The following is a 43,965-nucleotide window of genomic DNA, read 5'->3' on the forward strand; positions in this document are numbered from 1 at the left end:
ACTTCGTCTGCAAGTTCAGAAGTAGCTTCAACTGGTAACTCAAGTTCGACTGTAACTTCTGAATCTTCTTCAACAGCAACTTCAGAAACAGGTTCAACATCAGAAACAAGTTCTGAAGCTCCTGAACTTGAAAAACCACCATATGCGCCTGAAACAAACATTGACTATGATAAGTTGCCAAAACCAACATTGCCACCAACAGATTATCGCATGCACTCAGACCCACGATTTGTAGATGACAACGGTACGTATTACTACCGTGTCGCAATGACTGATGAGGAAAATGCGCGTGGTATCGATGGTTATTACAAATGGGTTGATGGTAAGTGGAAACTCTACAATGGTACTGCCAATGATGACCTTGAGCTTGATCCAGATTTCCATAAACCAGCAGGAAACGACGAATACATGTACGATGACAACGCATCAAGTGTTAAGCTGTATTCTGAAAATGTAGTTGGTACTGGTAAAGCGGGAGAAGCTCTTCCATTCCAAAATGTTGATGAATTCAAAGACTATGTCATTAATAATCTTGCTCCAAAATTCATAGACAATGCTGGCTGGGATTGTAATGTAACTTGGGAAATTGAAGATGTTGACAACTTCAACGCTTCTAAGGGCAGTGCTTGGGCACGTGACTATGTTATTACAGCTAATCTCAAGAGCGGTGTTGACGACAAAAAATATAGTGATGTTGAATTTGGATATGTTAAATTTGTTTATCATGTAGAACCAACTGAAAATTCTGATTACGTTGAAGTGGACTCAGCTAAGGCTGCTTTTAATGAAATCAATGCACAGCGTACAGCTGCTGGTTTGCCAGCACTTACATGGTCTGATGATCTTTACAATAGCACAACCCTTCCACATGCTAAAGATATTTCACACACTTACAACAGTGATGGCATTGTTTACCGTCGTGAATCTGATGGTTCAGTTGTAGCCAATAAATGGTTGAGTAGTGGTATTCGTGAACTTCTCATGAGTCCAGATGCTACTCAAGCTGCAGTGGCTTGTGTTGTCGCAGGTGATGGTACTTACTACTGGACTTTGAATTACCAATAAGAAGATGTTAAATTAATTGTCCCAATAATGAGGAGTCTGAGGTTAGTCTTGGACTCTTTTCCTTTATCTATTGAACGTTTAAGCTTTCAATATGGTATAATAGAGCCTAGAAAGAAGGCGAAAATATGCAGGTTAAGAGAGTTCAGGATTATATCTCTAAAGAGTGGTTCGATGAAACCGATGGCTCCTATTTCGAACGACTAAATAGTCGTTTGCAGGTGCTTTTGAAAAAAGATTATCCTGATTTACAAGGACATGATTTCATTAGTAATATTAGCCTTTTGGATTATAGGTTAGTTTTTCTCGACGAGATTATCGCAAATGCTAATGAGAAAAATGAGCACGTGCGTGAAACAGTTCATGATGTGACCAAGAGTTTGCTCTACGAGGACCAGGATGTCCAGGAACAATTGGATAGTCGAATTACTTTTGGTCAAAAAGTGGCGGATGAAGTGGCCCGATTTGGTGGATCTTGGACTTTTATCTTGTCATTTGTTGCTTTTATGGCTATTTGGATGGGGCTGAATGTTGTTCAACCCTTTGGGATTGCCTTTGATAAGTATCCTTTTATTCTGTTGAATTTGGCCTTGTCCACTCTAGCTGCCGTTCAGGCACCATTGATTATGATGAGTCAGAATCGGGCATCGGATTACGATCGATTGCAAGCACGAAATGACTATAACGTCAATAAACAATCAAAGGAAGAAATCCGACTTTTACATGAAAAAATTGATCACTTGGTGCAACAAGACCAATCAGATTTGCTTACTATTCAAAAATTGCAGACAGAAATGATTATGGGGGTTAGCCAACAAGTTGAAAAAATGTCAGACGATATTCGTGTCTTGAAAGAAGAAAGACTAGAAAGGGAGTCTCATGGGAACGAAAAAAATTAATTTAGTTGTTGTAACAGGGATGAGCGGAGCAGGTAAGACTGTAGCGATTCAATCCTTTGAGGATATTGGATACTTCACTATTGATAATATGCCACCTTCTTTGGTACCAAAGGTTATCGAATTGGTAAAACATAGTGAAGAGACAGATAAGATTGCTCTTGTCGTTGATATGCGAAGTCGCTTGTTCTTCGATGAAATCAACGATATTTTGGATAAATTAGAAAGCAATGAGGAACTTAATTTCAAGATTCTTTTCTTGGACGCTACGGATGGTGAATTGGTTTCTCGTTACAAAGAGACACGTCGTAGTCACCCACTGGCGGCAGATGGCCGTGTTTTGGATGGAATCAAGTTAGAGCGTGAGCTTTTGTCACCGCTTAAGAGTTTGAGTCAAAACGTAGTTGATACGACAGAATTGACTCCGCGTCAACTTCGTAAGGCTATTTCTGAACAGTTTTCATCTGAGCAAGACCAATCTTCTTTCCGTATTGAAGTTTTGAGTTTTGGTTTTAAATATGGACTGCCATTGGATGCAGATCTGGTTTTTGATGTCCGTTTTTTGCCAAACCCTTATTATGATCCTGCCCTTCGTAACCTCACAGGTTTGGATAAAGAGGTTTTTGATTACGTCATGAAGCATACGGAATCAGAAGACTTTTACAATCATTTGAAACAGCTTATTAAACCAATTCTACCTGGCTACAAAAAAGAAGGTAAGTCTGTTCTTACTATTGCTGTTGGGTGTACAGGTGGTCAACACCGTAGTGTAGCTTTTGCACATCGTCTAGCCCAAGATCTAAAAAATGATTGGACAGTCAATGAAACACATCGTGATAAGGATCGACGTAAGGAGACGGTGAATCGTTCATGAAAAAACCAAGAATTACAGTAATAGGTGGGGGAACTGGTATTCCAGTCATTCTTCGTAGTTTACGCCATAAGGATGTTGATATCACTGCTGTGGTAACTGTAGCTGATGATGGCGGTTCTTCAGGAGATTTGCGTGATATCATGCAACTGACACCTCCAGGGGATTTGCGTAATGTTTTGGTAGCTATGAGTGATATGCCTAAACTTTATGAAAGAGTTTTCCAATATCGTTTTGATAAAACCGATGGCGCTTTGGCCGGTCATCCACTCGGAAATCTAATCATCGCTGGAATTTCTGAAATGCAGGGATCTACCTATAATGCCATGCAGCTTCTGACGAAGTTTTTCCACGTCACAGGTAAGATTTATCCTGCCAGTGAGACTGCCTTGACGCTTCATGCCGTTTTTCAAGATGGTCATGAAGTAGCAGGTGAGAGTAGTATTGCCCAGTACGATGGCATGATTGAGCGCGTTTATGTGTCCAATACCTATAATGATGAAGAGCCTAAGGCCAGTCGTAAGGTTGTTGATGCTATTATTAATAGTGATATGATTGTTTTAGGTCCTGGGTCTCTTTATACATCGATTTTGCCCAACCTGGTGATACCAGAGATTCGTCAGGCTCTTATTGAGACCAAGGCTGATGTCACATACATTTGTAATATTATGACGCAGTACGGAGAAACTGAGCAATTTTCAGATGCCGACCATGTGGCTGTTCTTAATCGTCATCTTGGCTCCGATGTGATTGACAATGTCTTAGTTAATATCAAGAAAGTGCCTAAGGAATACATGGCAAGTAATAAATTTGATGAATACCTTGTTCAGGTTGAGCATGATTTTGAGGGCTTACGTCGTGAAGCAAAAACAGTTGTGTCTTCTAATTTTTTGCGACTTGAAAATGGTGGTGCCTTCCACCATGGTGACTTGGTAGTGGATGAGCTCATGCATCTAGTGAGGAATAAGTCATGAGTTTCACAATTAAGGTTAAAGAAGAGATAATTGCAGCTTCAAGCAAAGACAAGGCTGAATTGTCGGCATTGATTAAGATGTCTGGTTCTGTTGGATTGACCAACCAAGGATTGACTCTTTCCATCTCAACAGAAAATGCAAAGATTGCGAGACATATCTACCAATTAATGGAAAGTCGTTATCAGAGTAATCCTGAATTGAGACATCACAACAAGACTAATCTCAAGAAAAATCGTGTTTACACGGTTTTTGTAGCTGACCATGTCAATGATATTTTGTCCGATTTACAATTGGCGGATTCTTTCTTTGGCTTTGAAACAGGCATTGAAACATCAGTAATGGAAGATGACGAAGCTGGAAGATCCTATTTACGAGGTGCTTTTTTGGCCACTGGAACAGTTCGTGATCCTGAAAAAGGCCGTTATCAATTAGAGATTTTTTCCGTTTACCAAGACCACGCAGAGGACTTGGCTTCTCTCATGAAAAAATTTATGCTCGATGCCAAGGTTTTGAGTCATAAAAATGGTTTTGTGACCTATCTTCAAAAAGCTGAGGATATTATGGATTTCCTCCTTGTTATTGGTGCAATGAACTCTAAGGATACCTTCGAAGAGGTCAAAATTATGCGAGAGACCAGAAATGATCTGAATCGTGCCAATAATGCGGAAACAGCTAATATTGCTAGAACGATTAGTGCTAGTATGAAAACAATTAATAATATTATCAAGATTATGGATACGGTTGGCTTGGAGATTTTACCTGTGGAGCTGCGCCAAATTGCCCAACTCCGTATTGCCAATCCAGATTACTCTATCCAGCAAATCGCAGATAGTATAGAACCTCCTCTGACCAAGAGTGGTGTCAATCATCGTCTCAGAAAAATCAATAAAATTGCGGACGATTTGTAAGTAGAAAGGAAGCTTTTATGGCTTGTACAACGATTTTAGTAGGTAAGAAAGCCTCATATGATGGCTCTACCATGATTGCACGTACTGAGGATTCTCAATCTGGCGTTTTTACGCCCAAAGAATTTCTCGTCGTGACCCCTGAAGACCAACCGCGTCATTACCAGTCTGTGCTTAGCAAGTTTTCAATTGATTTGCCAGATAATCCTCTACGTTATACTTCTGTTCCAGATGCACTTGGTAAAGACGGTATCTGGGGTGAAGCTGGTATTAACTCAGCTAATGTTGCCATGAGTGCAACAGAAACAATCACCACCAATGCGCGTGTACTCGGTGCAGACCCTCTTGTTAAAGATGGTTTTGGAGAAGAGGATATGTTAACATTGGTCTTGCCATATATTAAGACGGCGCGTGAAGGTGTCCTTCGTTTGGGGCAACTTCTTGAAACTTACGGAACTTACGAATCTAATGGTATTGCTTTCTCAGATACTGAAGAAATTTGGTGGCTAGAGACCATTGGTGGTCACCATTGGATTGCAAGACGTGTTCCAGATGATGCCTATGTCACTAACCCAAACCAACTTGGCATCGATCACTATGAGTTTGAAAATCCAGACGACTATTTAGCCTCACCAGACATTCGAGATTTTATTAATAAACATCACTTGGATTTGACTTATTCTAATGAACACTTTAATCCACGTTATGCTTTTGGTAGCCAACGAGATAAGGATCGTCATTATAATACACCACGTGCCTGGGCAATGCAGAAATTCTTGAATCCAGAAAAAGATTATGATCCAAAATCATTCTTTATTCCATGGTGTCAAAAACCATACCGCAAAATTACAGTTGAAGATGTTAAATATGTCTTGAGTCTTCATTACCAAGATACACCTTACGATCCTTATGGACCTCAAGGAGATGCGGTGAGTCAACGCCAATTCCGTCCAATCGGTATCAACCGTACTAGTCAAACAGCTCTCTTGCAAATGCGTCCTAACAAACCATCAGAAACAACAGGAATTCAGTGGTTAGCCTATGGATCAATGCCATTTGGTACAATGGTGCCATTCTGGACTCAAGTCGGAACAACACCTGCTTATTTCCGTCAAACAACTGATAAAGTGGATACAGGTAATTTCTACTGGAGTAATCGCTTGATTGCTGCTATCTGTGATCCTCATTTCCAACAGCATGAAGCTGATTTGGATGCTTATGTAGAAACAACTATGGCTCTTGGCCATGCTATGATTAATCATGTAGATACTGCTTTAGCAAATGGTGAGAGTATTGATTTTGAAGCTGAAAATCAAAAAATTAGTGATAAGATTCAGTCAGAAACAGATAAACTATTGGCAAAAGTTTTAGATGATGCAAGTAATTTGATGACCAATCGTTTTTCTATGAGTGATTAAAGTCATCAAAAAAGCCTTTCCATAAAATTGGAAAGGTTTTTTAGTATTGTAAACATTACTTGTTTTCTTTATCCAGTTTCGAGAGGAGCTGATAAAGCGTAATAAAGAAGAAAAGATTGAGTGAAATGAGAAGACCTGATGCCCATGGCAAATCGCTTTCTAAATTTCGAAGAGGTGAATTCCAAGCAAAGTGTGCAGCAAAAGCACCGAAAGCATAAAGTATACCAATAAGACTGTATTTAGAATTAATGAGTTTTTGACGGGAACGCCATATAAGGACTAGCCCCATAGCAAGGAAGGATGTGTAAAGCCAGTGAGACGATACGGCACCAATAGTTCGACCAAGAATACCTGAAATCGTATAAGAAAAACCATCAGGCAAATCTGAAAGAATATAGGAGAAGTCTTCACTAATCTGGAAGCCAAGACCTGCCGTAATAGCAACAAGCAAGATCCCCTTGTAACTTTTCGTTGGTACCATATAGATAGCAAAGAGGAAAGCTGCCAGTTTTAGGGGTTCTTCAACTAGGGGAGCCATAAGGGCATCCTCAAAGCGGTAGAAGAAGCTCTTTGAAGAAAGATGAGCAGTCACCCAGTCGTGAGAAATGGTATTGGCATAACCAGCTATCCATCCTGTGATAAAGACTCCACCAATTAGAGCAAATATGAGAACAAGTGGTTTCACCTGCCATCTCTTGCCTAAGTACAGAATCAGAAATATTCCTGGTACGATATAACATAAGGCAATCAGTGTCGATAGTCCAATAATACCGTATGCCGAACCAGACAAAGCGCCTGAAGTGTATGATTGCGTATCATAAGTCAGGCCTATGGCTGAAAGCAATAAAAAAAGATATAGGATTAATTTTCGAAACATGTATAACCTACTTTCCAAATGATATTTCCAGTATATCAAATAATTCTTTCTCGTCGAAATATTTCAATTTTTTTATTTTAGGACTTGCAAAATAAATGAAGTGTGATATACTTAACCAGTAAACTATTAACTGGTTAAGTATTTTGAAAGGAATATCATGAAGAAGAAACGCATTTTTGGCCTAGCAGGATTAGCAGCAGTTGTTTTAGCTGCTGGTGCAGGTATTTATTATACGACTAGTCACCACGGTTCAAAAGGAAATGGTGATTTGAAAGTTGTGACGAGCTTTTACCCTGTTTATGAATTTACCAAGCAGGTTGTAGGAGATGAGGGAGAGGTGTCTTATCTCATTCCTGCTGGAAGTGAAGCCCACGATTTCCAACCATCTACTAAGAATGTCGCTGACATTGAAAAAGCAGACACTTTTGTCTACCTAAATGAAAATATGGAAACCTGGGTTCCAAAAGTTGAAAAGTCTATCAACACAAAAAATACAAAAGTCATTAAGGCAAGTCAAGGCATGGTTCTTTTACCTGGAACAGAGGAAGAAGATCATGATCATGGTGGAGAAGAACATCACCACGAATATGATCCCCATGTTTGGCTCTCACCTAAACGTTCTCAAAAATTAGTTGAAACTATTAGAGACGGTTTGATTGCTCAGCATCCAGATAAAAAAGCAGTCTTTACAACCAATGCCGAGAAATACCTTAAAAAATTAAAGACTTTGGATAAGGAGTATACTGAAGCCTTTAGTCAAGCAAAACAGAAAAGTTTTGTTACTCAGCACGCAGCTTTTGCCTACCTTGCCTTAGATTACGGTTTGACACAGGTACCAATTTTAGGTGTTTCAGCTGAGTCCGACCCTTCTGCAAAACGTATCGCTAGCCTTTCTAAGTATGTCAAAGAATATGATATTAACTATATCTATTTTGAGGAAAATGCTTCAAGTAGTGTTGCTAAAACCTTAGCTAACGAAGTAGGAGTTAAGACAGCAGTTTTAAATCCAATTGAATCACTAACTAAGGAACAGTTGAAAAAAGGTGAAGACTATGTCAGTGTTATGACTGAGAACCTAAAAAATCTTCGTTTAACAACGGACGTTGAAGGTAAAGCTATCCAACCTGAAACGGGAAGTGATGACAATAAAACGGTTCAAAATGGTTACTTCGATGACAAAGATGTTAAAGATAGAGAACTTTCGGATTGGTCTGGTGAGTGGCAATCGGTTTATCCTTATCTTCAAGATGGTACTTTAGATCAAGTATTTGAATACAAATCTCTATTAAATAAAGATAAAACTGCACAAGAGTACAAAGAATACTACACTAAGGGCTATCAAACAGACGTTTCTAAAATTGCTATTGATGGTAAAAAGATGACCATGACTTTCACAAAGAATGATGGAAGCAGTGTGACACACACTTATCGTTATGATGGGTATAAGATTTTGACCTATGCTTCTGGTAAAAAAGGTGTTCGTTATCTCTTTACAGCAACTGATAGTCAAGCAGCAGATAACCCTTACCAGTATGTCCAATTTTCAGATCATCAAATAGATCCAACAACTTCAGCACATTTCCATATTTTCTTTGGAAATAGTAGCCAAGATGAGATTCTAAAAGAAATGGATAATTGGCCAACTTACTATCCTGGAAAACTTAGTGGCTTTGAAATTGCACAAGAAATGGTCAGCCATTAATACTAGAAATGCACTCATTCGTGAGTGTTTTTCTTTTTTAAAAAATCTTTCATTTCTTAAACTCTTAGAAAATTGCTAGTGTCATTAGTTTTAAACAGAAATTTAAAGCATCGTATTTTTTCTAAAAAAATCCTGTAAAAAATTAAATAATCACTACATTTTTTCATTCTTTAGTGGTACAATAATAGTACGATTTTCAGATGATCAGGAGAGACCCATGAACCAGTATTTAGTAGCGATACATTATATTCAACTGCTTCAAGCAGAACTCGATATTCTAAATCATGATGCACGCTTGCTTTTTGATTTAAAGATTGAACCAAATCTTGCTAAAAGAGAGCTTGCTGACTTGAAAGTATCCCTATCTAAATTATCTGACAAAAACCTTTATATCGAAGGTACAATCTGGTATCAGCCAAGTTTGTTTGCAATCATTGATCAAAATTTAGGGGTTATTGATGACTGGCTCAAGGAATTAGATGACTTCTTTGAATTTACCTATAGTACAACAGTTTTCACTGTTTTGAAAGAAAATGAAAATCGAAGTTACGACTTATTACTTGGTCTCTATAGCCGTCTTGAATACGTTATTTCAGAAATAAAAAATTGCCGTTAGATGACTAACGGCTTTTAGTATATAGAAAAATTAGGCTCTATTTTAAATATCAAATAATTTGACAAAATACCCAAATGTGTGTAAAATAAAATTTGAAAATACTCTAATAAAAATAACGTTAAGTTAAAGGAAGATAATAACTAAGTGAGTAAGCAGGGGTTGAAATTGGGGGATTTTGTTAGATATTATTTGGTGAGCCTTGTGTCGCTGAGCTTTTTATGTCTTATTTTGTATGGGCTATATTCTTTAAACGGACTCATTTCTTTTTCTCTAGATAGAGCTTCAGGTCTTGAAGTTAGGCATTATTCAGGACAGTCCACCTCTTCTGTAAAAAAAGATGGTGATTATAAGGTTCAGGATATTAGTGGTGAAACTAAGAGCTACAATGTAGATTTGAAAGTAACAAACGATGGGGATAAGGTTATCCAAACCTATGTCTTTGAGTATAAAAAATGATTCTATAATAAAAACTCACAGTCTTAGCCAGATTGTGAGTTTTTTAGATGTCTTTTACCAAAGTCCTAATATCTTTTGCATGAGAAGAGAAGCAAGACTAATTAATAACCAACAGACTCCTCCCACTAGAAGTGCTGAGCCTCCTTTAGTGATTAGTTTTTTGAGATTTGTTTGGAAACCGATAGCTGTCATTGCCATAATAATCATAAATTTTGAAAGGTCTTTTAATGGTGAAAAGACGGCAGGTGTTACACCGAGTGACATTGCAACAGTTGTAATCAGTGAGGCCAAAAGGAACCAAAGGATAAAGTTAGGCACTGCTTTGCTTAGCGAGAATGCTTCCTTTGTATTATCCTTTCGTGACTGCAATACAGATAGACCAAGAGTTATAGGGATGATAGCAAGTGTTCGAGTCAATTTAACAATTGTTGCTTGCTCTAGGATAGATGTTCCATGTAAGCTATCCCAAGAACTAGCTGTAGCAGTTACAGAAGAAGTATCGTTGACAGCTGTTCCAGCAAATATGGCAAAGCCTTGATTACTAAGTCCCAACCAAGATCCCAAGTGAGGAAAGATTAAAGCCGCTAAGATGTTAAAAAAGAAAATTACCGAGATTGCTGTTGCAATAGATTCATCTTTAGCCTTGATTACAGGAGCAGTTGCAGCAATAGCAGATCCCCCACAAATAGAAGAACCAACACCTACTAAAGTAGCAATTTCACTATCTAGCTTGAACACACGATGGACGACATAAGCAGTAAGCAGTGCCGTAGTAATAGTCACTAGAATAATGGGAAGTGACGTTACGCCAACCTTAAAGACTTGAGAAAGATTTAGTCCAAATCCAAGAAGAATAACAGCGTATTGTAATACTTTTTTAGATGTGAATTGCATTCCTGCTTTAAGTTTCTGAGAATCTCTTAGAATAATTCCTAGCAGAAGTCCTATAAATAAACCAAGGACTGGCCCACCAATAATAGGAAATAAGTTTCCAAGGAACCATGCTAGGAGAGATATAAGTATTGTAATACTTAGTCCGGGTAAGAATTCTTTTATTTTCATTCATTTATCTCCTTAAAATTTGACTATATTATAGCTTATTATAAATATGATGTAAAGGTAACATTTGCTTTATTTATCAAGGAAAATAGGTCTGAAAGTTGCGACTTGTCAGTTTTTCTGATAGAATAGTATTAAAATATTATAATTGAAAATCTTATGAAGGAAGGGTTGTATGTATCGTCATTTAAAGAAGTATGTGATTTTTATCGTGGGAGCTTTTGTTTGTTCGCTCTTTTTGGTTCTAGCTTTTACAACAGATAGAAAAAATGATAACAGTGTCAATGCTAAAGCTGAAGCTGCCTACAATCAAACTACGACGGCTTTTATTGATAGTATTGGAGAGACTGCGAGACAGATTGGTCAAGAATACAATATCTATGCTTCTGTTCTAATTGCTCAAGCTATTCTGGAATCAAATTCAGGTCAGTCAGGTCTGAGTCAAGCTCCTTATTACAACTTCTTTGGGATTAAGGGCTCTTATAATGGAAACTCCGTTACTATGCGTACTTGGGAAGATGACGGTACAGGAAAGACTTATGAGATTGATGAACCCTTCCGTTCTTATGGAAGTCTGAGTGATTCCCTAGCAGATTATGCTGCTTTGATGACGTCATCTACTTATGCAGGTACTTGGAAATCAAATACAAGTAGTTATGCAGATGCCACTCAGGCACTGACAGGGACTTATGCTACAGATAGTCTTTACGCTTCTAAATTAAATAGCATTATTGCATACTATGGTTTGACTGCCTATGATCAAGCTCCAGTTACCCAAGCAACTGGTTCAACAAGTGGCCTTGTTTGGAACAGCTATAGAGGCTCATATACAGATGCTGATACCTTATCTATAGATGAAGCTTGGGCAAGCTATAAAAATTATAAATAATGATGAGAGTCGAAAGGCTCTTTTTTGTGCTTTGAATTGGATAGTTTTGGCGATAAAAAGTCCCCAACATTATGTGCTGGGGCTAACATCTATTAGTTGTCAAAAGTGACTTCTTTAACGAGGTTATCAAGGAATTTTTCCCCCATTTTAGAGAGGGTTGCCTTTTCATGCTTCAGGTAAACAATATCAATTTCATCATCAATATCAAGTGGGATAGAGACAATGTTATCACCATTCAAATTACTATTTAAAATACCTGTAGCAATGGTGTAACCATCCAAACCAATTAATAGGTTGAAGAGTGTCGCTCGGTCTGAAACCACGATAGACTTTTTATGGGGAATCTGAGATAGAATCTCTTCAGAATAGTAGAAGGAATTATGAATCCCCTGATCATAGCTAAGGTATGGAAAGTCTTCTAAATCTTCCAAAGAGACAACTTCATGCTTAGCTAATGGGTTTGACTTGCTGACAAAGATATGGGGTCTAGCTTTGAAGAGACTGGTATATGTGAGGCGGTTGTCATCAAACATCTTAGTCAAGACATCTCGATTATAGCTGTTAAGGAAGAGAACACCGATTTCTGAACGGAAGTTCTTAACGTCCTCAATGATTTCATAAGTACGTGTTTCGCGTAAGAAGAGCTCGTAACGTGTCATATCAGCTCTCTTGAGAAGTGAGACGAAGGCATTGACAACAAAAGCGTAGTGTTGAGAGGAAACACTAAACAATTCACGTGTTTCTGTGTGACTCTTGTAGCGTTCTTCCAAGAGATTCGTTTGTTCCACTACCTGACGGGCATAAGAGAGAAACTCAACTCCATCCTTGGTTAAAGTGATTCCCTTGGGGTTACGGATAAAGATATCAATTCCCATTTCTCTTTCCAAATCACGAACAGCATTTGAAAGACTTGGTTGCGTAATGAAAAGTTGTTTTGCAGCTTCATTCATTGAGCCGGTTTCGACGATTTTGATAATATAATGTAATTGTTGAATTCGCATAGCCTTATTATAGCATATTTTAAGGATTATTCCTTAGGATAAGAGACAAGTAAAAGGTCTTTTTAGGACTATACCAATTTTTATGCTTGACAATGTCAAATATATCGAATATACTGTCCTCGTTAAGCTTTTTAAAGAGCTTATTGACTATACCAATTTTAAATAAAGGAGACATGACCTCTTTGATCTGAGGTTATTATTAAAAATATGTGTGGAATTGTTGGTGTTGTAGGTAACACAAATGCAACTGATATCTTGATTCAAGGACTTGAAAAGCTAGAATACCGTGGTTATGATTCAGCTGGTATCTTTGTAGCGGGCGATGCATCTAGTCAATTGGTTAAGGCTGTTGGCCGTATTGCGGAACTTGCTGCTAAAACTGAAGGAGTAGAAGGCACAGCCGGTATTGGACATACTCGTTGGGCAACTCACGGTAAACCAACAGAGGACAATGCTCACCCACACCGCTCAGAAACAGAACGTTTTGTTTTGGTTCACAATGGTGTTATTGAAAACTATCTTGAAATTAAGGAAGAATACCTTGCTGGTCACCATTTCAAAGGTCAAACCGATACTGAAATTGCAGTTCACTTGATTGGAAAATTCGTTGAAGAAGATGGTTTGTCAACTCTTGAAGCATTCAAGAAAGCTCTTCACATTATCCGTGGATCATATGCCTTTGCCCTCATGGATTCTGAAGATGCCTCAACAATTTACGTGGCAAAAAACAAATCACCACTTTTGATTGGTCTTGGTGATGGCTATAACATGGTCTGCTCAGATGCCATGGCTATGATTCGCGAAACTAATCAATACATGGAAATTCACGATCAAGAGTTAGTTATCGTGAAAGCTGATAGTGTTGAAGTTCAAGATTATGATGGCAATGTAAAAGAACGTGATAGCTATACAGCTGAACTTGACCTATCTGATATTGGTAAAGGCACTTACCCTTACTACATGCTCAAAGAAATCGATGAACAACCAACAGTGATGCGTAAGCTTATCCAAGCCTATACAGATGACAAGGGGCAAGTGACTGTAGATGCTGATATTATCAAGGCTGTTCAAGAGGCTGATCGTATCTATATCCTTGCGGCAGGGACATCATATCATGCTGGTTTTGCTTCTAAGAAGATGCTTGAAGAATTAACAGATACACCAGTTGAACTTGGTATTTCTTCTGAATGGGGTTATGGTATGCCACTCCTTAGCAAGAAACCTCTCTTTGTCTTTATTAGTCAATCAGGTGAAACAGCAGATAGCCGTCAGGTTCTTGTTAAAGCTAACGAGTTGGGTATTCCAAGTTTGACAGTGACAAACGTTCCGGGATCTACCCTTTCTCGTGAAGCTGACCACACAATGCTTCTTCATGCTGGACCAGAAATTGCTGTAGCTTCTACTAAAGCTTACACCGCTCAGATTGCAGCTCTTGCCTTCTTGGCTAAAGCAGTCGGTGAAGCTAATGGTAATGAAAAAGCTAAAGCTTTCGACTTGGTACATGAATTGTCACTTGTAGCACAATCTATCGAATCAACACTCTCTGAAAAAGAAGTTATTGACGAGAAAGTGGCAGCCCTTCTTGCAGAAACACGTAACGCTTTCTATATTGGTCGTGGTCAAGATTACTATGTTGCTATGGAAGCCAGTCTTAAATTGAAAGAAATCTCATATATCCAATGTGAAGGTTTCGCAGCAGGTGAGTTGAAACATGGTACAATCGCTCTTATCGAAGATGGTACACCTGTTATCTCCCTCCTGTCTGATCCTGTTCTTGCTAGTCATACTCGTGGTAATATCCAAGAAGTGGCAGCGCGTGGTGCTAAAGTATTGACCATCGCTGAGGAAAACGTTGCTAAGGAAGGTGATGACATCGTTCTTAATAATGTTCACCCTTACTTATCACCAATTTCTATGGTAGTACCGACACAATTAATTGCTTATTTTGCGACGCTTCACCGTGGACTCGACGTCGATAAACCACGTAACTTAGCTAAATCAGTTACAGTTGAATAAAAATACTAACATCTCTTACATTGTAAGGGGTGTTGTTTGTTTTTCTTGTTTTCACCCTTGCTTAATTAAGTAATCTAAAGTAGAATAGTATTTATATCACAATTTTAGGAGAGAATTATGTCATTACCAAATTGTCCAAAATGTAACTCAGAGTATGTTTATGAAGATGGAATCTTGCTAGTATGTCCAGAATGTGCCTATGAGTGGGATCCAAACGAAGTTGCAGAAGAAGAAGGACTTGTGGTTCTTGATAGTAATGGAACACGTCTTGCTGACGGCGATACTGTTACAGTTATCAAAGATTTGAAAGTTAAGGGTGCTCCGAAAGATATCAAGCAAGGAACACGTGTTAAAAATATTCGCTTGGTTGAAGGTGACCACAACATTGATTGTAAGATTGATGGTTTTGGTGCCATGAAACTTAAATCAGAATTTGTTAAGAAAATCTAAAATAAGCTTTAGTGATGCTAGACTTAGGTATGGTTTGTTTCTCAGGACAGACTATTTAAGTCTCCTAGGAGTGTGATTATGAACTCATTTTGAAATTGGGTCTAGTCGCACTCCTTTTTACTATTTCCAAAATCTTATATCATTTTTTTTAAAAATTTGGTATAATATTCAGTAATACTAAATAATTATAGGAGTTTATATGTCATACGTTTTGGAAGTATTACCAGCCCTTTTGAACGGTGCGGTAGTCACACTTCAAGTATTTTTCATTGTTATCGTACTGTCGATTCCATTAGGGATTGTACTTGCTTTCTTAATGCAGATTAAATTCAAACCTTTAAATTGGTTATTAACCCTTTACGTTTGGATTATGCGTGGAACGCCCCTCCTTTTGCAATTGATCTTCGTTTATTACGTTCTTCCAAGCGTTGGGATTGTCTTTGATCGTCTACCAGCTGCTATTCTTGCTTTTACACTTAATTATGCAGCTTATTTCGCAGAGATTTTCCGTGGAGGAATCTTGGCTATTCCGAAAGGACAATACGAAGCAGCAAAAATGCTTAAACTTAGTCCTTTCCAAACCATCCGCTACATTATCCTTCCTCAGGTGGTCAAGATTGTCTTGCCAAGTATCTTTAACGAGATTATTAACTTGGTTAAGGATTCATCATTGGTTTATGTGCTTGGGGTTGGAGACCTTCTTTTGGAAAGTCGTACCGCTGCGAACCGTGATGCGACCTTAGCACCGATGTTTGTGGCCGGAGCTATCTATCTTATCCTTGTGGGTGTTGTGACTGTAGCTTCGAAAAACATCGAAAAGAAATTCAACTATTATAAATAGGAGACCTTATGTTAGAATTAAAAAATATTTCCAAGCAATTTGGTCAACACAAAATTTTTGATAAGTATAATCTGACAGTAGAAGAAGGAAAAATCTTGGCTATTGTCGGACCATCTGGTGGTGGTAAAACAACTCTTTTGCGTATGTTAGCAGGACTTGAAACTATTGATTCGGGGCAAATTATTTATGAAAATGAAGAGATTCCCTTGGATCAGATGGAAAGTCGTAACTTGCTAGGCTTTGTCTTCCAGGATTTTCAACTGTTTCCGCATTTGACTGTCTTAGATAACCTGACCCTTTCGCCAATTAAGACGATGGGAATGTCTAAGGAAGATGCCCAGAAAAAAGCCCAAACTCTACTTGACCGTTTAGGGCTTGGAGCACATGGAAATGCTTATCCGTTTTCTCTTTCTGGGGGACAAAAACAACGTGTTGCATTTGCGCGTGCCATGATGATTGATCCGAAAATCGTCGGCTATGATGAACCAACTTCAGCTCTTGACCCTGAGTTGCGTCAAGAAGTAGAGAAATTGATTTTGCAGAATCGTGAGACTGGGATTACGCAAATTGTTATTACTCACGATATGCAGTTTGCACAGCACATCGCTGATGAGATTGTCACTATCAATCCAAAATAGTGAGGATTTTCTATGAAAAAAATAGTGAAAACAGTTTTGCTAGCCTGTCTTGTCGTTTTGCCTTTGTTTGCGCTATCAGCTTGCAGCTCGCGCTCACATTTTGCAACTCAGAAAGATCAGTGGCAAACCTATACCAAAGAGAAGAAAATCAAAATTGGTTTTGATGCAACCTTTGTTCCTATGGGATATGAGGAAAAGGATGGTAGCTATGTTGGTTTTGATATTGATCTTGCAACTGCAGTCTTTAAATTGTATGGTATCGATGTCGAATGGCAGGCTATTGACTGGGATATGAAAGAAACAGAACTGAAGAATGGGACAATTGACCTCATTTGGAATGGTTACTCGGTCACGGATGAGCGTAAGCAGTCTGCGAACTTCACGGAACCTTATATGGTCAATGAACAAGTACTAGTAACCAAAAAGTCTTCGGGAATTGATTCTGTTGCTGGAATGTCAGGTAAGACCTTAGGTGCCCAAGCAGGGTCTTCCGGTTATGATGCTTTCAATGCTTCTCCGAAGATTTTGAAGGATATCGTTGCCAACCAAAAAGCAGTCCAATATTCGACCTTTACTCAAGCCTTGATTGACCTTGATAGTGGACGTATTGACGGTCTATTGATTGACCGTGTGTATGCTAATTACTACTTAGAAAAATCAGGGGTTCTGGATCAGTATAATGTTATGCCTGCTGGTTATGAAGGTGAAAGCTTTGCTGTAGGTGCTCGTAAAGCAGATAAGACACTGATCAAAAAAATCAATCAAGGATTTAGAACCCTTTATAAAAAAGGAGAATTCCAAAAGATTTCTAACAAGTGGTTTGGCGAAGATGTTGCCACAGACCAAGTTAAAGGGAAAAAATAGAAGGATAACAACATTCTAGAGGGGATGTTGTTATTTTTTGTGAAAAACACTTGAAATATAAGAAGTTATAATTTATACTAATGTTAGCTTATAAACTAACGAAAGGGCGAGCATGGGATATTTTGATTATTCAAGGGAACCGCAAAGTGATATTGCTTTTGTAGATATGAAATCTTTCTATGCAAGTGTGGAGTGTGTTGAGCGTGGACTGCACCCCCTTAAGACTTCTCTATGTGTGATGAGTAGGGCTGAAAATGCGAATGGTTTGATACTAGCCTCTTCCCCTATATTTAAGCAAGTTTTTGGCAAGTCAAATGTTAGTCGTTCTTATGACTTACCTTTTGATATTCATTCTCGTAAGTTTCATTATTATAATGCCAAAAAGCAGGGACTTCCAACGGATAGAGATTTTGTAGATTACATCGAATCTTGGGCCAAGGTTACCTTTATCGTTCCTCCTAGAATGGATCTTTATATAAAAAAGAATATCCAGATTCAACACATTTTCCAGAATTATGCCAGTGTTGAAGATATTCTTCCCTATTCCATTGATGAGGGTTTCATTGATCTCACGTCGTCACTGAATTACTTTATTCCCGATAGGACTGTTACTAGAAAAGATAAGTTAGATATGATTTCAGGGCGTATTCAAAGAGATATTTGGAGGGAGACAGGTATTTACTCGACAGTTGGAATGTCTAACAGCAATCCCTTATTGGCTAAGTTAGCTCTTGATAATGAGGCTAAACATACGGCTACTATGAGAGCCAACTGGTCCTATGAAGATGTCGAGACTAAGGTTTGGAATATTCCCCATATGACTGATTTCTGGGGGATTGGTAAGCGGATGGAGAAGCGGCTAAACAAGTTGGGAATTTGCTCCATTAGAGAACTTGCTAATAGCAATCCTGATATTCTTAAAAAGGAGTTAGGTATTGTAGGTTTAGACCTCTTTTTTCATGCTAACGGTATTGATGAGAGTAATGTTCATAAACCTTATAAACCAAAGTCACATGGCTTAGGAAATTCTCAAATCTTACCACGAGACTATGAGCGTCAAGCTGATATTGAATTGATTCTAAGAGAGATGGCGGAACAGGTAGCCATTAGGTTAAGACGAGCTCATAAGAAAGCTTGTCAAGTTTCCATTAGCATTGGATTTTCAAAGTTAGAGGGCAAGCGTTCGCTACAAGCACAGATGAAGATTGAACCTGCTAATAACACAAGGATATTAATAGGACATGTCATTGCACTCTTTAGGAAGAAATATCAAGGAGGGGCTGTTCGAAGTGTGAGTGTCTCTTATGCAAATTTTGTAGATGAAGGGCTTCAAATTCTTTCTTTATTTGATAATCCAGATGACATTGATAAAGAAGAAAGGCTTCAAGCAGCTATAGATAGTATTAGACAGGAATTTGGCTTTACGACCATTCAAAAAGCAACTTCTTTACAGGAGGCATCTAGGAGTCTTGCTCGAAGTAAGCTTATTGGTGGACACTCGGCTGGGGGATTAGATGGCTTAAAATGATAGACCGTAGTTACCTTCCCTTTCAATCAGCTAGGGAACATAAAGATAGGGGAATGATGAAGTGGATGGGCTTTTTCTTGTCAGAACACACAAGTTCCCTACATGAAGATAAGACTAAAGAAAATCTTACGAGTCATTTGGATGATTTAGAGAAGTTTACTTTATTAAACCAGCTTTATTCAGGTCAATTATTGGGAAATTTCCAGATAAAGGATCAAGGTAGGCGCTGTAGATGTAGTGGCTATGTGGTTGACTTGGATTTTAATCAAGTTATTATAAAATCTTGCAAGCGACATAAATGTATTCTAACAAAGGATATATTAGAAATTAGTTTAGGGGTTGAAAACATAGATGAGGAAGAGAAAAATTTATGATGATAAACTTCAAATTGACTATTTTTCTGATAGCTATTTAAAGTTTGAAGAAGACTTTTATCGCTATTCTGCCATGGATATTCCCTTAACCTTTTTGACGGATGATATTATAAGGGAGATGGCCATCAGTCAAAAGAATTATTTTCTACTCAATAAAGAGAATGCTAGAGATGGACGCAATCATTATTTTCATTTTGAAGTCAGCCTACTGGACTCCAAGACACTCGTGAGACAGTATAGGTATCTTGGAAATGATTGAAGCATAGCTATATCAACATCAAAAATAGGACTTATCGAATTTGTATAGAGAATTTTCAAGAAGTTTTCGCAAGTTAAGAAAGTCTTTATGTAAGCGTTGACGTTGTTTGTGTAAGTGCTATAATGAAGGTGTTAAAAGTTATCATATGGAGGTAATTAAGATGAGAGCAGTTGTTGTTAATCAAGCAAGCACAGGTGTTGAAGTTGTTGATCATGAAAAACCAGCAGTAGTAGGTCATGGCCAAGCTTTGGTTAAAGTTGAGTACTGTGGCGTTTGTCATACTGACCTTCACGTAGCTCATGGAGACTTTGGTCAAGTACCAGGTCGTATACTGGGCCACGAAGGTATTGGTATTGTCGAAGAAGTTGGCGAAGGGGTTGAAACACTTAAAAAAGGTGACCGCGTATCAATCGCTTGGTTCTTCGAAGGATGTGGTTATTGTGAATACTGTACAACTGGTCGTGAAACACTCTGTCGTTCTGTAAAAAATGCTGGTTATAGTGTTGATGGTGGTATGAGTGACTATGCTTTGGTTACCGCTGACTACGCTGTGAAAGTTCCAGAAGGACTTAATCCTGCTCAAGCTTCATCTATTACCTGTGCGGGAGTTACAACATATAAAGCTATTAAAGAAGCTAAAGTTGAACCTGGTCAATGGGTAGCTATTTATGGCGCTGGAGGACTAGGTAACTTGGCTATTCAATATGCTAAGAAAGTTTTCAATGCACGAGTAGTGGCTGTTGATATCAACCAAGATAAACTTGATTTGGCTAAAGAATCTGGTGCTGATTTAGTGGTGAACGGTAAAGAAGTTGAAGATATAGCAGGCTATATCCAAGAAAAAACTGGTGGTACACACAGTGCTGTTGTAACCGCTGTTTCTAAGGTTGCTTTCAATCAGGCTATCGATAGTGTACGTGCTGGTGGAACAGTCGTTGCGGTTGGTCTCCCATCTGAATATATGGAGCTCTCAATTGTCAAAACAGTTCTAGATGGTATCCGTGTTGTTGGATCTCTTGTAGGTACACGTAAAGACTTAGAAGAAGCCTTTGACTTCGGTGCACAAGGCTTGGTAGTACCGGTTGTTGAAACTGTTCCTGTTGATACAGCAGTAGAAGTCTTTGATCAAATGGAAAAAGGTGAAATTCAAGGACGTAAAGTATTGGATTTCACTAAGTAAGCAAACATCTATCTATGCTATCCTGACTATGTGAAGAGTCGAGTGGTGTAGATATGAAAAGTAGTAAAAAAGTTATATAATGATTTCGTAAATAAAGAGTTAAAGAATATTATCATTTATAACAAGGAGTATGAAATGGATTCTACCAACTTGGACTCGGAACTATTCATAGAGTTTAAATCACGTGGGAAACGATGCCAACTTTTTTATATATCCGATAGCCATAGTGAAGGGTTATATGAGACTGTTTCTACTGAACGAGAACGCCTTGCTATATGGCTTCCTTGGGTGGATGAAATGAAAAGTGTTGAAAATGAAAAAGCGTTTATAAAGTATGCACGTGAAAAATGGAGCGCAATGAGTTATTTATGTTAACAATTTGCGTCAATCAGAAACCAATAGGGATGATAGATATACATAATATTTATTTACAAAAACATCAAGCCGAAATTGGATATTGGATATCAGAAAGATATGAAAATCAAGGTTTTGTAAAGCAGGGATTAAAAGAATTAATAACAATCATTCCATCCAAATTTAAAATTGATAAGCTTTTGATTTATATAGATGTTGATAATGTTAAAAGTAAGTTTATACCAATCAGTTTAGGTTTTAAAAAAGAAAGCGAAATTTCCCAATTCGAGTTCTATAATGGATCCTATCATGATTTTGAAATTTATGGACTAAATATCAATGAAAGAAATATAGCAAATGATTAAAGTGAATTTTTTTACAAATAAATAATAATCAGAGAGTTTTGATTTTACCCCATTATCTAGGTATGATGTAAGAGTTAGTACTGAACAGCAGAAAAGGAAAAATTTTTCTGACCCCATATCATTGCTTATTGCTCTATGTTTGTAATTAAGATATAAAAAATCCCCACCAGAATTTCTTTCTGGTGGGGTATTTGGTGGGGAACCAAATATAAGTAATTAGATTTTAGCGTTTTAAAACAATTAAAAATGCTGTTAAATCAATCAAGTCACTTTAAATTAGGTTTATATTTTATTCCCACTCTACTGTTGCAGGTGGTTTACTTGTAATATCGTAGACGATGCGGTTAACGTGGTCAACTTCGTTAACGATTCGAACAGAAATCTTTTGAAGAACTTCCCATGGAAGTTTCGCAAAGTCAGCTGTCATACCGTCGATTGAAGTGATAGCACGGATAGCGATAGTGTAGTCGTAAGTACGGCCATCACCCATAACACCGACAGAACGAACGCCTGTGTTAACAGTGAAGTATTGCCATACATCACGATCAAGACCAGCTTTGGCAATTTCTTCACGAAGGATAGCATCAGACTCACGAACGGTTTCAAGTTTCTCTTCAGTGATTTCACCCATAACACGGATGGCAAGTCCTGGTCCTGGGAAAGGTTGACGCCAAACGACTTCATCAGGCATTCCCATTTCAGTACCAAGGGCACGAACTTCATCTTTAAAGAGGGTATTAAGTGGTTCAATCAATTCAAATTGCATGTCTTCTGGAAGACCACCAACGTTGTGGTGAGATTTGATTGTTTGAGCTGTCTCAGTACCTGATTCAATAATATCAGTATAGAGCGTTCCTTGAGCTAGGAAGTCTACACCTTTAAGTTTGCTTGCTTCGTCATCAAAGACGTAAACAAACTCGTTACCAATGATTTTACGTTTTTTCTCAGGATCATCAACACCAGCCAAGAGGTCTAGGAAGCGTTTAGAAGCATCAACACGGATAATGTTAAGGCCAAATTTACCTCCAAGCATCTCCATAACTTGGTCACCTTCACCTTTACGGAGAAGACCGTGGTCAACGAAGATACATGTCAATTGATCACCAATAGCTTTTTGCAAAAGGACACCAACAACAGATGAGTCAACCCCACCTGAGAGTCCAAGAAGGACTTTACGGTCACCAACTGTTTCACGGATTTGTGCAATTTGCATATCTACGAAGTTAGCCATTGACCAGTCACCTTTGGCACCACAGATACCAAAAGCGAAGTTTTTCAAAATGTCATTACCATATACAGAGTGACGAACTTCTGGGTGGAATTGGATACCATAGAAGTTTTTCTCGGTATCTTCCATCGCGGCGAATGGGCAATCTACTGAGTCACCAACAAGATGGAAACCTTCTGGAATTTCTGTAACTGCATCACCGTGGCTCATCAGAACAACTTGTTCTTCAGGAGTTCCTGCAAAGAGTTCTGATTGGGTACGAAGGCGAAGTGTTGATTGGCCATACTCACGGTTACCTGCTTCACCAGCTGGAACAACTTTACCACCGAGTTTGTGGGTCAAAAGTTGCATTCCGTAACAGATACCAAGAATTGGGATACCAAGCTCGAAAATCTCTTCGTCAATACCAAATGCATCTTCGGCATAAACAGAGTTAGGACCACCAGAAAGTACGATACCGATAGGATTGATGGCACGGACTTCATCAGCGGTAATTTTATGGCTCTTCAATTCAGAGAAAACACCAAATTCACGAATACGACGTGCAATCAGCTGATTGTATTGGCTACCATAGTCTAGAACAATGATTTTCTGCACATCATTCAAAGTAGAAATGTCAGTCATTATTACCCTTTCTTTTTACGTCACACATGGACTCTTTCTTATGCAATCATTGTATCACAAATTTATGGACTTAGCACCTAGATTTATACGAGAAACTGTAAGTATCATACTCATCTTTACAATTCTGTTACTTTTTTTGTAAAATAGGGGTACAGAAGGGGGTATTAGATGTTACCAGCGTATATTCGCATACATGATAAGATTAAGGAAGATGTTGATGATGGTACTTGGAAAATCGGGCAACGTCTCCCTAGCGAGCGAGATCTTTGCGAGACTTTTGATGTGAGTCGTATGACTGTTCGTCAGGCCATAACACTTTTAGTGGATGAGGGGATTTTAGAACGCAAACCAGGCAGTGGAACTTTTGTGGCTAGCAGTCGAGTTAAGGAAAAGATGCGTGGAACTACGAGTTTTACTGAGATTGTCAAATCCCAAGGCAAGAAACCATCTAGTGAGCTTATTTCTTATCAACGTGTACATCCAAATGAGTTTGAAATCAAGAATTTAGGTGTTTTACCGCAGTCCTATGTCATTCGTATGGAACGTGTTCGTTTTGCAGACGATCTACCAGTTGCCTATGAGATTGCCAGTATCCCTGAGAAAATTATCCGAGGTTTTAAGGAATCAGAAATTACCGAACACTTCTTCAAGACCTTAACCGATAATGGCTATGAAATAGGGAAAAGTCAGCAGACCATATCAGCAAGTTTGGCCAATAGTAGTTTGGCCAAGCACCTCAAGGTTAAGACTGGCGATGCTCTCTTGAGTCTGACACAAATTTCCTTCCTCCAAGACGGGCAGGCTTTCGAATATGTACGAAGTTACTATGTTGGCGACCGTTTTGAATTTTATTTGGAGAACAATTAACAGTCACGGCTTTTTTCTGCACAAGAATGGTGCTAACACCATGATTTTATGGTAAAATGGAGCTTATGGAAATTGAAAAAACCAATCGCATGAATGCCTTGTTTGAGTTCTATGCAGCCTTGTTAACAGATAAGCAGATGAACTATATTGAGCTATATTATGCAGATGATTATAGTTTGGCAGAAATTGCCGAGGAATTTGGTGTGAGTCGTCAGGCTGTATATGATAACATCAAGCGTACTGAGAAGATTTTAGAAGCTTACGAGATGAAACTACATATGTATTCAGATTACATTGTTCGTAGCCAAATATTTGATGATATCATGGAAAAATACCCAGACGATAGCTATCTTCAGGAACAAATTGCTGTGCTCAGCAGTATCGATAATAGAGATTAGACCCAAGCAGAAAGTAAGAGAGGAAATGATATATGGCTTTTGAAAGCTTAACGGAACGCTTGCAAGGCGTTTTCAAAAATTTAAGACGTAAAGGAAAACTTTCAGAGAAAGAAGTTCAAGAAGTCACTAAAGAGATTCGTCTGGCACTTCTTGAAGCAGACGTAGCCCTACCAGTTGTTAAGACATTTATCAAGCGTGTACGTGAACGTGCTGTAGGTCACGAAATCATTGATACTCTTGATGCTTCGCAACAAATCATCAAGATTGTTAATGAAGAATTGACAGAGATTCTTGGGTCTGAAACATCTGAAATTGAGAAATCTTCAAAGATTCCAACAATCATTATGATGGTTGGTCTTCAAGGGGCTGGTAAAACGACCTTTGCTGGTAAATTGGCTAATAAGCTGATTAAGGAACAAGAAGCTCGTCCAATGATGATTGCGGCGGATATCTATCGTCCAGCAGCCATTGACCAGTTGAAGACTTTGGGACAACAAATCAATGTTCCTGTTTTTGATATGGGTACAGAGACACAGGCGGTTGAGATTGTCAAAAATGGTTTGGAACAAGCGCGTGCCAATAAAAATGATTATGTCTTGATTGATACGGCTGGTCGTTTGCAGATTGACGAGACTCTCATGCAAGAGTTGCATGATATTAAGGATTTTGCTCATCCAAACGAAATTCTCTTGGTTGTAGATAGCATGATTGGTCAGGAAGCTGCTAACGTTGCCAAGGAGTTCAATGAACAACTAGATATCACAGGTGTCGTTCTTACTAAAATTGACGGTGACACACGTGGTGGTGCGGCTCTTTCTATTCGTGAGATTACTGGTAAGCCAATTAAATTCACAGGTACTGGTGAGAAAATCACAGATATTGAGACTTTCCACCCAGACCGTATGTCAAGCCGTATCTTAGGTATGGGTGACCTTCTTACCCTTATTGAAAAAGCTTCTCAAGAGTACGACGAGAAAAAATCTCTTGAGTTGGCTGAAAAGATGCGTGAAAATACCTTTGACTTCAATGACTTCATCGACCAATTAGACCAAGTGCAAAATATGGGTCCTATGGAGGATTTGCTTAAGATGTTGCCAGGTATGGCTAACAATCCAGCCTTGGCTAATGTTAAAGTAGACGAGAAACAGATTGCACGTAAGCGTGCCATTGTATCATCAATGACACCAGAAGAGCGTGAAAATCCAGATCTTTTGACACCAAGTCGTCGTCGCCGTATTGCAAATGGTTCAGGGAATACCTTTATTGAAGTAAACAAGTTTATTAAAGACTTCAACCAAGCCAAACAAATGATGCAAGGTGTTATGTCTGGTGACATGGAACAAATGATGCGTCAAATGGGACTTAACCCAAATAATCTGCCAAAAAACATGCCAAATATGCCTGATATGGGTAATATGGACATGTCTGCTCTTGAGGGTATGATGGGTGGCGCAGGTATGCCAGACCTTGGTAATATGGATCTAAGCCAAATGCTTGGTGGTGGTCTTAAAGGTAAGGTCGGTTCCTTTGCCATGAAACATGCGATGAAGCGTCAAGCTAACAAGATGAAAAAAGCTAAGAAAAAACGTAAATAAGAAACTTAGAACGCTAGGGCACTTTGCTCTAGTGTTTTTTTCTGAAAATTATTGACTTATATAACTATACACTGTAATATACTAATGTATATACAGTAAAAGGAGTAAATAATGAAACCTAAAAAGAGAATTCAAGAAATGACCTTTGCAGCTTTATTAACTGCAATTGCTATCCTTATCCCAAGTATTATGCCAATTAAATTAATCATTCCACCGGCTTCGTATACTTTGGGGAGTCACGTTCCAATATTTCTAGCTATGTTTATATCACCCTGGGTAGCAGCTTTTGTTATCCTAGCGTCTAGTTTAGGATTCTTTATGGCAGGCTATCCGATTGTGGTTGTTTTTAGAGCCTTTTCTCATATTATATTTGGTTTTTTAGGCGCACTCTATTTGAAAAAGTTCCCTCAAACAATAGAAAAACGTAAATCGTCTTTAATTTTTAACTTTGTTTTAGGGGTTATTCATGCTGTAGGTGAAGTTATTGCTTGTGTGATTTTTTATTCAGTAACGGGAGAGGATTTCCAAAAACTATTTTATGTTTTGTTTGTTTTAGTTGGATTTGGTACTATTGTCCATAGTATGATAGACTATGTTATAGCGTTAACGATTTTCAAAAGTATTCGAAAAATTCGATAGTTGTAAGAGGAGTTGTTTAGTCTATGACTTTAAATCGCAAGCAAGAATTATTGGCTCTGTTAAAGCAGTCTAAAGAAGCGATTAATGGGCAGAGTTTGGCGGAACAGTTTGGTGTTACTCGTCAAATCATTGTCCAAGATATTGCCCTACTGCGAGCAGATGGTGCCCAGATTATTTCAACTAACAGGGGTTATATTTATAAGAATAGTGATGATAATTCTTATGCGCATCGACTGTTTAAAGTGAATCATACGGTGAATGAAATGGAAGAAGAGCTTCTAGCGATTGTCGATAATGGGGGACGTATTAAAAATATCATGATTGATCATCCAGTCTATGGTGAAATTCAAACCTTGTTGAAATTGACTTGTCGTCGAGATGTTAGACATTTTTTAAAACAAGCAACATCAAGCGATTTTCGTCCATTATCTGAATTAACCAACGGTGTTCACTTTCACCTTGTTGAAGCTGATAGTCAACAGGATTTAGATTACATCGAAGAGGCACTCCATCATTTAGGATTTTTAGTCAAGGAATAAATCGTAAGAAAGATTTAAAAGTAGTTGGTTTCACTTGAACTTAACTGCTTTTTTTGATAAACTTATGTTAGTTTATTAACTTACGGAGGTAGCTATGTTTTCAGGACAACGACTTAAGGAAATTCGAGAAGCACAAGGAATGAGTCAGGCAGCAGTGGCTAAGCATCTAGGAATTTCTCGCTCCTCTTATTTTAACTGGGAAAATGGTAAGACGAAGCCAAATCAAAAGAATCTATCGGTATTGGCTGAACTTTTTGGTGTAGCTGAGACATATTTTCTTTCTGAGCATGAGATTGTAGAAGTCTACTTGGAATTAAATGAGGAAAATCGCCAAGAAGCTTTGCGACTCACTAAGGCTCTCCTAGAAGAGCAAGAAGCAGAAAAGCAAAAAGCACCTGTTGTTCCGCTTTACTCTTACAAAGTTTTCGAGCGTTTATCAGCCGGAACTGGTTACACTTACTTTGGTGATGGCAATTATGATGAAGTTTTCTATGATGAAGAATTGGATCATGATTTTGCATCATGGGTATTTGGAGACTCTATGGAACCTACCTACCTAAATGGTGAAGTAGTGCTAATCAAACAAACAGGTTTTGATTATGATGGAGCTGTTTATGCTGTAGACTGGGATGGTCAAACCTATATCAAAAAAGTTTATCGCGAGGAAGATGGGCTACGTTTAGTTTCTCTCAATAAACGTTATGGTGATAAGTTCGCACCCTATGACGAAGATCCTCGAATTATTGGTAAAATTGTCGGTAACTTTATGCCTGTTGAGGCTTAGTCAACTTTTATCGATTGGGCATCTTAAACTAAATCTGATATAATATAAGTAAAGTAAAGCCAAGTCTTTGGCTTTTTTTAAAGAGTTTAAATCATATTTTACTAAGAAAATAAAGAGGAGAGATAAACATGGCTACTATTCAATGGTTCCCTGGTCACATGTCCAAAGCCCGTCGACAAGTTCAGGAAAATCTTAAGCATGTTGATTTTGTAACAATTTTAGTGGATGCACGTTTGCCACTGTCAAGTCAAAATCCCATGCTAACTAAAATTGTTGGCGATAAACCAAAACTTTTAATTCTTAATAAGGCTGACCTTGCTGATAGTAATCGTACAAAAGAGTGGCGTAGCTATTTTGAGAGTCAAGGGATTAAAACCTTGGCCATCAATTCCAAGGAACAATCTACAGTTAAATTGGTGACAGATGCTGCTAAGAGTCTTATGGCTGACAAGATTCAACGACTACGTGAACGTGGTATTCAGAAAGAGACCTTGCGAACCATGATTATTGGGATTCCAAATGCAGGGAAATCTACCTTGATGAATCGTTTGGCTGGTAAAAAAATTGCCGTTGTAGGAAATAAACCTGGTGTGACAAAAGGTCAACAGTGGTTGAAGTCTAATAAGGACTTGGAAATTCTGGATACTCCTGGAATTTTGTGGCCTAAGTTTGAAGATGAATTGGTCGGCTTGAAGCTTGCTTTGACCGGAGCTATCAAGGACCAGCTTTTGCCAATGGATGAAGTTACGATTTTTGGCCTTAACTATTTTAAAACTTACTATCCTGAACGTTTAGAGGAACGCTTTAAAGGGATTGACCTTGAAGAAGAGGCACCAGAAATCATTATGGAAATGACTCGAAAACTTGGCTTCCGTGAAGATTATGACCGTTTCTATAATCTATTTGTCAAAGAAGTTCGTGATGGAAAACTAGGACGTTACACACTTGATATTGTTGGGGTCGATACTGATGGCGACAATTAAAGAAGTCAAAGAGCAATTGGCCACTTTGACAGACCTTGACGATCACCGATGGGCAAGTTTTGAGGAAGATAGTCGAGCTGGTGTACAGACTGCCATTAAGCAACGCCGTAAAGCTATACAAGCTGAGATTGCTGAGGAAGAACGCTTAGAGATGATGCTCAGTTATGAAAAATCGCTTTATGCTCAGGGAATTGAACTCATTGCAGGTGTTGATGAAGTTGGACGTGGCCCTTTGGCTGGGCCAGTGGTAGCTGCAGCGGTGATTTTACCAAAGCTTTGCAAAATAAAAGGTCTTAATGATAGTAAAAAAATACCAAAATCAAAACATGAAGCTATTTATAAGCAGGTCATGAAGGAAGCGGTAGCTGTTGGGATTGGTATTAAGGACAATCATGTGATTGACGATGTCAATATTTATGAAGCAACCAAGCTTGCTATGGCTGAAGCTATTGAAAAACTTAGTCCCGAACCAGAACATTTGTTAATTGATGCCATGACTTTGGACCTACCAATAGGACAAACATCGATTATAAAAGGGGATGCTAATTCTTTATCAATTGCGGCAGCTTCTATCGTAGCAAAGGTAACCCGGGATAAGATGATGGCTGACTATGATCAGGAGTTTCCTGGTTATGCATTTGCCAAAAATGCAGGTTATGGTACCAAGGATCATTTGTCTGGCATAGATAAATTTGGTGTTACTCCAATTCATAGAAGAAGCTTTGAACCCATAAAGTCAATAATAAAAAGTAGGTGAAGTGGTGTGATTTTAGCTATTGATATTGGAGGAACCTTTATCAAGTTTGGGTTAGTTGATGATGATTTTAGGATTAGCAATCAATCTAAAGTTCCAACACCACCAACGTTAGACGACTTTTGGTTGACTTTAGAGCATATTGTCTCGTCTCACAAGGATATCATTTCTGGGATTGCCATTGCATGCCCAGGAGAAATAAATAGTAAACGTGGCTTCATTTTCAAGGGCGGTCTTATCCCTTATTTAACGGCTATTCCTCTTGGGGCACGATTGACTAAAACATTTCAACTGCCTGTAAGGGTTATCAATGATGCTGATGCGGCAGCTTTGGCTGAAGCCAGATATGGAAGTCTACAAGATTTAGATTGTGGGGCTGCCTTGGTTTTAGGTACGGGTGTTGGTTTAGGACTTGTCTCACAGAAGGACTTGCTATCACCTCTGTCAGTCACCCAATATCTGCGATCTCCAAGTCCCCAAAGAATGAGTCAAACCTCTCTACCTTTCCAGTGGGAATTGTTTATGCATGGCTTAGTAAGCCTTGTCGATAATAAGGGTTCTGCAGTTGGCTTTGTTCATGAAGCCAGTCAATTACTTGGGTTAAATCAAGACGATGGTCCAGCCGTATTCTCAGCTATAGAGGGAAATCAATCGGAAGAGCTAAATCTTTTATTTAAAGACTATTGTCATGAAATTGCTGTTCTTGTGCTAAATTTGCAGAGCTTCTTTAGGCTGGAGAAAGTTGTTATCGGTGGTGGTATCAGTAGGCAAGGCACTTTAATAGAAGGAATAAGTGATGCCTATGAGGAGTTATTTAAGGATAAGCCTGGATTAGGATTTGAGCCCATAACTATTCAAGCCCATAACTATTCAAGCCTGTCATTTCCATAACGATAGTAACCTACTAGGAGCCGCGTCTTATTTTGCTTCTGAAAATGATTTGTAATCACGAAAAGTTCCATAATGGAGCTTTTTTATTTTCTGTTACGAATAATGAAAAGGAGGTATCTATATGAATAATTTTGAACTTTTTAAACTTAAGGCCGCTGGGTTGACGAATTTGAATATCTTAAATATTTTGGACTATCAAAAGACTCAAGATAGAAAATTGAGTTTACGTGATATGGCAGTGGTATCCAAGTCTAAAAATGCCGTTCTTTTTATGGAAAAGTATAAGAGTTTAGATATTAAACAACTCAAAGAACAGTTTGAACGTTTTCCTACGTTATCGATTTTTGATAAAGAATATCCCATTGAGCTGAAGTATACCTATAATCCTCCTGTCCTCCTTTATTATCAGGGGAATCTTGATTTACTGAGTAAACCAAAGCTAGCTGTTGTTGGGGCAAGAAAGTGTTCTGAAACAGGCAAACAGTCCGTTCGAAAAATTGTTAGTGAACTTGGTAATCACTTTACTATTGTGAGTGGATTGGCTCGTGGGATTGATACTTGTGCGCATATGGAGGCCTTGAAAAATAAGGGGAACACTATTGCAGTTATCGGGACCGGACTTGATGTTTATTATCCTAAAGAAAATAAAGCTTTGCAGGACTATATGGCCAAAAATCATTTAGTTCTTACAGAATATGGACCGGGTGAACAGCCTCTCAAGTACCACTTTCCTGAACGCAATCGGATTATTTCTGGATTGTGTCAAGGAGTTATGGTCGTAGAAGCTAAGCTTCGCTCGGGAAGTCTGATTACTTGTGAGCGTGCCATGGAAGAAGGTAGAGATGTTTTTGCTATTCCAGGAAATATTTTAGATGGAAAGTCAGACGGATGTCATCACTTAATTCAAGAGGGTGCAAAGTGCATCACGACAGGGTTTGACATCCTATCAGAGTTTTCTTGAAAATCAAAGTTCTCCTATAGAGATAAAGTTTTTTATTGACAGTTAAAGAAAAGGAAGGTATCATGTTAGTTGCTCGGTCCAAGATGTTTCATTTTTTAATGTCTTGTGACTAGATTTTAGACAGATTAGTGGCGCAGCCAGTTTATAACATTATAAGGAAATAGTCTATGGCGACAGCAACAACAACAAAAACGAAAACTAAAACAACAAAGAAAACGACAGCCAAAAAGGCGACTAAAAAGAGAGCGACACCAAAGAAAAATTTGGTCATCGTGGAGTCTCCTGCTAAAGCGAAAACGATTGAGAAATATCTTGGCCGCAACTATAAAGTTGTAGCCTCTGTTGGGCATATTCGTGATTTGAAAAAATCAAGTATGTCTATTGATTTTGAAAACAACTACGAACCTCAGTACATTAATATTCGAGGTAAGGGACCTCTTATCAATGAATTGAAGAAAGAAGCTAAAAAAGCCAAGCAAGTCTTTCTCGCAAGTGACCCGGACCGTGAAGGGGAAGCTATTTCATGGCATTTGTCACATATTCTTGGATTAGAGCCAGATGATAAGAATCGTGTCGTTTTTAACGAAATCACTAAAGACGCAGTAAAAAATGCCTTCGTAGAGCCACGCGCCATTGACATGGACTTGGTAGATGCCCAGCAAGCTCGTCGTGTCTTGGACCGTATTGTGGGTTACTCTATTTCACCGCTTCTATGGAAGAAGGTTAAGAAAGGTCTTTCGGCCGGTCGTGTACAATCGGTAGCTCTTAAACTCATTATCGACCGTGAGAATGAAATTAAGGCCTTTAAACCAGAAGAATACTGGACTATTGATGGTGCTTTTAAGAAGGGTGCTAAAAAGTTTCAGGCTAGCTTCTATGGCTTGGATGGTAAAAAGCTTAAGCTCAACAATAATGATGATGTTCAAGCTGTTCTCTCTCGTATCACAAGTGATGACTTTAACGTTGATAAGGTAGAGAAAAAAGAACGTCGTCGTAATGCGCCATTGCCATATACAACTTCATCTCTCCAACAGGATGCTGCCAATAAGATTAACTTCCGTACACGTAAGACCATGATGGTTGCCCAACAGTTGTATGAAGGGATTAATCTTGGTTCAGGCGCTCAAGGTTTGATTACCTATATGCGTACGGACTCTACACGTATCAGTCCGGTGGCACAAAACCAGGCTGCTGAATTTATTACGGAACGCTTTGGTTCTAAGTATTCAAAACATGGTAGCAAGGTGAAAAATAGTTCGGGAGCACAAGATGCCCATGAGGCTATTCGTCCGTCAAATGTTTTCCAAACACCAGAAAGCATCGCTAAGTATTTGGATAAGGATCAGCTCAAGCTTTATACTCTTATCTGGAATCGTTTTGTGGCGAGTCAAATGACAGCTGCTGTATTTGATACGATGAAGGTGACCTTGTCTCAAAACGGAGTCATTTTCACAGCAAAAGGTAGCCAAATCAAGTTCGATGGTTATATGGCCGTTTACAACGACTCTGATAAGAATAAAATGCTTCCTGATATGGCTGAAGGTGATACGGTTAAGAAGGTTGTGACAACGCCTGAACAACACTTCACGCAACCCCCTGCCCGCTATTCTGAAGCGACTCTGATTAAGACGCTGGAAGAAAATGGTGTTGGTCGTCCGTCAACTTATGCACCGACACTTGATGTTATTCAACGTCGTTACTATGTTAAATTAGTAGCTAAACGTTTTGAACCAACAGAACTTGGTGAAATCGTTAATAGCTTAATCGTCGAATTCTTCCCAGACATCGTGGATGTTAAATTCACTGCCGAGATGGAAGGAAAACTCGATAAAGTTGAAATCGGTAAAGAGCAGTGGCAAAAGGTTATTGATGAGTTCTTCAAACCTTTCCAAAAAGAATTGGAAAAAGCTGAAGAAGGTATTGAAAAAATCCAAATCAAGGATGAGCCAGCTGGTTTTGATTGTGACCTCTGTGGTCACCCAATGGTAATCAAACTTGGTCGATATGGTAAGTTTTATGCATGTAGTAACTTCCCAGATTGTCACAATACTAAAGCCATAACCAAAGAAATTGGCGTTACTTGTCCAACCTGTGGTAAAGGTCAGGTCATCGAACGTAAGACAAAACGAAATCGTGTCTTCTATGGTTGTGATCGCTATCCTGACTGTGAATTTACATCGTGGGATATCCCTGTTGGACGTAACTGTCCTAAATCAGGCGATTATCTTGTCGAGAAGAAAGTCCGTGGTGGCGGCAAGCAAGTTATCTGTAGTAACGAAGAGTGTGACTACAAAGAATCTATTGTTAAATAAAAAGAAAACTATCTCAAGTTAAGTCTTGAGATAGTTTTTTGCATTTTATCAAAAAAACTGATACTTTCCTTAAATTTGTTTTTTATACTAAGCATGAAAAGAAAGGAGAGTAAGTGGTTTTCTGATATTAGGTAAATATAAGCTTATATTGAAAACAGAACTATTCTAAAAGAGGTGTACAAATGCAAATAACTGTTAAACAACTTTCAAAATCCTACAAAGATAAGACTATTTTAGACAACATCACATTTACAATTGAATCTGGAACGGTTTCTGGTCTATTAGGAGTAAATGGGGCTGGTAAGTCAACTCTGATGAAAATTCTTTTTGGTTTAGTCCAAAAAAGTAGTGGAGAAATTCGATTTGATGGATCATCCAAAAACAAACATTTATTAGGTGCATTAATCGAAGCACCTGCAATTTATCACAACCTTTCGGCTTTTGATAATCTAAAAACAAAAGCGTTGTTATATGATATTCCTGATTCAAAAATTTTTGAAACCTTGGAAATAATTGGTCTTTCAAATACTGGAAAGAAAAAAGCCGGTAAATTTTCATTAGGTATGAAGCAGCGACTTGGGATTGGTATGGCTATTTTAACTAATCCCCAATTTTTAATTCTAGATGAGCCTACTAATGGCCTTGATCCTGATGGTATAAATGAATTGCTAAACCTTATTCGTTCTTTGAAAGCAAAAGGGATGACAATTCTGGTTTCCAGTCATCAACTTCTAGAAATTAGTAAGGTTGCTGATCATATTCTTATTCTCGATAAAGGTAAAATTCAATATGATGGTGAAAACAAAAATGTAGATAGTCTTGAGAGACTCTTCTTTAAAATTGTTCATGGGGGTTAGTGATATGCAAAAGATATTCTATTCGGAATTGCTCAAATTACGACATTTAGGAACGACTAAATTCTTAATCATCATACCATTTTTAACCGTTCTTATAGCCTTTTTAATGGGAGGGTTACAGATTTTTGTTCCTTTCTCGGTTTATTGGTGGGAAGCTATCTTTTTATATCTTGTAAATGGTCTTTTGTTTATAGTTGATAGACGTTTAGAAGACCAGGCTGGGCATTTTCAAAATGTTACAAATGGATATTTCACTTGGAAAATTATCTTGATGAAAATGGTGCTTATAGGAATGAGGACATTGATTTCTAGTTTATTCTTACTTGCTTTCCTCAGTCTCGTTGCATTTATTTACACAGGTTTTATTCCAATAAATATTCCTAAAACAGCTATTTCATTAATTTTAATTTGGATGACAACTTTATGGAATATTCCTTTTCTTTATCTGATGTCTAAATACATGAGTCATTTCATTCTATTAGCGCTTAATACACTGGTTTGTCTTTTAATAGCCCCCTTTATTGCTCAAAGTCCTCTCTGGTTCGTCTTGCCCTATACCTATCACTATAAAATAGCTCAATTTATATTAAACCTTAAACCATCGGGAGATGTTCTTACAAATCAAAATCAAACCAGCATTTTGCAAGTGCCGCTTATTATTATTTTATCAATGATAATGATAATTCTTTTATCGTATATCCTAAAAAGGAGGAAATCAAGTGTTAAGGAGTGAGTTACTTAAATTAAAAAACACAGTAGGTCTCTATCTTGTTTTCAGTTTTGCGGTATTAGAAACCCTTACAATTCCATTATATGTGAGGTTTGTGCCCAAAGTCATATTTATAAGCAATCTAGCTATCTTATCTTTTTTATGCTATCCGCTATTGACATCATTTTTGTCAATTTTATGGATTGAACAAGAAGAACACGCTAATCATTATCAAGAAATATTGAGTTATCCTAAGAAAAGACGTTTATGGTTGACAAAACTTTTAATAGCAGACCTAATCCTTAGTCTACCTTCTTTATTGAGTTGGATTAGTATAAATCTACTCTTAAAACATAGCCTTGATGGATTTGTAGTAAGCCTATCAAGTTGGATGCTAATTATCTTTCTCAATCATTTTCATTACTTAACACAAGTGAGTCTGAACAGTGCCAGTAATATTATTATCTCTATGGTTGAAATTATTTTTATTATTTTTGCTAGTAATAAAGTTTTCTTGTCTATTCATTGGCTTCCTATTGCATTTCCTATTAACAGCATTCTCATAGGTGATTGGCGTCAACTCACTACCTTGCCTTTATGGATAGTTGGGGTGACTATGTTATTTATTTGTTCCATAGATTTCAAAACAAAAAGATAATATAAGAAATAACATGGATAGTGTATTAGTCTTCAATGATTATCCTAAAATAATATTAATTGTTTGTCTGAAAAGTAAACTATATTAGTTAATTTTTTTTACTAAGAATGAAAGAAAGGAGAGTTATTATGAAACGTTTAAGTTTGACAAGTTTCCAACTCAAATATATAGCCTTAATTACTATGGTATTTGACCATATTCATTACTTTTTTGATTATACAGGGAAAATACCAATTTGGTTTACTATGATTGGGAGATTAGCGGCCCCCTTGTTCCTTTTTGCTGTGATTGAAGGTTTCGTTCATACACACAATCGAAAAAAATACTTCCTAAAGATTTATGCTTTAGCGATTTTGATGGGATTGATTCAGTTTGGATTCTATAATTTTTTACATCCTCTTGTGAGACCAGATGGTTTCTTTCCACAAAATATGATGCTGTCATCATTCGCTATTTTGCTTGTTGCTCTTCAAGGTATTGCTTGGATTCAAGAAAAGAAATACCTTAAAGGAATTCCAACCTTACTTTTCCCAATATTACTCCCATTGCTAATGTTGCCTTTTTATCTGCTAAGTGTGAATAAACCTATGTTACTTTTTCTACTAAAATTTCTCAATTTTACAGTGCTACCAGTTCATACATTTATTAGTGATGGAGGAACATGGTTGCTTTTGACTGGTATCGCTATGTATCTTTGTCATAAGAATCTTAAGAAAGAAGTGCTTGCTTTTGTGAGTGTTAGTCTTGTTTGGGTACTAATGGCGATTGTTCTAACTAGACCTTCTTTTCACGATTTAATGTTTAAATACATTGAATGGATGGAAATATTTGCAGCTCCTTTGATGCTTTGTTATAACGGTCAAAGAGGGAATGGGTCAAAATATTTATTCTATGTCTTTTACCCAACACATATTTATCTACTCTACGCCTTGTCAGTTATCTTCTATAGATGATATGATAAAGGTAATTTTGTACGAAAGGAAAGCTTATGGCTCAAATACTTGTTATTGATGATCAAGAAGATATTGTGAAATTGGTTGTAAAAGCTTTAGAGCTTAAAAATCATAAGGTGACGGGGTTTACAAGTGTTTTAGATTTGGATAAGAACTCGTTGCCACGGTTTGACCTGATATTACTAGATATCATGATGCCTGATGTTGACGGTCTCCAGTTTTGTCATGAGATTCGTGATCAGGTGGATTGCCCCATACTTTTTATTACAGCCAGAACGCAAGAAGGGGATATCGTTCAGGGATTGTGCTATGGGGCGGATGATTATATTTGCAAACCATTTGGGGTTAAAGAACTCCAAGCGCGTGTTGCGGCTCACTTGAGACGTGAAAGTCGTGAACGTCACCATAAGCTTTCACTTGGTGATTTTCAGTTTGATTTGTCAGCTCAGGAGCTTTATGTTGAGAATCAGTTGTTAGATTTGACTAAGTCGGAGTACGGTATTTGTCAATTTTTGGCTGAAAATAAGGGCCAAGTCTTTTCAAAAGAACAAATCTACACGCATTTGTACGGCTATGAGGATAAAGGAAGTCCAACAGCAGTGGCTGAACATATTAAAAATATCCGTGCAAAGCTCAAAGATGTTGGGCAAAATCCTATTGAAACAGTCTGGGGGATTGGTTACAAGTGGCACTAATTAAAAAACGAGAACACTCTCTAAGAACAATCTTGTTATCTTATGTCGTCAGCCTGACGGTCCTCTCGGCAATCAGCAGTCTTCTTATTTTGTATTTGTTCAGCTTGTCTTATCGTTTTGGCGTTGTGATTCCAGCAAATCAGGTAGAAAGTGATTTGTCTGCTGTCAGGAATGATATTGAAACTTCTAAGGTCTTTAATCCAGATGTCTTGCCCGATGGTACTCGCTATGTCTTTTTAACTAGGGAATTTAAGCTTAAGAAGTCTAACATGCCAGTTAACTTGCAAGAAGAATCCTTACTAAATTACCAATTCAAGAATGCTCACGGTGGGATATACGGCTATTTTCAGTCTTTTGAACGGTCAGATGGTATAGTCATTGTCAACTATCAATTATCACCTAGGTATCATAATGCGTGGATGAATCAGCATTTTCCCAATGCTGATCTATTGATGATTGGCTCAATGATTGTATTCATTCTCCTCATATTTGTTATTTTAACTTTTTACTATGCAAATAAATTAAGTCAGCAGCTTAAACCTATATTAAAAGTTACTGAAAAAATTTCCCAACAAGACTTGGATTTTCAAACCTACCAGTCTACAATTAAGGAATTCAATCAGGTTTTAAGTGGCTTGGATCACATGAGGGTTGCGCTTCGTGAATCTTTGATGGAAAATTGGAAGGCAGAGCAAGATAAGCAAAATCAGATTTCAGCCTTGACACATGATTTAAAGACACCACTGACAGTTGCTCGTGGAAATGCAGACCTCTTAGCCATGACTCCCTTAGATGTAGAACAGATGGACTTATTAGAGCATTTTCAAAAGGGGATTACACAGGTTGATGCTTATGTTAAAGAGTTGTCTGAACTCAACAAAACGAGTTTGACGAAAACCTTGACGCTTGAAGACATTTCGGTTAGGGAATTTATTGAAGACATTTACGATCAAACCTTGTCACTAGCTCAAACCAAACAAATCAATGTAGCATTTGACAAGAAGGAGATTAAGAAAGCAATCATAGGCCATTGGGACAGGTCCTTGTTGAATCGAGCTTTTATGAATATTGTTTCAAATGCCGTAGAGCATACACCCAGTGGCAGTCAGTTGCTCCTGACCGCTAGGGTAGAAGAAGATGAATTCAAGTTTATCTGCCTTGATTCTGGTTCTGGATTTTCCCTTGAATCTCTTGAAAAGGCTACTCAGCTCTTTTATCAAGAGGATAAAAGCAGACAGAGCCGCAATCATAGTGGTCTTGGTCTGACTATTGCTAATGATATTATTCGCTTACACCATGGTGGTCTTGCTCTTTCGAATGACGATAACACGCATGGTGCTAAAGTGACTATCACTTTACCCCTTTAAATACAGATGACTCCTAGTCGCCAGATGAGGAGTTTTTTGCTATACTACTAAGAGTAAAAATGTAGAAAGATTTGTGGGGACAGGATTTTATCTTGTTCCCGAAGAGGTATTAGTGTCATGTCTCAATCAAAAGCAGATTATATTAACGTGATTGGAGCTGGATTGGCCGGCTCTGAAGCAGCTTATCAGATTGCTAAACGTGGTATTCCGGTAAAACTATATGAAATGCGTGGAATCAAAGCAACACCTCAGCATAAGACAACAAACTTTGCAGAATTGGTTTGCTCTAACTCTTTCCGTGGAGATAGTTTGACCAATGCTGTAGGGCTTCTTAAAGAAGAAATGCGTCGTTTGGACTCTATCATTATGCGTAATGGAGAAGCTCATCGTGTACCAGCTGGTGGTGCCATGGCGGTTGACCGTGAAGGTTATGCAGAAGCAGTGACAGCTGAAATTGAGAACAATCCATTAATTGAAGTTATCCGTGAAGAAATCACAGAAATTCCTGATGATGCCATTACAGTTATTGCTTCAGGTCCTTTGACTTCTGATGCTTTAGCTGAAAAAATTCACAAGCTTAACGGTGGAGATGGTTTCTATTTCTATGATGCCGCTGCACCGATTGTTGATAAAGCGACTATCGACATGAACAAAGTCTACCTTAAGTCACGCTATGACAAGGGTGAAGCAGCTTACCTAAACTGTCCAATGACCAAGGAAGAGTTCATGGCCTTCCACGAGGCCTTGACAACAGCTGAAGAAGCTCCTTTGAATTCTTTTGAAAAAGAAAAGTATTTCGAGGGCTGTATGCCTATCGAGGTTATGGCTAAACGTGGTATCAAGACAATGCTCTATGGTCCTATGAAACCAGTTGGTTTGGAGTATCCTGAAGATTACAAAGGGCCACGTGATGGTGACTTCAAGACCCCTTATGCGGTTGTTCAGCTTCGTCAGGACAATGCAGCTGGTAGCCTCTATAATATCGTTGGTTTCCAAACCCACCTTAAATGGGGAGAGCAAAAGCGTGTCTTCCAAATGATTCCAGGTCTTGAAAATGCAGAATTTGTACGTTACGGGGTTATGCACCGCAACTCTTACATGGATTCGCCAAACTTGCTTAAACAGACCTTCCAATCAAAATCAACCCCTAACTTGTTCTTTGCGGGACAAATGACTGGTGTTGAAGGTTATGTTGAATCGGCTGCCTCAGGTTTGGTTGCCGGCATCAATGCTGCCCGTCTCTTTAAGGGCGAAGATGAACTTATCTTCCCTCAAACAACAGCTATCGGGAGTCTTCCATATTATGTGACTCACGCTGAAAGTAAACATTTTCAACCAATGAATGTTAACTTTGGTATTATCAAAGAGTTGGAAGGGCCACGTATTCGTGACAAGAAAGAGCGCTATGAAAAAATTGCTGAGCGAGCTCTTAAAGATTTACAACCTTTTATTCAAGCTTAGACAACATTAAAATCCCTTACCGAATACGGCAAGGGATTTTAATGTTTAAAAGTATTCAATTAACCAAAGAATTTCTTAGCGATTTCTTGACCTTGTTTGATTTTAGTCCATTGTTGTGGTGTTGCCAACTCATTACCTGAGTCACATGAGGCGAAACCACATTGGTGAGAGAGGAAGAGACGTTCTTTTGGAAGGATTTGACTCGCTTTTTCAAGCAAATCGAGGACACGCTCTTCGTCATCAAGGTCAGTAGTTTTAGAAGACAAAAGTCCTAGTACAACTTCAGCTTTGCTGTCTTTGAGGGCTTCGAGAGCTTTGATATCACCAGCGGTGTCGCTATCCCACTCAAGGAAGAAACGGTCATAGTGTTGCTCTGCCAAGAACTTCTTAGCGATGGCTTCGTAAGTTCCTTCGGCAGCAGAACGGCTTTCATAGTTACCACGACAGTTGTGTGTCCAAACCGTTAAACCAAGTTCGTGAGCATAGTCTACAACCTCGTTATTGATAGCTACAAACTCATCAGCCAATTCTGCTAAATCAGAATTACCTTCCGCAAAGAAACTTGCAGGGTTTGATGGGTCAAAAAGTTCCCAGAGACAGTCATCAAATTGAACAATTTTTCCACCGACAGCCTTGTATTCTTCCAAGAATTCTTTATAGGCATTAATGATACCTTTTTTGAGGTCTTCATTTGTTTCGTAGACTTGTCCAGGACCAGCCAAACGGTCAAAGATAGCAAGTTCAGTGTAGGCATGAGCAGGTCCCCAGATAGTTTGTTTGGTATCTTCATCACCAGCTTCAGCTTTTACCAATTTGTAAATATCTAGGTAATGGTGGTTCTTACCTGAGAGCGGCTCAGTGATGCGAATACCGATATCTTTACGTGTTTCATATTGACCACCATCATGGTCTTTAAAAGTGTAGCCATGCTCAGCAATGTAGCGTTCAATTCCTTTAAATCCCCAGACAAAGTCTAAATGCCACATAGAACGTCCAAACTCACCATCAGTAAGGATGTCAATACCGTTAGCTTTTTGGTCAGCCACAATTTGCTTAATATCTGCAGTTTCAGTTTCTTGATAACCAGGAAGGGCATCATAGAAAGGATACTGGATGTCGTCACGTTGCTCGATTTCGTCCTTATATTTACGGAGATCTGCAGGACGAAGAAGAGAACCTACTAATTGGAATTTAGATTTTGTCATTGTATTTACCTCGAAATGTCTATTTATGTCTATAGTACTTCTTATCTAGACTAATGAAAAATAGTTAATTTTTTGCTGAGGTTATAGTTTTAGGCTATATATACTTTATCTCTGCAAAATGATGCTTCCTATGGTAAAATGGAAAAAAACGATGAAGGTTGAGAACATGCAAAAAACATTCTTTATTATTAAACCAGATGCTGTTAAACGCCATCTAATTGGTCAAGTGCTTGATCGTATCGAACGTCGTGGTTTCATTATTGAACGAATGGAAATGCTGATGCTTGACGAAGAACGTCTTAAAGAACATTATGCTCAATTGGTTGATAAACCATTTTTCCCTAGTATTTCTGAATTCATGATGAGTGGCCCAGCAGTTATTGGTATTATGTCTGGCCCAGGTGTTATCAAGTCATGGCGTGATATGATGGGAGCAACTAATCCTGGGGATGCTACTCCAGGAACGATTCGTGGAGACTTTGCAACTGCACCAGATGGGGACATGGTTCCGAATATTGTTCATGGTTCTGATTCAGAAGAATCTGCGGCTCGAGAAATTCAGATTTGGTTTGGTGAGTAAGATGGATTTAGTAAAGATTCAATCTGATTTAGCTAAGGGTGGACTGTTAATTGATGTCAGAAGTCCAGAAGAGTATGCAGAAGGTCATGTTAAGAATGCCCTCTTGATTCCTCATACACAATTTTTTTCTGCTGAGATTCCAGCTGAAAAAGACGCTTCAATTTACCTCTATTGTAAAATGGGGCCTCGTGCAGAATTTGCTGCATCAGTTCTTAAAGAGCGAGGTTATACTAAGGTGACTAACTTGGGTGGCTTGGACGATATGGAAGCACTAGGTTTTGAATTTGAAGAATAATAGGAATAAGGTCACCCAAGGGTGGTCTTATTTGTTTTCAGAAAAGTTTGATAATTACTTGACAACGTTTTCATAAAGGAGTAGAATTTTTATTGAGTTAAGACAAAGCCTATGAAAATGACTTTGCCAGAACTTGACTAACTTAGCGTATTCCAATTGAGATAAGGCTGGGTATTAAGCCAGTGACTCTAATTGGTAGAGGAGGATTTCGTATGTCAAAAGTTGCTATTGTTACAGGTGCAGGTCAAGGTATTGGTTTTGCGATTGCAAAACGTTTGGTTGAAGATGGTTTTAAAGTCGGAGTATTGGACTACAACGCTGAAACTGCAGAAAAAGCGGTTGCTGAATTGTCAGCAGACAAAGCATTTGCGGTTGTAGCTGATGTATCTAAACAAGCTGAAGTAGCAGCTGCTTTCCAAAAAGTTGTTGATCACTTTGGTGACTTGAATGTTGTTGTTAATAATGCCGGTGTGGCACCAACAACACCACTTGATACTATTACTGAAGAACAGTTCCAACGTACATTTAACATCAATGTCGGTGGTGTTATCTGGGGTGCTCAAGCTGCACAAGCACAATTTAAAGCACTCGGTCATGGTGGTAAAATCATCAATGCAACTTCTCAAGCTGGTGTCGTTGGTAACCCTAACTTGACTGTATACGGTGGTACTAAATTCGCTGTGCGTGGTATTACTCAAACTTTGGCGCGTGACTTGGCTGAATCAGGTATCACTGTTAATGCTTATGCACCAGGTATCGTTAAGACTCCAATGATGTTTGACATTGCTCACGAAGTTGGTAAAAATGCTGGTAAAGATGATGAATGGGGTATGCAAACTTTTGCTAAAGATATTACTCTCAAACGTTTGTCAGAACCTGAAGATGTGGCAGCAGCAGTTAGCTTCTTGGCTGGACCTGACTCAAACTACATCACAGGTCAAACAATCATCGTTGATGGTGGTATGCAATTCCATTAATATTAAAAAGGAGAGCGGAAGACTCTCTTTTTTTTTTT

46 protein-coding genes and 1 pseudogene are annotated in these 43,965 nt (G+C 38.3%); 42 read left to right on the top strand and 5 right to left on the bottom strand.

The window, feature by feature from the left end; translation table 11 throughout:
- From HMPREF2637_RS03145 to HMPREF2637_RS03170, 6 genes are all read left to right on the top strand, one after another.
- A partial coding sequence (locus HMPREF2637_RS03145) for a CAP domain-containing protein (protein WP_141760013.1) occupies positions 1 to 1,065 on the top strand: 1,065 nt, incomplete at its 5' end.
- 125 nt (positions 1,066 to 1,190) lie between these two features.
- The gene (locus HMPREF2637_RS03150; RefSeq protein ID WP_037600718.1) at positions 1,191 to 1,961 is read left to right on the top strand and encodes a DUF1003 domain-containing protein; all 771 of its coding nucleotides are present in this window, start codon (positions 1,191 to 1,193) and stop codon (positions 1,959 to 1,961) included.
- Positions 1,942 to 2,832: an RNase adapter RapZ gene (gene rapZ, locus HMPREF2637_RS03155; protein ID WP_060971235.1), complete on the top strand. Its 891-nt coding sequence runs from the start codon at positions 1,942 to 1,944 to the stop codon at positions 2,830 to 2,832. The genes HMPREF2637_RS03150 and rapZ overlap by 20 nt, the downstream gene beginning before the upstream one ends.
- The gene (locus HMPREF2637_RS03160; protein ID WP_070839069.1) at positions 2,829 to 3,803 is read left to right on the top strand and encodes a YvcK family protein; all 975 of its coding nucleotides are present in this window, start codon (positions 2,829 to 2,831) and stop codon (positions 3,801 to 3,803) included. Before rapZ ends, HMPREF2637_RS03160 begins: the two co-directional genes overlap by 4 nt.
- Positions 3,800 to 4,711, top strand: coding sequence for a DNA-binding protein WhiA (whiA, locus tag HMPREF2637_RS03165; protein ID WP_004182012.1), 912 nt, complete (start codon positions 3,800 to 3,802; stop codon positions 4,709 to 4,711). Before HMPREF2637_RS03160 ends, whiA begins: the two co-directional genes overlap by 4 nt.
- A 17-nt stretch (positions 4,712 to 4,728) precedes the next feature.
- A complete protein-coding gene (locus HMPREF2637_RS03170; protein ID WP_060971237.1) occupies positions 4,729 to 6,126 on the top strand; it encodes a C69 family dipeptidase in 1,398 nt (465 codons plus the stop codon).
- Positions 6,127 to 6,181: 55 nt separating this feature from the next.
- Here the strand turns inward: HMPREF2637_RS03170 and HMPREF2637_RS03175 are convergent, their stop codons facing one another.
- Positions 6,182 to 7,003, bottom strand: a complete 822-nt coding sequence (locus HMPREF2637_RS03175) for a PrsW family glutamic-type intramembrane protease (RefSeq protein WP_064524308.1) — start codon at positions 7,001 to 7,003, stop codon at positions 6,182 to 6,184.
- 157 nt (positions 7,004 to 7,160) lie between these two features.
- On the opposite strand from HMPREF2637_RS03175, the gene HMPREF2637_RS03180 reads away from it, so the two are divergent.
- From HMPREF2637_RS03180 to HMPREF2637_RS03190, 3 genes are all read left to right on the top strand, one after another.
- Positions 7,161 to 8,705, top strand: a complete 1,545-nt coding sequence (locus tag HMPREF2637_RS03180; RefSeq protein ID WP_038676152.1) for a metal ABC transporter solute-binding protein, Zn/Mn family — start codon at positions 7,161 to 7,163, stop codon at positions 8,703 to 8,705.
- Positions 8,706 to 8,922: 217 nt separating this feature from the next.
- On the top strand, positions 8,923 to 9,321 hold the full coding sequence (locus HMPREF2637_RS03185; protein WP_004182418.1) for a hypothetical protein: 399 nt from the start codon (positions 8,923 to 8,925) through the stop codon (positions 9,319 to 9,321).
- Between the two features lie 144 nt (positions 9,322 to 9,465).
- Positions 9,466 to 9,777, top strand: a complete 312-nt coding sequence (locus tag HMPREF2637_RS03190; protein ID WP_064524311.1) for a hypothetical protein — start codon at positions 9,466 to 9,468, stop codon at positions 9,775 to 9,777.
- Between the two features lie 54 nt (positions 9,778 to 9,831).
- Here the strand turns inward: HMPREF2637_RS03190 and HMPREF2637_RS03195 are convergent, their stop codons facing one another.
- The gene (locus HMPREF2637_RS03195) at positions 9,832 to 10,839 is read right to left on the bottom strand and encodes a YeiH family protein (RefSeq protein WP_064524313.1); all 1,008 of its coding nucleotides are present in this window, start codon (positions 10,837 to 10,839) and stop codon (positions 9,832 to 9,834) included.
- 172 nt (positions 10,840 to 11,011) lie between these two features.
- Between HMPREF2637_RS03195 and HMPREF2637_RS03200 the strand changes: the two genes are divergently transcribed.
- Positions 11,012 to 11,725 (top strand): glycoside hydrolase family 73 protein, encoded by a 714-nt coding sequence (locus tag HMPREF2637_RS03200; RefSeq protein WP_064524314.1) that lies wholly within the window; start codon positions 11,012 to 11,014, stop codon positions 11,723 to 11,725.
- Between the two features lie 92 nt (positions 11,726 to 11,817).
- On the opposite strand, the gene HMPREF2637_RS03205 is transcribed toward HMPREF2637_RS03200, so the two are convergent.
- A complete protein-coding gene (locus tag HMPREF2637_RS03205; RefSeq protein WP_002891090.1) occupies positions 11,818 to 12,726 on the bottom strand; it encodes a LysR family transcriptional regulator in 909 nt (302 codons plus the stop codon).
- A 207-nt stretch (positions 12,727 to 12,933) separates the two neighbouring features.
- Between HMPREF2637_RS03205 and glmS the strand changes: the two genes are divergently transcribed.
- The 11 genes from glmS (at position 12,934) to HMPREF2637_RS11485 (ending at position 21,595) form a co-directional block, all read left to right on the top strand.
- Positions 12,934 to 14,742, top strand: a complete 1,809-nt coding sequence (gene glmS, locus HMPREF2637_RS03210) for a glutamine--fructose-6-phosphate transaminase (isomerizing) (protein WP_064524316.1) — start codon at positions 12,934 to 12,936, stop codon at positions 14,740 to 14,742.
- A gap of 117 nt (positions 14,743 to 14,859) precedes the next feature.
- Positions 14,860 to 15,192, top strand: a complete 333-nt coding sequence (locus HMPREF2637_RS03215) for a zinc ribbon domain-containing protein YjdM (protein ID WP_002891088.1) — start codon at positions 14,860 to 14,862, stop codon at positions 15,190 to 15,192.
- 199 nt (positions 15,193 to 15,391) lie between these two features.
- Positions 15,392 to 16,033, top strand: coding sequence for an amino acid ABC transporter permease (locus tag HMPREF2637_RS03220; protein WP_014634576.1), 642 nt, complete (start codon positions 15,392 to 15,394; stop codon positions 16,031 to 16,033).
- An 8-nt stretch (positions 16,034 to 16,041) separates the two neighbouring features.
- On the top strand, positions 16,042 to 16,671 hold the full coding sequence (locus tag HMPREF2637_RS03225) for an amino acid ABC transporter ATP-binding protein (protein ID WP_064524318.1): 630 nt from the start codon (positions 16,042 to 16,044) through the stop codon (positions 16,669 to 16,671).
- Positions 16,672 to 16,683: 12 nt separating this feature from the next.
- Entirely contained in the window at positions 16,684 to 17,535 is an 852-nt protein-coding gene (locus tag HMPREF2637_RS03230; protein WP_064524320.1) for an amino acid ABC transporter substrate-binding protein, read from the top strand.
- A gap of 112 nt (positions 17,536 to 17,647) precedes the next feature.
- On the top strand, positions 17,648 to 19,063 hold the full coding sequence (locus HMPREF2637_RS03235; RefSeq protein ID WP_064524322.1) for a Y-family DNA polymerase: 1,416 nt from the start codon (positions 17,648 to 17,650) through the stop codon (positions 19,061 to 19,063).
- Positions 19,060 to 19,437 carry a hypothetical protein gene (locus HMPREF2637_RS03240; protein ID WP_064524324.1) on the top strand — a complete coding sequence of 126 codons (378 nt, stop codon included), beginning with the start codon at positions 19,060 to 19,062 and terminating at the stop codon, positions 19,435 to 19,437. Before HMPREF2637_RS03235 ends, HMPREF2637_RS03240 begins: the two co-directional genes overlap by 4 nt.
- On the top strand, positions 19,415 to 19,696 hold the full coding sequence (locus tag HMPREF2637_RS03245; RefSeq protein WP_064524325.1) for a DUF5960 family protein: 282 nt from the start codon (positions 19,415 to 19,417) through the stop codon (positions 19,694 to 19,696). Before HMPREF2637_RS03240 ends, HMPREF2637_RS03245 begins: the two co-directional genes overlap by 23 nt.
- A 160-nt stretch (positions 19,697 to 19,856) precedes the next feature.
- A complete protein-coding gene (gene adhP, locus HMPREF2637_RS03250) occupies positions 19,857 to 20,876 on the top strand; it encodes an alcohol dehydrogenase AdhP (protein ID WP_064524327.1) in 1,020 nt (339 codons plus the stop codon).
- Positions 20,877 to 21,011: 135 nt separating this feature from the next.
- Entirely contained in the window at positions 21,012 to 21,251 is a 240-nt protein-coding gene (locus HMPREF2637_RS11480; RefSeq protein WP_256315761.1) for a hypothetical protein, read from the top strand.
- The gene (locus HMPREF2637_RS11485) at positions 21,245 to 21,595 is read left to right on the top strand and encodes a GNAT family N-acetyltransferase (protein WP_256315763.1); all 351 of its coding nucleotides are present in this window, start codon (positions 21,245 to 21,247) and stop codon (positions 21,593 to 21,595) included. The genes HMPREF2637_RS11480 and HMPREF2637_RS11485 overlap by 7 nt, the downstream gene beginning before the upstream one ends.
- Positions 21,596 to 21,884: 289 nt before the next feature.
- Here HMPREF2637_RS11485 and guaA read toward each other — a convergent pair whose 3' ends face one another.
- On the bottom strand, positions 21,885 to 23,447 hold the full coding sequence (gene guaA, locus HMPREF2637_RS03260) for a glutamine-hydrolyzing GMP synthase (RefSeq protein ID WP_037599997.1): 1,563 nt from the start codon (positions 23,445 to 23,447) through the stop codon (positions 21,885 to 21,887).
- A gap of 168 nt (positions 23,448 to 23,615) precedes the next feature.
- On the opposite strand from guaA, the gene HMPREF2637_RS03265 reads away from it, so the two are divergent.
- The 18 genes and pseudogenes from HMPREF2637_RS03265 to trmFO all read left to right on the top strand — a co-directional run bounded on the left by HMPREF2637_RS03265 (position 23,616) and on the right by trmFO (position 40,870).
- Positions 23,616 to 24,314, top strand: a complete 699-nt coding sequence (locus HMPREF2637_RS03265) for a GntR family transcriptional regulator (protein ID WP_037599995.1) — start codon at positions 23,616 to 23,618, stop codon at positions 24,312 to 24,314.
- Between the two features lie 65 nt (positions 24,315 to 24,379).
- Positions 24,380 to 24,712 (top strand): putative DNA-binding protein, encoded by a 333-nt coding sequence (locus tag HMPREF2637_RS03270; RefSeq protein ID WP_002883908.1) that lies wholly within the window; start codon positions 24,380 to 24,382, stop codon positions 24,710 to 24,712.
- A 32-nt stretch (positions 24,713 to 24,744) separates the two neighbouring features.
- Positions 24,745 to 26,307 (top strand): signal recognition particle protein, encoded by a 1,563-nt coding sequence (gene ffh / locus HMPREF2637_RS03275; protein ID WP_064524332.1) that lies wholly within the window; start codon positions 24,745 to 24,747, stop codon positions 26,305 to 26,307.
- Between the two features lie 111 nt (positions 26,308 to 26,418).
- Positions 26,419 to 26,946, top strand: a complete 528-nt coding sequence (locus HMPREF2637_RS03280; protein WP_064524334.1) for an ECF transporter S component — start codon at positions 26,419 to 26,421, stop codon at positions 26,944 to 26,946.
- A gap of 23 nt (positions 26,947 to 26,969) precedes the next feature.
- Positions 26,970 to 27,485 carry a transcription repressor NadR gene (locus HMPREF2637_RS03285; RefSeq protein WP_064524336.1) on the top strand — a complete coding sequence of 172 codons (516 nt, stop codon included), beginning with the start codon at positions 26,970 to 26,972 and terminating at the stop codon, positions 27,483 to 27,485.
- A gap of 94 nt (positions 27,486 to 27,579) precedes the next feature.
- A complete protein-coding gene (locus HMPREF2637_RS03290; RefSeq protein ID WP_064524338.1) occupies positions 27,580 to 28,269 on the top strand; it encodes an XRE family transcriptional regulator in 690 nt (229 codons plus the stop codon).
- A gap of 128 nt (positions 28,270 to 28,397) precedes the next feature.
- Positions 28,398 to 29,252, top strand: a complete 855-nt coding sequence (ylqF, locus tag HMPREF2637_RS03295; protein ID WP_014634567.1) for a ribosome biogenesis GTPase YlqF — start codon at positions 28,398 to 28,400, stop codon at positions 29,250 to 29,252.
- Complete coding sequence (locus HMPREF2637_RS03300; RefSeq protein ID WP_064521303.1) at positions 29,239 to 30,009, top strand: ribonuclease HII; 771 nt, start codon at positions 29,239 to 29,241, stop codon at positions 30,007 to 30,009. Before ylqF ends, HMPREF2637_RS03300 begins: the two co-directional genes overlap by 14 nt.
- Before the next feature lie 6 nt (positions 30,010 to 30,015).
- Positions 30,016 to 30,952, top strand: a pseudogene (locus HMPREF2637_RS03305) (ROK family protein).
- A 66-nt stretch (positions 30,953 to 31,018) separates the two neighbouring features.
- On the top strand, positions 31,019 to 31,858 hold the full coding sequence (gene dprA / locus HMPREF2637_RS03310; protein WP_064524341.1) for a DNA-processing protein DprA: 840 nt from the start codon (positions 31,019 to 31,021) through the stop codon (positions 31,856 to 31,858).
- Between the two features lie 167 nt (positions 31,859 to 32,025).
- Positions 32,026 to 34,170, top strand: a complete 2,145-nt coding sequence (gene topA, locus HMPREF2637_RS03315; RefSeq protein WP_064524343.1) for a type I DNA topoisomerase — start codon at positions 32,026 to 32,028, stop codon at positions 34,168 to 34,170.
- Positions 34,171 to 34,352: 182 nt separating this feature from the next.
- Positions 34,353 to 35,027: an ABC transporter ATP-binding protein gene (locus HMPREF2637_RS03320; RefSeq protein ID WP_064524345.1), complete on the top strand. Its 675-nt coding sequence runs from the start codon at positions 34,353 to 34,355 to the stop codon at positions 35,025 to 35,027.
- A gap of 4 nt (positions 35,028 to 35,031) precedes the next feature.
- A complete protein-coding gene (locus HMPREF2637_RS03325; RefSeq protein ID WP_064524346.1) occupies positions 35,032 to 35,760 on the top strand; it encodes a lantibiotic immunity ABC transporter MutE/EpiE family permease subunit in 729 nt (242 codons plus the stop codon).
- Positions 35,747 to 36,394, top strand: a complete 648-nt coding sequence (locus HMPREF2637_RS03330; RefSeq protein ID WP_064524348.1) for an ABC-2 family transporter permease — start codon at positions 35,747 to 35,749, stop codon at positions 36,392 to 36,394. The genes HMPREF2637_RS03325 and HMPREF2637_RS03330 overlap by 14 nt, the downstream gene beginning before the upstream one ends.
- 128 nt (positions 36,395 to 36,522) lie before the next feature.
- Positions 36,523 to 37,347 carry a TraX family protein gene (locus HMPREF2637_RS03335; protein ID WP_064524350.1) on the top strand — a complete coding sequence of 275 codons (825 nt, stop codon included), beginning with the start codon at positions 36,523 to 36,525 and terminating at the stop codon, positions 37,345 to 37,347.
- A 35-nt stretch (positions 37,348 to 37,382) separates the two neighbouring features.
- On the top strand, positions 37,383 to 38,042 hold the full coding sequence (locus HMPREF2637_RS03340) for a response regulator transcription factor (RefSeq protein ID WP_037599977.1): 660 nt from the start codon (positions 37,383 to 37,385) through the stop codon (positions 38,040 to 38,042).
- Positions 38,033 to 39,409, top strand: coding sequence for a HAMP domain-containing sensor histidine kinase (locus HMPREF2637_RS03345; protein WP_064524352.1), 1,377 nt, complete (start codon positions 38,033 to 38,035; stop codon positions 39,407 to 39,409). The genes HMPREF2637_RS03340 and HMPREF2637_RS03345 overlap by 10 nt, the downstream gene beginning before the upstream one ends.
- Before the next feature lie 117 nt (positions 39,410 to 39,526).
- Entirely contained in the window at positions 39,527 to 40,870 is a 1,344-nt protein-coding gene (trmFO, locus tag HMPREF2637_RS03350) for a methylenetetrahydrofolate--tRNA-(uracil(54)-C(5))-methyltransferase (FADH(2)-oxidizing) TrmFO (protein WP_064524357.1), read from the top strand.
- 59 nt (positions 40,871 to 40,929) lie between these two features.
- On the opposite strand, the gene HMPREF2637_RS03355 is transcribed toward trmFO, so the two are convergent.
- Positions 40,930 to 42,075, bottom strand: coding sequence for a cobalamin-independent methionine synthase II family protein (locus HMPREF2637_RS03355; RefSeq protein WP_064524358.1), 1,146 nt, complete (start codon positions 42,073 to 42,075; stop codon positions 40,930 to 40,932).
- 166 nt (positions 42,076 to 42,241) lie between these two features.
- On the opposite strand from HMPREF2637_RS03355, the gene ndk reads away from it, so the two are divergent.
- The 3 genes from ndk to HMPREF2637_RS03370 all read left to right on the top strand — a co-directional run bounded on the left by ndk (position 42,242) and on the right by HMPREF2637_RS03370 (position 43,927).
- A complete protein-coding gene (gene ndk, locus HMPREF2637_RS03360) occupies positions 42,242 to 42,655 on the top strand; it encodes a nucleoside-diphosphate kinase (protein ID WP_171963624.1) in 414 nt (137 codons plus the stop codon).
- Position 42,656: 1 nt separating this feature from the next.
- Positions 42,657 to 42,950, top strand: a complete 294-nt coding sequence (locus tag HMPREF2637_RS03365) for a rhodanese-like domain-containing protein (RefSeq protein WP_064524361.1) — start codon at positions 42,657 to 42,659, stop codon at positions 42,948 to 42,950.
- 212 nt (positions 42,951 to 43,162) lie between these two features.
- Positions 43,163 to 43,927, top strand: a complete 765-nt coding sequence (locus HMPREF2637_RS03370; protein ID WP_060972977.1) for a (S)-acetoin forming diacetyl reductase — start codon at positions 43,163 to 43,165, stop codon at positions 43,925 to 43,927.
- Positions 43,928 to 43,965 lie beyond the last annotated feature (38 nt).

This window comes from Streptococcus sp. HMSC065H07 (genome assembly GCF_001837325.1).
Classification (GTDB): domain Bacteria; phylum Bacillota; class Bacilli; order Lactobacillales; family Streptococcaceae; genus Streptococcus; species Streptococcus salivarius_H.

Coding starts and splice junctions, on each gene's coding strand:
- HMPREF2637_RS03150 (WP_037600718.1), top strand. CDS start 1,191: ATGCAGGTTAAGAGAGTTCAGGATTATATCTCTAAAGAGTGGTTCGAT.
- rapZ (WP_060971235.1), top strand. CDS start 1,942: ATGGGAACGAAAAAAATTAATTTAGTTGTTGTAACAGGGATGAGCGGA.
- HMPREF2637_RS03160 (WP_070839069.1), top strand. CDS start 2,829: ATGAAAAAACCAAGAATTACAGTAATAGGTGGGGGAACTGGTATTCCA.
- whiA (WP_004182012.1), top strand. CDS start 3,800: ATGAGTTTCACAATTAAGGTTAAAGAAGAGATAATTGCAGCTTCAAGC.
- HMPREF2637_RS03170 (WP_060971237.1), top strand. CDS start 4,729: ATGGCTTGTACAACGATTTTAGTAGGTAAGAAAGCCTCATATGATGGC.
- HMPREF2637_RS03175 (WP_064524308.1), bottom strand. CDS start 7,003: ATGTTTCGAAAATTAATCCTATATCTTTTTTTATTGCTTTCAGCCATA.
- HMPREF2637_RS03180 (WP_038676152.1), top strand. CDS start 7,161: ATGAAGAAGAAACGCATTTTTGGCCTAGCAGGATTAGCAGCAGTTGTT.
- HMPREF2637_RS03185 (WP_004182418.1), top strand. CDS start 8,923: ATGAACCAGTATTTAGTAGCGATACATTATATTCAACTGCTTCAAGCA.
- HMPREF2637_RS03195 (WP_064524313.1), bottom strand. CDS start 10,839: ATGAAAATAAAAGAATTCTTACCCGGACTAAGTATTACAATACTTATA.
- HMPREF2637_RS03200 (WP_064524314.1), top strand. CDS start 11,012: ATGTATCGTCATTTAAAGAAGTATGTGATTTTTATCGTGGGAGCTTTT.
- HMPREF2637_RS03205 (WP_002891090.1), bottom strand. CDS start 12,726: ATGCGAATTCAACAATTACATTATATTATCAAAATCGTCGAAACCGGC.
- glmS (WP_064524316.1), top strand. CDS start 12,934: ATGTGTGGAATTGTTGGTGTTGTAGGTAACACAAATGCAACTGATATC.
- HMPREF2637_RS03215 (WP_002891088.1), top strand. CDS start 14,860: ATGTCATTACCAAATTGTCCAAAATGTAACTCAGAGTATGTTTATGAA.
- HMPREF2637_RS03220 (WP_014634576.1), top strand. CDS start 15,392: ATGTCATACGTTTTGGAAGTATTACCAGCCCTTTTGAACGGTGCGGTA.
- HMPREF2637_RS03225 (WP_064524318.1), top strand. CDS start 16,042: ATGTTAGAATTAAAAAATATTTCCAAGCAATTTGGTCAACACAAAATT.
- HMPREF2637_RS03230 (WP_064524320.1), top strand. CDS start 16,684: ATGAAAAAAATAGTGAAAACAGTTTTGCTAGCCTGTCTTGTCGTTTTG.
- HMPREF2637_RS03235 (WP_064524322.1), top strand. CDS start 17,648: ATGGGATATTTTGATTATTCAAGGGAACCGCAAAGTGATATTGCTTTT.
- HMPREF2637_RS03240 (WP_064524324.1), top strand. CDS start 19,060: ATGATAGACCGTAGTTACCTTCCCTTTCAATCAGCTAGGGAACATAAA.
- HMPREF2637_RS03245 (WP_064524325.1), top strand. CDS start 19,415: ATGAGGAAGAGAAAAATTTATGATGATAAACTTCAAATTGACTATTTT.
- adhP (WP_064524327.1), top strand. CDS start 19,857: ATGAGAGCAGTTGTTGTTAATCAAGCAAGCACAGGTGTTGAAGTTGTT.
- HMPREF2637_RS11480 (WP_256315761.1), top strand. CDS start 21,012: ATGGATTCTACCAACTTGGACTCGGAACTATTCATAGAGTTTAAATCA.
- HMPREF2637_RS11485 (WP_256315763.1), top strand. CDS start 21,245: ATGTTAACAATTTGCGTCAATCAGAAACCAATAGGGATGATAGATATA.
- guaA (WP_037599997.1), bottom strand. CDS start 23,447: ATGACTGACATTTCTACTTTGAATGATGTGCAGAAAATCATTGTTCTA.
- HMPREF2637_RS03265 (WP_037599995.1), top strand. CDS start 23,616: ATGTTACCAGCGTATATTCGCATACATGATAAGATTAAGGAAGATGTT.
- HMPREF2637_RS03270 (WP_002883908.1), top strand. CDS start 24,380: ATGGAAATTGAAAAAACCAATCGCATGAATGCCTTGTTTGAGTTCTAT.
- ffh (WP_064524332.1), top strand. CDS start 24,745: ATGGCTTTTGAAAGCTTAACGGAACGCTTGCAAGGCGTTTTCAAAAAT.
- HMPREF2637_RS03280 (WP_064524334.1), top strand. CDS start 26,419: ATGAAACCTAAAAAGAGAATTCAAGAAATGACCTTTGCAGCTTTATTA.
- HMPREF2637_RS03285 (WP_064524336.1), top strand. CDS start 26,970: ATGACTTTAAATCGCAAGCAAGAATTATTGGCTCTGTTAAAGCAGTCT.
- HMPREF2637_RS03290 (WP_064524338.1), top strand. CDS start 27,580: ATGTTTTCAGGACAACGACTTAAGGAAATTCGAGAAGCACAAGGAATG.
- ylqF (WP_014634567.1), top strand. CDS start 28,398: ATGGCTACTATTCAATGGTTCCCTGGTCACATGTCCAAAGCCCGTCGA.
- HMPREF2637_RS03300 (WP_064521303.1), top strand. CDS start 29,239: ATGGCGACAATTAAAGAAGTCAAAGAGCAATTGGCCACTTTGACAGAC.
- dprA (WP_064524341.1), top strand. CDS start 31,019: ATGAATAATTTTGAACTTTTTAAACTTAAGGCCGCTGGGTTGACGAAT.
- topA (WP_064524343.1), top strand. CDS start 32,026: ATGGCGACAGCAACAACAACAAAAACGAAAACTAAAACAACAAAGAAA.
- HMPREF2637_RS03320 (WP_064524345.1), top strand. CDS start 34,353: ATGCAAATAACTGTTAAACAACTTTCAAAATCCTACAAAGATAAGACT.
- HMPREF2637_RS03325 (WP_064524346.1), top strand. CDS start 35,032: ATGCAAAAGATATTCTATTCGGAATTGCTCAAATTACGACATTTAGGA.
- HMPREF2637_RS03335 (WP_064524350.1), top strand. CDS start 36,523: ATGAAACGTTTAAGTTTGACAAGTTTCCAACTCAAATATATAGCCTTA.
- HMPREF2637_RS03340 (WP_037599977.1), top strand. CDS start 37,383: ATGGCTCAAATACTTGTTATTGATGATCAAGAAGATATTGTGAAATTG.
- trmFO (WP_064524357.1), top strand. CDS start 39,527: ATGTCTCAATCAAAAGCAGATTATATTAACGTGATTGGAGCTGGATTG.
- HMPREF2637_RS03355 (WP_064524358.1), bottom strand. CDS start 42,075: ATGACAAAATCTAAATTCCAATTAGTAGGTTCTCTTCTTCGTCCTGCA.
- ndk (WP_171963624.1), top strand. CDS start 42,242: ATGCAAAAAACATTCTTTATTATTAAACCAGATGCTGTTAAACGCCAT.
- HMPREF2637_RS03365 (WP_064524361.1), top strand. CDS start 42,657: ATGGATTTAGTAAAGATTCAATCTGATTTAGCTAAGGGTGGACTGTTA.
- HMPREF2637_RS03370 (WP_060972977.1), top strand. CDS start 43,163: ATGTCAAAAGTTGCTATTGTTACAGGTGCAGGTCAAGGTATTGGTTTT.